The sequence below is a fragment of the Streptomyces sp. NBC_00829 genome (assembly GCF_045161795.1).
GTDB lineage: Bacteria > Actinomycetota > Actinomycetes > Streptomycetales > Streptomycetaceae > Streptomyces.
On the sequence record NZ_CP108867.1, the window covers coordinates 2,180,417 to 2,236,876 of the forward strand.

The window sequence follows — 56,460 nt, forward strand, 5'->3', positions numbered from 1 at the left end:
CCCGGGAACCAGCGATGCCTCCCCCGCGGTCTGCTCCGGGACCACCACCTGCCGATACCCCGCCTCGGCTGCGGCGAGGACGGCCGGCAGCACCCCGCGGACCGGCCGCACCCGTCCGTCCAGGCCCAGCTCCCCGATCAGCACCAGATCGGCGATGGCCCGGGGATCGATACGCTCGGCCGCGCCGAGCACCGCGCAGGCCACGGCAAGATCGAATCCGCTTCCGCTCTTGGGCACGGACGCCGGGCTGAGTCCCACGGTCAGTTTCTTCTGCGGCCAGTCGGCGCCGGAATTCACCACGGCCGCCCTGACTCTGTCCCGGCTCTCCACCAAGCTCTTGTCCGGAAGCCCCACCAGCGCGAACGCTGCCACACCCGGCTCCAGATCCGCCTGGACCTCGACGACCACGCCCTCGACGCCCACCAGCGCCACGGAGCACGCACGCGCGAACCCCATCAGGCCACCCCCCGCGCATGTTCGACCAGGGGTGCTCCGCGCCGGGGCAGTACGACTCCCACGAGATCGATGCGCACGCCACCGGGCGGTGGCTCGCCGTGCCGGTCCAGCCAGCATTCGGCGAGCCGTCTCAGCCGCTCCGCCTTCCTCGGCGTCACCGCGGCCATCGGATGCTCGAACAGGCCCGCTCTGCGGGTCTTCACCTCGCAGACGACCACCGTGTCGCCGTCGCGGGCCACGATGTCGATCTCACCGGCCCGCCCGCAGCGCCAGTTCCGGGCGAGAACCGTCATGCCGGCCCCGGTCAGCAGCCGCGCCGCCAGATCCTCGCCGTACCGCCCCAGTGCCCCCGTCGCGTTCATATCGGCACCACCTCCGGCACCGACTCTGACGCGTCAGATCCTCACATGTGGATCTTGGTGGACAACCCGTCCACTGTGGATAACTCAGCCACCCGGAAGTTCGAGATCGCTCTTGTTGAGCTCCTCGATGTTCACGTCCTTGAATGTGAGCACCCGCACCTGTTTGACGAACCTGGCCGGTCGGTACATGTCCCAGACCCAGGCGTCCGCCATCGAGACCTCGAAGAAGACCTCGCCCTGAACCGAATGCACCTGCATCTCGTAGTCATTGGTGAGGTAGAAGCGACGCTCGGTCTCGATCACGTATTTGAACAGCCCGACGACGTCTCGGTACTCCCGGTAGAGCTTCAGCTCCATCTCGGTCTCGTACTTTTCGAGGTCCTCGGCGCTCATGGCATGTTCCCCTTCAGCCGTGCGTCCCCCTATTGTGCGCCAGCCCCCTGCGTCCCTAGACGATTTCGGGGGCCAGGACCACCGGCGTACTCGGAGGACCCTCGTCGAGCAGCGTGCGAAGCAGCTCGGCGAGCCTGGTCGGATACACCGTCTCACGCGCCGCCGACAGTTCGGCGGACGTCCACCACCTCAGACCCGCGACACTGCGCCGCTCAAGTTCGGTCAGCCCGCTCGTAGCGGTCGCCGTCTGCGCGGTACGTGCCAGGAAGTACCACTCGTCCTGGTTCCAGCGCCGCCCGTCGAAGGGAAACGAGCAGATCCTCCTCCACAGCACCGGCCCGAGCTCGACCTCCGTGATCCCGGTCTCCTCGGCCAGCTCGCGCAGCGCGGCCTGCTCCCGGGTCTCGTCACCCTCCAGTCCGCCGCCCGGCGTGAACCACCAGCGGTCGGCCGGGTCCTCCGGCTCGAAGCCGTGCATCAGCAGCACGCGGTCCTGCGGATCGAGCAGGACGACCCGGGCGACCCTTCGCAGCCCGCCAGGAACATCCTCGGCGCCCGCGGCGCCGTCAGCCGACACCGGCTGCCGCCTTGCTCCGTCCGCCGCCCGGCGCCCCGCTCCGCTTCCCGGAGACCTTCCGCGCGATCGGCCCGTATGCCGCTCCCCCCACGATCAGCAGGGCTCCGGCGACAATCGACGCCAGCATCAGCTTCACCGGGCCGGGCTGCGAGACTCCGCCGGGCAGTGCGGCGAAGCCGTCGGGCCGGTCCACCAGGCCGCCGTCCAGGGGCCAGGCCACGGCGTCCAATCGGGCCTCCACGGCCGAGCGCGGCACGGCCCCGTGTCCGGGGTCCTCAAGGTGCACACGCGAGTCCAGCGAGCCCATGCGCTCGTCGCCCAGCATGAACAGCTGTCCCTCGGGCACCGACGCCGTGAAGCTGTTCGAGGCGGGTCCCTTGGTGCGCAGATACGGTTCCTCGATCGCCTTGCCGTTGACGGTCAGCTTGCCGCCCTCAACGCAGCAGGCGATCGTGTCGCCGCCCACACCGACCACACGCTTCACCATCGGCATGTCGCCCCACTGCTTGTCGCGGAAGACGACGATGTCCCCGCGCCGCACTTCGTCGCCGTCTATCCGCTGGGCCAGTACCCGGTCGCCCGGCCCGACGGTCGGCGTCATCGAGTCGGTGGGCACGGTGTACGGCTGGTACACCACGGCCCCCCAGATGAACCCTCCGAGGAAGAGCACACAGCCGACGGCCACGGCCAGACCCGACAAAGCATTGCCGAGCCGGCCGCGGCCGTCTTCCGTACGTCCTGTTCCGCTCATCCCAGCGCTCCCCACTTCGGAGATTCGGTCCCCGGGAATCCTGCCCCGGGGATCGGCGATCTGGGACGGCACCCTACCCGGCAGTACGCCCGGAGGTCTGCCTCTGCCGGCGCCAGAGCACGAGCGGCAGCGCTCCGGCGAGGCCCAGAGCCATCGGCGCGGCCGAGCCGGCGACGGCAGCGGCACTGTTGATGCCGGGCTGGTCGAAGGTGGAGGGCACCGGCAGCGTGGCCCAGCGGTTGATCGGCCAGGCCACCACCACGGCGCGTCCGACGACCTTGTCGACCGGCACGAAGCCGCTGTTCGCGTCCTCCATGTGGTACCGGGAGTCGCGGGAGTTCTGGCGGTGGTCGCCCATCACCCAGATCCGGTCCTTGGGCACCTTGAACGGTCCGAAGGGCTGGTCGTCACAGGGGGTGTCGCCCGGGTAGATGTACGGCTCGTCGAGCGCCTTGCCGTTGACCTTGACCGGTCCGCCCCTCTTGCACTCCACCGTGTCGCCGGCGACCGCGATCGTCCGCTTGATCAGGTCCTTCTCCTCGGACGAGGGCATCAGGCCGATGAAGCTGAGGAACTTCTGGACGGCGTTCGGGTCGGGGGTGGGCTCACCGTCAAGCCAGCCGCCCGGGTCGTGGAAGACGACGACCTCTCCGCGCTCGGGCTCGGAGCCGAACCACGGGGTGAGCTTGTCGACGAGTACCCGGTCACCGCGCTGAAGGGTGTTCTGCATCGAGTCCGAGGGGATCGAGAACGCCTGGACCAGGAAGGTCTTGATGAGAAGCGCGAGGATCAGCGCGATACCGATCAGGAGCGGCAGTTCCTTCCAGAAGGATCGCTGCTTCTTCTGTGCCGTACCACTGGCCTCGGAGGAGCCGCCCTCAGCTCCCCGGGTGCTTTCGCTGTCCACGGTGCCCGTCCCCGGCATTCGCGTCGCCGAATCGTCCGTCAAGGCTGCGGGGGCCTTGGCCGGATTCCCCGGCCTGTCCTCCGGCTCGTCGTGTCCGGATCGTGCGCCGAGCGCCACATCCCCCACATCCACTCCTCACTCCGTGCGAACCGCCTGCCCCGGACTCGGAGCAGGCCCACCACTCCCATAACGAGCGGGAGTTCCGCAGGGCTCGGGAGCAGGACCATTCCGTTGAGATCCTGAGGTGACACCCTATTCGACGGGTGGAGTGCCGCGTTCGAACCGGCACGCCCGTCCGGCACGGTCACGTAGGTCCCCGGCTCCTCCAGCTTGCGCCAGTGGCTGAACGGCCAGGCGATGACGACCGCGCGTCCGACGACCTGTTCCTCCGAGACGGTGCCGTCGCCCGCCTCGTCGAGATGGAAGCGCGAGTCGGCCGAGTTGGACCGGTGGTCGCCCATGACGAAGATCCGGCCCTTCGGCACCTGGACGTCGAACTTCAGGGTCGAGGGAGCGTTTCCGGGGTTCAGATACGGCTCGATGAGCGGTACGGCGTTGACGGTGACCCGGCCGTCCTTGTCGCAGCAGACCACATGGTCGCCGCCGACCGCGACCACCCGTTTGATCAGGTCCTGTTCGTCGTCGGAGGGCAGGAGTCCGATGAAGGTCAGCCCCAGCTTGGCCTGCTTGACGCCGATCACGTCGTCCTTCTGCTTCTCCGACGGCGGCAGCCAGCCCCCCGGGTCCCTGAAGACGACGACATCTCCCCGCGCGGGCTTGGAGCCGAACCACGGGGTGAACTTGTCCACGAGCACACGGTCCTGGATCCGGATCGTCTGCTCCATGGAGCCCGAGGGGATCACAAAGGCCTGCACCAGGAATGTCTTCAGCACCAGGGCAATCATCAGCGCCACCGTGATCAGGATGGGTATCTCCTTCACGGCGGAGCGACGGCGCTTGCGCTTGACCTTCAGGGCGAGCCGGCGCCTCTCGGCCCGGCCCGGCAGCGTCCGTGTGCCGTTGGTCGGACGGGTCCCGGTGGGCAGCCGGGTGTCCGCGCGGTGGCTCGCTCGACGCCCGCGGTTACCCATGGGCGCCGCCCGGCATTCGATCCGCCTCCGGAACGCGCGCGAAGACGTCGCGGCGCTCCAGCGATGTCCAGCGGCCGACGGGCCAGCCGACCCACTCCGCGCGGCCGATCACCCTGTCGACGGGCACCATGCCCCCGCCGGGCTCCCCGAGATGGTCCCGGGAGTCCCTGGACTTGCTCCGGTGGTCCCCCATGACCCACAGAGTGCCCTGAGGGACGACGACATCGAAGGGGACCTCGGACGGAACGTCGCCGGGATGCAGATACTCCTCGTCGACGGGTTCGCCGTTCACCTGGACTCTTCCCCCCTTGTCGCAGCAGACCACACGGTCGCCGCCGACACCGATCACGCGCTTCACGAAGTCGGTCTCGTCCGGCTCGGCCAGCCCCAGCTCCGCGAGCAGGCCGCGCGTCAGGGCGCTGACCGGGTTCTCCTCCAGCCCCTCCTGCACAAAGGATCCCGTGCCGTCGAAGACGACCGCATCCCCGCGCTCGGGCCCGGAACCGAAACGGTACGCCAACTTGTTGACGAGCACCCGGTCGCCGACCTCAAGACCCGGCTCCATGGAGCTGCTCGGGATCTGGAACGGCTGCATCACGAAGTGGCTGAAGAGCAGCACGACCACGGTGCAGACGAGACCGAGCAGCCCGGCCCCGCGCCAGGACATCCCGGAGAGTCGTTTACCCAGCCCTCCCGGGGGGCGCGACGAACGCACAGAGCGCGACCCCTCTCCCTCTTCCCCGGCTTCGGGGGCGGAAGAGCGGTCGCGCTCCATGTACTTCGCTTCGGTGTCCATCGGGGTCAGAGCCTATCCGGCCGCCCTGTGAGCACGGGGTTAGTGTGACCCGTTGTGAGCGGAAGCTCAGGCCCGAAGGATCAAGCGCGCGTACGAGCCGAGGCTCAGTTGTCGCGCTTCTCCTTGATCTTGGCGGCCTTGCCGCGCAGGTCACGGAGGTAGTAGAGCTTCGCGCGGCGGACGTCACCGCGGGTGACGAGCTCGATCTTCTCGAAGATCGGGCTGTGCACCGGGAAGGTGCGCTCGACGCCGACGGAGAAGGAGACCTTGCGGACCGTGAAGGTCTCGCTGACGCCCGAGCCCTGGCGGCGGATGACAACGCCCTTGAACTGCTGGATACGCGAGCGGTTGCCCTCGATGACGCGCACGTGCACGTTCACCGTGTCGCCGGGACGGAAGGCGGGGACGTCGCTGCGCAGCGAAGCCGCGTTGACGTTGTCGAGCAGGTGAGACATGTGGGTCTGCTTCCTCGCCGATGCCACAGGTCATCAGCGGAATGATCGGGATGAGAGTCAGGGTGCTGTTCACGTCGGGCGAGCGTCGTTCCCCCTGTGGCAGGGGCGCCGGCTGGACGTACAGCAGCGGCTTATTCTTCCACGGCCTCGGGCCTGCGCCAAAATCGGCCGCCGGGCTCCGGTGCCCAGCCCAGGATGGACAGCATCTCCCGGTCCTTCTTGTCGAAGGCGGAGGGGTCGCAACGCTCAATCAGGTCAGGTCTGTTGAGCGCGGTGCGCCGCAGCGCCTCGTCCCGCCGCCAGCGCGTGATCTTGCCGTGGTGGCCGCTGACCAGCACGTCCGGAATGGGCCGCCCTCGCCACTCGGGGGGCTTGGTGTACACCGGGCCTTCGAGCAGATTGGCCATCGCGCCGGGTGCGAAGGAGTCGTCGCGGTGGGATTGCGCATTGCCGAGGACGCCCGGCAGCAGTCGCGCCACGGCCTCGGTGATCACCAGTACGGCAGCCTCGCCGCCGGCCAGCACGTAGTCCCCGATGGACACCTCGTAGACCGGTATCCGGGTGGCGTACTCGTCCACGACCCGGCGGTCGATTCCTTCGTACCGGGCCGGGGTGAAGATCAGCCACGGACGCTCGGAGAGCTCCACGGCGAGCTCCTGGGTGAAGGGCCGTCCGCTGGGCGTGGGCACGACCATGACGGGGCCGTGCGCGTCGGCCTCGTACCCGCTCGCCAGGGCGTCGTCGAGCGCGTCACCCCATGGATCGGTCTTCATGACCATCCCGGGACCGCCGCCGTACGGGGTGTCGTCGACCGTGTTGTGCCGGTCGTAGGTCCACTCCCGCAGGTCGTGCACATGCACATCCAGCTGCCCCCGCGCGCGCGCCTTGCCGACGAGGGAGACATTCAGCGGTTCGAGGTACTCGGGAAAGATCGTGACGACGTCGAGGCGCATCAGTTCTCGTCCCGGCTCGACACAATCTCGGCCTCGCTCTCGTCGATCAGACCGGGCGGCGGCGTGATGACGGCCCGCTGCTCGTCCAGGTCGATCTCGCAGACGATCTCCTCGACGAAGGGGATCATCACCTCGCTGCCGTCGGGCCGCTCCACGATGAAGAGGTCCTGCGAGGGCAGATGGCTGATCTCGGTGATACGGCCGATCTCGGTGCCGTCGGCGAGCACGACGTCGAGGTCCATCAGCTGGTGGTCGTAGTACTCGTCGGGCTCCCCGGGGAGTTCCTCGGGGTCCACATCGGCGATCAGCAGGATGTTGCGCAGGCCTTCGGCGGCAGTGCGGTCGCGTACGCCTTCGAAGCGCAGCAGCAGCCTGCCGCTGTGCACCCGTCCGGTCTCGATCGTCAGAGGCCCAGCGGTGGCCGGGTCGGTGGCCAGTACGGCGCCGGGCGCGAGCCGGAGTTCCGGCTCGTCCGTGCGCACCTCGACGGTGACCTCGCCCTTGATCCCGTGGGCGCGGCCGATCCGCGCCACTACCAGCTGCACGCTTGCTTCTCCTTCGATACGACTGCGGGCCGGGGCGGACCCGTAGGCCCTCCCCGGCCCGAGCCGGTGTTCAACAACGTGTCAGTGAACCTGGTCCACGTCGACGAGGTCGACGCGAATGCCACGGCCACCGATGGCGCCCACGACGGTGCGCAGGGCGCGCGCGGTGCGGCCGTTACGGCCGATCACCTTACCGAGGTCGTCGGGGTGGACCCGAACCTCGAGCACACGCCCGCGGCGCAGGTCGCGCGAGGCGACCTGCACATCGTCCGGGTTGTCGACGATGCCCTTCACGAGGTGCTCGAGAGCCTCCTCGAGCATGCTCAGGCCTCGGTCGACTCGGTGGACGGAGCCTCAGCAGCCTCGTCCGCCTTCTTGTCGGCCTTCTTCGCCTTCGGGGTGATCGCCTCACCCTTCGGCTCGTCGCCCTCAAGGCCCTTGGTGAAGGCCTCGAACGCGGCGCGCTTGTCCTTCGGCTCCGCGACGAGCAGCGGCGCCGGGGCCGGCAGGCCCTTGTGCTTCTGCCAGTCACCGGTGAGCTTCAGGATCGCGAGAACCGGCTCGGTCGGCTGGGCGCCGACGGACAGCCAGTACTGGGCGCGCTCCGAGTCGACCTCGATGCGCGACGGGTTCTGCACCGGGTGGTACAGACCGATCTCCTCGATGGCCCGGCCGTCACGGCGGGTACGGGAGTCGGCGACGACAATGCGGTAGTGAGGCGAACGGATCTTGCCCAGACGCTTCAGCTTGATCTTGACTGCCACGGAAGTGGTGTCTCCTGGTCTTGACGTGGTTGGGCACAACAAGATGCCACGTGGGGTTGCGGTACTCGGGTGCCCGATGGACGCGTCAGCCGGAGGCGAGAGGGTTCCTGTGCGGCTGTCGAGTACAGCTAGCCATTGTGCCACACACCTGCGACGCCCTCGCACCCGGCCGGAGCCGCACCGCCCCCACCGGCGGCCCGACCCGGCGGGTGGAACGCTTCAGCTCGCAGCGGCGACCACATCCGGGATACGGAACGGCTTGCCGCAGCCGCCGCAGACGATGGGCGCCTGGGCAAGTACGGACGGTACGACGCGGACATTGCGCCCGCAGTCGCAGACCGCCTTGACCCGCACACCGCCACCGGACGAGCCGTGCCGGGCGGCCGGACCGCGGAAGGAACGCTTGGTGTCGGAGGCCGTCGCGACCGTGTGCGCCTTGAGGGCGCGCTGCAGTCTCTCGATCGTGGGTCGGTACCGCCGCTTCGCCTCGGGGTTGAGCGCGACCAGCGAGAAGCCGCTGCTTGGATGCGGCTCGTCGACGTGGTCCAGGCCCATCTCCTCGGCGATCGCCAGGAACCGGCGGTTGTGATAGCGGCCGGCGCGGGAGGTGTCGCGGACACCTCTGGCGGCGGCGATGCCGTGGACTGCCTCATGGAGCAGTCGCTCGAAGGAGAGTTCGGCGCCACAGGCGGACGACGACTCTCCGATCAGGGACTCTGGCGCGGCAAGATCCGGCAGCTCAGGGTGGTGCCGCTGAATATCGGCCCACGCCTGTGCCAGCTCTGCGGCGAGAACAGGTGGTGTCGTGCTCACGTCGTGATAACGAGCCGAGGCGCTCGCGGGTTCCATTCCGGGGCATCCCAAATATTTTGCACGTACCAGTCAGTTGCGGTTGATGCGTCCCGACGAGGGCGGGTGCGCTGATCTGCGGAGAAGCCTCACAGCTCACACCAAGGTGGTACGTAGCGGCGTGTACGCCCCAGCGCTTAGACAACTTCCTTGCGCCGGGGCCGCTGCCGAAGTCCGGGAGCATTCGCGCCCGAGCGCCCTCGCCCGTGCGGTCGTCCGTGCCTCAGTAGGCGCGGGCCACGATCGCGACAGTACCGGGGGCGTCGTCGGCGTCGGGCACCGAACCGTCCTCGGCGACCAGGCACCGCACCGAAACGGCTTGTTCCGCGAGCTTGGCCTCACCGTCCTGGCCCAGCGTCGACCAGGGGATACGCGCCCAGCCACCGGCGATCGCGGCCTCGGCCGCCTCCTCGATCGTCGTCACCTCGCTTGTCCGGAATTCGCGGCGCTTGCGCGACTCGCGCAGCAGCTGCGCCTGGTCCTCCTCGAGAACCTTGGGCAGCAGCCCGGTCAGCGTGTCCAGGCGCACGGGCTCCTTGCCTCCGGGGATGCGGCGGGCGAGCATCGCGGTGCCCGCCTCCAGGTCGCGGGGACCGACCTCGATCCGTACCGGAACTCCCTTGAGCTCCCAGTCGACCGCGCGGCGTCCGAAGGGGGTGTCGACGCGGTCGTCGATCTGCACCCGCAGGCCGGCGGCCTTCAGTTCGGCGCCGATCTCACGGACCTTGGCGACGGCCTCGTCCCCCTTGATGGCCATCACGACGACCTGGACGGCGGCGAGGCGGGGCGGGACGCGCAGCCCGTTGTCGTCGCCGTGCGACATGATCAGACCGCCGACCATCCGGGTGGACGTACCCCAGGAGGTCTGCCAGACCAGCTCCTGCTTGCCGTCCTTGGACAGGTACTGGGTGTTGAAGGCCTTGGCGAAGTTGGTGCCGAGCTCATGGCTCGTACCCATCTGAAGGGCCTTGCCGTCGCCCATCATCCCTTCGAGCGTCAGGGTGTTGATGGCTCCGGCGAAGCGCTCCCTGGGTGTCTTGCGGCCGAGCACCACGTCGATACCGAGGACGTTGGCCATGAAGTCCGCGTAGACCTCCTTGTGGATGTACGCGGCATAGTCGCGGGCGTCCTCGTAGGTCGCGTGGGCGGTGTGGCCCTCCTGCCAGAGGAACTCCGTCGTCCGCAGGAAGACACGCGGCCGCATCTCCCAACGGACCACGTTGGCCCACTGGTTGATCAGCAGCGGCAGATCGCGGTAGCTCTGGACCCACTTCGAGAAGTAGTCGTTGATGATCGTCTCGGAGGTGGGGCGCACGACGACGGGCTCCTCCAGCTCCTTGCCGCCACCGTGTGTGACGACCGCGAGCTCGGGCGCGAAGCCCTCGACGTGCTCAGCTTCCCGTGTCAGGTAAGACTGGGGGATGAAGAGCGGGAAGTAGGCGTTCTGGGCACCCGCGTCCTTGATGCGGGCGTCCATCTCCTGCTGCATCCGCTCCCACAGGCCGTATCCGTACGGTCGGATGACCATGGTGCCGCGCACCGGGCCGTTGTCCGCCAGTTCGGCCTTGTTGATCAGGTCCTGGTACCAGCGCGGGAAGTCTTCCGACTGGGGCGTGAGAACGGGTGCCTTTGCCATGGCGCGCATCGTACGGCGACACCGGTGCCGAGCGTGAATCGGCCTGCGCCCATGGGGCGTGCGCCGGGGGCACACAAGCAATGCCATACGCCCCCTGGACTTGGTGACGCATGGGGAGTTCTCTGACACACGGAGGGGGCGCAGGCATACGCGCACGGGGGGCTGTCCTTCTGGGCTCGGCTGACCTCTTGGCGGATTGGGGCGCTTTCCGATGACACCAACGCTCGTCCAGCACCGGCCTCACGCGGCGTCCGCGTCTCCCTCCGGGGCGCGATCACGCGCCCGCGACTGGGCCGAGATCCAGGAACGGATGCTGGTGCCGCTCTACGAGGCGGTGTACGAGCGCCTTGAGGTCGGTGCCGGGACGCGTTTGCTCGGCCTCGGCTGCGGGTCCGGTCTGGCGCTGCTGATCGCGGCGGCGCGCGGTGCGAGCGTGACGGGGTGCGACACGGACCGAGAACGGCTGGAGCTGGCACGGGAACGGATGGCTCCGGATTCGGGAGCGGCCGGGCAGGGCTGTGAGCTGACGGAGGGTGACGCCGCGGCGGTCGCGGACACGGGCCGGGCTCCGTACAACCTGATCACCGCGTTTCAGCCGATCGGCTGTGTGGCGGGCGACGCCGAGGACCTGGGGCCCGCGCTGGCGGCGTCCGTCGAGCGGGCGGAGCACGGCGCGGCGGTGGTCCTGACGGGCTGGGGCCCGCCGGAGCGCTGCGCGACCTCGGGCGTCCTGCGCGTGGCCGGCCGGCTGAGCGAACGCCTGCGCTCGGGCGGCTGGCGCCCTTCGCTCAGGGACGACCTGGAGGACGTCGCGGCCAGGGCCGGTCTGAGGCCGGACGGCTCAGGCCGGGTGGCATGTCCCTTCGGCTACGCGGACATGGAGAGTGCTGTGCGGGGGCTGATGTCGACGGGCCTGTACGCGGCGGCCGTGCGGGCGACCGATCAGCCGCAGGTGGAGAAGGAGATGGCGGAGGCGCTCCATCCGTACCGTCGGCGGGACGGGACGGTGTGGATGCCGAACGTCTTCCGGTACCTGATCGCGCGCACCCGCTGAGGGCCCGCACTCAGCACAGCGACGCGCGGGGGCCCGCGGCCGGAGTACGGCCGCGGGCCCCCGCGCGTCGGGCCGGTGTCAGCCCATGAACTTCTTGAACTCGTCCGGCAGCTCGAAGTCCTTGCCGGGCTCGCCCGCCGGGAGGCCGAACGCCCCGCCCTGCGCCGCCTGCTCACGCCGGGCGGCCTCCGCCTGCTCCTCGGCCTTGCGCTTCATCGGGTTGCCGCTCTTGCGCTTGCCCTTGGCCTGCTTGATCTGCTTCTTCTGCCGGCCCGGCCCGCCACCCATGCCCGGCATCCCGGGCATACCCGGCATACCGCCGCCCTGGGCCATCCTCGACATCATCTTGCGCGCCTCGAAGAACCGCTCGACGAGGCCCTTCACGGCGCTGACCTCGACACCCGAGCCCTTGGCGATACGGGCACGGCGCGAGCCGTTGATGATCGTCGGTTCCTGGCGCTCGCCGGGCGTCATCGACTTGATGATCGCGGCGGTACGGTCCACGTCCCGCTCGTCGATGTTGTTGATCTGGTCCTTGATCTGGCCCATGCCGGGCAGCATCCCGAGCAGCTTGGAGATGGAGCCCATCTTCCTGACCTGCTCCATCTGGGCCAGGAAGTCGTCGAGTGTGAAGTCCTTGCCCTTGCTGCTCGCCAGCTTGGAGGCCATTTTGGCGGCCTCTTCCTGGCTGAAGGTCTGCTCGGCCTTCTCGATCAGGCTGAGCATGTCGCCCATGCCGAGGATGCGGGACGCCATGCGGTCCGGGTGGAACGCGTCGAACTCGTCCAGCTTCTCGCCGTTGGAGGCGAACATGATCTGACGGCCGGTGACATGCGCGATGGAGAGCGCGGCGCCACCACGGGCGTCACCGTCGAGCTTGGAGAGCACCACGCCGTCGAAGCCGACGCCGTCGCGGAAGGCCTCCGCGGTGTTGACCGCGTCCTGACCGATCATCGCGTCGACGACGAAGAGGACCTCGTCGGGGCTGACGGCGTCGCGGATGTCCGCGGCCTGCTGCATCAGCTCCTGATCGATGCCGAGGCGGCCGGCGGTGTCGACGATCACGACGTCGTACTGCTTGGCCTTCGCGTGCTCGATCGAGTCCTTGGCGACCTTGACCGGGTCACCGACGCCATTGCCCGGCTCCGGCGCGTAGGCGGCGACGCCGGCGCGCTCGGCGACCACCGAGAGCTGGTTGACGGCGTTGGGGCGCTGGAGGTCACAGGCGACGAGCAGCGGGGCGTGTCCCTGGCCCTTGAGCCAGAGGCCGAGCTTTCCGGCCAGCGTGGTCTTACCGGCACCCTGGAGACCCGCGAGCATGATCACGGTCGGCGGCTGCTTGGCGAAGCGGAGCCGTCGCGTCTCGCCGCCGAGGATGCCGACGAGCTCCTCGTTGACGATCTTGATGACCTGCTGGGCAGGGTTCAGCGCCGCGGAGACCTCGGCACCACTCGCGCGCTCCTTGATCTGCTTGATGAACGCGCGGACGACGGGCAGCGCCACGTCCGCCTCGAGCAGCGCGATACGGATCTCGCGCGCCGTGGCGTCGATGTCCGCCTCGGACAGGCGGCCCTTGCCCCGGAGGTTCTTGAATGTCGCGGCAAGGCGGTCGGAGAGGGTGTCGAACACGGTGGTCGCGGATCCTCAGGTGTCGGGGGCGGGCGGACAGTGTCCCCCAGGGTATCCGGCCGCGCGCGGTGCGGTCTGCCCCCAGGGTCAGGCGCGGAGCACCGCCTCCAGCGCCCGGGCGGTCTGCTGGGCCTTGTCGGCGGGCAGCGGCGCCCCGTCGGGACCGGTCACATAGAAGGCGTCGACGGCGTTCGAGCCCAGTGTGGAGACATGCGCGCTGCGCACCTGTACCGCCTTCCCCTCCAGTGCCCGGCCGATCCGGTGCAGCAGGCCGGGTGCGTCCTGGGCGCGCACCTCGATGACGGTCGCCAGGCTCGAACCGGCCGCGGCGACCGTGACCCGCGGCGGTGGTGCCTGCACCCCGCGGCGCCGCGGATAGGCCGCCTCACGTTCGGCGAGCCTGGCCGGGATGTCGAGCGAGCCGTCCAGGGCCCGTACGAGATCGGCGCGCAGCCGGGCGGCCTGCGGGAGCGAGCCGTACTCCGCGGCGACCCGCCAGCTCAGCAGGAGTACGCCCGAGGGCCCGCCCAGCTCGCTCGGCAGGTCGATGGAGCGCAGGTCGGCGGCGCGGACGGTGAGCCGGTGCAGGGCGAGCACCCCGGCGGCGGCGGGCAGCACGCCCGGCTGGTCGGGCAGGGCGATGAGGAGCTCGACGCCGACGGGCTCGGGTTCGCCGCCCGCGTCCGGTTCGGTCTGGGCGTGCAGCGACAGCACCGGTTCGCCGGTGCGCAGGGCCTCGATGGCGAGGCGTTCCTGTTCGGCGCTGGGCGCGGCGGGCTCGGGCTCGGGCGGGGCGTTGCCCGCGAGGACGGCGGCGACCCGTTTGACCAGCTCGGTCACGAGGGAGCCGCGCCAGGCTGACCAGGCCGCGGGACCGGTGGCGAGCGCGTCGGCCTCGGTGAGGGCGTGCAGCAGTTCCAGGGTGCCCGCCGATCCGACGATCCCGGCGACGGAGGCGACCGTCGCGGGGTCGTCCAGGTCGCGCCGGGTGGCCGTCTCGATGAGCAGCAGATGGTGGCGTACGAGCGTGGCGATGACGCCCACGTCGGTGCGGTCGAACCCGATCCGGGTGGCGACGTCCTGGGCGATGGTCTCGCCCGCCACGGAGTGGTCACCCGGCCACCCCTTGCCGATGTCGTGCAGCAGGGCCGCGACCAGCAGCAGGTCGGGGCGGCCCACGCGACGGGCCAGCGCGGACGCCTTGACCGCGGCCTCGACGAGGTGCCGGTCGACGGTCCAGGTGTGCACGGCGTTGCGCTGCGGCCGGCACCGTACGCGCTCCCAGTCGGGCAGCAGCCGGGTGATCAGCCCCTCGGCCTCCAGGGCCTCCCACACGCCGACCATGGACTCGCCGGCGCCGAGCAGCGTGACGAGTTCCTCGCGGGCCTCGGCGGGCCAGGGCACGGGCAGCGGCCGGGTGGCGGTGGCGAGGCGCCGTACCGCGTGCAGCGAGATCGGCAGGCCCGACTGGGCAGCCGCCGCGGCCGCCCGCAACGGAAGTACGGGATCACGCTCGGGCTTCGCGGTGCGGGCGAGCACCACCTCGCCGTCCTGCTCGACGACACCCTCGGCGAGCGGGGTGCGCTCGGGCTGCGGCGTGCGTCCGCCGCCCAGCATGGCCCGCAGCCGGGGGCGCACGGACCGCGACCTGAGGACCCGGTTCACTTCGCGCCAGGTGACGTCGGTGGCGTACGAGACGGTACGCGCCGCTTCGTACACCTGCCGCAGGAGCGCGTCGGCGTCCAGCAGGCCGAGTTCCGCGGCGACCTGGTCCTGCTCCTGCAGGGCGAGCCGGTCGGTGGCACGCCCGGTGGTCAGATGCAGCGCGTCCCGGGCGTCCAGCAGCCGCCTGCGCGCGTCGGCGAGCCCGTCCCGGGGCGCGTCGGCGAGCCAGGACGCGGCGACGGCGCGCAGCGCGGCGGCGTCCCGGAGCCCCCCGCGGGCCTCCTTCAGATCGGGTTCGAGCAGGAACTGCAGCTCCCCCTGGCGCTCGGCCCGTTCACGGCACAGCTCGTCCAGCTCGGGCAACCGCTTGGGGGCCTGATTGCGCCAGTCGGCCAGAACGGTGGTGCGCAGGCCCGCCACGAGGCCCAGATCACCGGCGACGGGCCGTGCGTCGAGCAGCCCGAGCTGCACCTTCAGATCCTCGCCCGCCGTCTTGCGGGCCTCCGACGGGGTGCGTACGGAGTGGTCGAGGGCCAGCCCCAGATCCCACACCGGGTACCAGATCCGGTCCGCCAGGGAGGCCAGCGCACCGGCGCCCGCGCTTCCGTCGTGCAGCAGGAGCAGATCGAGGTCGCTGCGCGGGGAGAGCTCGCCGCGGCCGTATCCGCCGACGGCGACGAGGGCCGCGCCCCTGACTCCTGCCTCCTGGCAGGCGGTGGTGAACAGCGCGCTCAGCCATTGGTCGGTCAGCTCGGCCAGGGCGGCACGGCGCGGCGGCCCGGACTGCTCCTTCTCGTTCAGAAGGCGCAGCCGGGCCGCCGCATAGCCGCTGGGTCCCGAGTCTTCCGCTTCGGTCGTCACTTCGAGGCTCGTCACCCGGCAGCTCCTGTTCTCTTGTGCGTTTACAGCGCGTCCGGGCCGCGTTCGCCGGTCCGCACCCGTACCGCTGTCTCGACCGGAACGCTCCACACCTTGCCATCACCGATCTTGCCGGTGCGGGCGGCCTTCACAACCACTTCGATGAGCTGATCGGCGTCGTCGTCCTCGACCAGCACCTCGATACGGATCTTCGGCACCAGGTCGACGGTGTACTCCGCGCCCCGGTAGACCTCGGTGTGACCGCGCTGGCGGCCGTAGCCGCTGGCCTCCGTGACCGTGAGCCCCTGGACGCCGAAGGCCTGGAGGGCCTCCTTGATCTCGTCCAGCCGGTGTGGCTTCACGACTGCGGTGATGAGCTTCATGCGTCCACCTTCTTGTTCTCAGCAGCTGCCACGGAGTCGACCGGCGTGGGCACGGCCTTGCGGGACCCGGCACCGCCGCCCGCACCACTGAAGTCGTACGCCGTCTCGGCGTGCTCGTCCTGGTCGATGCCGGAGACCTCGACATCCTCGTCCACCCGCATGCCGATCGTCTTGTCGAGGACGAAGGCGAGGAGTGCCGAGGCCACCAGAGAGTAGGCCAGTACTGCGCCGACGCCGATGGCCTGCTTGCCGAGCTGTTCGAGACCGCCGCCGTAGAAGAGGCCCTTGGCGTCGGACTGGACACCACCGGTGGCGAAGAGGCCGATGAGCAGGGATCCTGCGACACCGCCGACGAGGTGGACACCGACGACGTCGAGGGAGTCGTCGTAGCCGAACTTGAACTTCAGGCCGACGGCCATGGCGCACAGCACACCGGCGATCGCGCCGACGGCGATCGCGCCGAGGGGGCTGACGGCACCGCCGGACGGGGTGATGGCGACCAGACCGGCGACCGCGCCGGAGGCGGCACCGAGCGTGGTGAACGCGCCGTGGCGGATCTTCTCGTACGCCAGCCAGGCGAGCATCGCGGCGGCGGTGGCGACCTGGGTGTTGACGAACATCACCGCGCCGACGCCGTCGTCGTTGCCCAGCCAGGATCCGGCGTTGAAGCCGAACCAGCCGAACCACAGCAGACCGGCACCGAGCATGACCAGCGGCAGGCTGTGCGGCCGCATCGGGTCCTTCTTGAAGCCGACGCGCTTGCCGATCACCAGGATCACGCCGAGTGCCGCGGCACCCGCGTTGATGTGGACGGCGGTACCGCCGGCGAAGTCGATGACGCCGAGCTCGAAGAGCCAGCCGCCCGCGCCCCAGACCCAGTGCGCGACCGGGAAGTAGACGACGGTGACCCAGAGCGTGATGAAGAGCGCCCAGGCGGTGAACTTGACGCGGTCGGCGAGCGCACCGCTTATCAGCGCGGGCGTGATGATCGCGAACATCAGCTGGAAGACGGCGAAGACGTACACCGGGATGGTGTAGCCGTCCCAGAGCTCGGTGAGGCCGATGCCGCTGAGTCCTACGTAGTCGGCGCTCCAGCCGATGATGGAGCCCGAGTCGGTCCCGAAGGCGAGGCTGAATCCGTACAGCACCCACAGGATGGTGACGATCCCGAGGCTGATGAAGCTCATCATCAGCATGTTCAGGGTGGACTTGACGCGGACCATGCCTCCGTAGAAGAAGGCGAGGCCGGGCGTCATCAGCATCACCAGGGCGGAGCAGATGAGCATGAAGCCGGTGTTGGCTGAAGACAGCGTCGGTGTGTCTGCAGCAAGCGTCGAGATGCCTGGAGGCATCGGCGTCTCCTCGTCGTCGTGCGGCCGCGTGCGGGCGGAACCTGTGCGGAAGGGCGGGCCGGTTATGGGCCCTGAGATTGGCGGGTTGCGGTTTCCGTCGATGCCGCCCGATGTTTCGCCGCAGTGACGAAGAGGTCCGGCGTGTTACGCCGTCATGAACCAGGGGGTCACGAGTAAGTAGCGGGAGTACCCTCTGCGAACGTCCTGGGCCCCCGGAGAACCGGCCACGACGCTCACCTGTTGACCTGGCACGGGGGAGCCGAGTCGGACTGTTCGGGGTGCGCGTCGTGGCCGGGGTCTGGTGGATGCCGCCCGCTCAGACCGCTTCCGCGGTCTCGGGCAGCTGGGATGTGAGCAGGTCGGTGAAGTGGGCGACCTCGGCGACGTCGCCGAAGTCGCGTGCGGCCGTGTCGACGGTCTTGCGCAGCCGGGTGTTGACCCGCTCCGAGCGGACCCGCTTGGCAACCGTGAGCGCATGGCCCGCCAGCGCGGTCGCCTGCTCGGGCTCCCTCTTGAGCAGATGGACGGTGGCCATGCCGACCAGATTGAGTGCGAACGACCGCTGGTGCTCGTCGTCCTTGCCGAAGAGATCGACGGCGCGCTCCATGACCGGCTCGGCGAGCGATGCGTAGGTGGGGCTGCGGCCGGCCACATAGGCCAGGTCACGGTAGGAATGGGCGTTCTCGCCGTTGAGTTCGGCCTCGGAGAAGAAGCGGATCCAGTCGGGCTCCGGCTCGCCGTCGAGACCCGCGTCGCCGAAGGTGTCCTCGGCCATCCGGACGGCTCGCTTGCACTTGCTGGGCTGGCCCATGTTGGCGTACGCGCGGGCCTCCATCGCATACAGCATCGCCTGGGTCCGCGGGGTGGCGCAGTCGCGGCTGCCGTACTGCGCCAGATGAACGAGTTCCAGGGCGTCGTCGGGACGCCCGAGGTGGATCATCTGACGGCTCATGGAGGACAGGATGTACGAGCCGAGGGGCTTGTCGCCCGCCTCCTTGGCCGCGTGCAGCGCCAGCACGAAGTACTTCTGCGCGGTGGGCTGCAGGCCGACGTCGTAACTCATCCAGCCGGCCAGCTCGGCGAGCTCGGCGGCGCAGGTGAACAGCCGCTGCGAGGTGGCCGCGGGCTGCGGCTCCTGCAGCAGGTCGGTGACCTCGTGCAGTTGGCCCACGACGGCCTTGCGCCGCAGTCCGCCGCCGCACTGCGCGTCCCACTGGCGGAACATCACGGTGGTGGACTCCAGCAGGTCCAGCTCGGGCTTGGAGAGCCGTGAGGCCCTGCGCAGGGCGGCGGGCGGCACCGGCGGTCCCTCGCCGCCGGGGGACGGCACCAGCCAGCGCTGCATCGGCTCGACGAGGGCGGGCCCCGCGGCCAGGGCGAGCGAGGTGCCGAGGAAGCCGCGCCGCGCCAGCATCAGATCGCTGCGCGAGAACTCGCTGAGCAGGGCGACGGTCTGCGGGCCCGCCCACGGCAGGTCCACTCCCGACACCGACGGTGACTGGTGCGCCGAGCGCAGACCGAGGTCCTCGATGGCGACGACACTGCCGAAGCGCTCGGAGAACAGCTCGGAGAGGATGCGCGGAATCGGCTCGCGCGGCTGTTCGCCGTCGAGCCAGCGGCGCACGCGCGAGGTGTCCGTGCAGATGTGGTGCGCGCCCATCTGCCGTGCCCGGCGGTTCACTTGGCGCGCGAGCTCGCCCTTCGACCAACCGCTGCGCACGAACCACGAGCTCAGCTGCCCGTTCGGGCGCTTGGCCGCATTCGTACCGTCTGCGCCGCTGCCGCCCATTGGAAACGCCCCCATCCGCCTCAAGCCCTTGCCGCTCGAACCCGTACCAGAATGCCGTGAGTTGAGGCTCTTCGTGGGGAGGTTGCACCCCATCGAACGGGAAACCGAATTGCCTCCGGCATACCCACGGCGCACTGAAACTCCAGGGCTCGTGTACTGAAAGTAATCCTACGATCACCCCTCCAGCGAGGGCGATTCCAGAAACGCCACCATTCGCCACCCCTTCGGATGAACTCCCCCGCGGCCGGGCGCGATTCACTTGACATACGACGATCGGGAGACAGCGGAGCGGTGCACGCAGAGGCGCGAGACCCAGTCCGCACCACCCCTCTCGCCACTGTGCGCCGCCTGACCTTCACCGGTTGCGACGCAGTGTCACGGGGAGACTTCGGGTCGTAACCACCGGCGATTTCGACCCGTTGGAGGGGGCATGGGCTTCACGATCGGCAGCAGCCGGGGGATCAGGGAGATCAGGCCCGGCTCACGGCGCCGCGGCCGCACCACGGAACGCACCGTGGTGGCGGAGTACACGGGGCTGTGGGGCTGGGACGTGGCGCCGGGCGCCCGAGCGGCCTCCGGCGCGTGTTCCTGCGGCGCCGCGGACTGTGTGTCGCCGGGCGCGCACCCCCTCCCCTTCACCCCCGAGATCCCGGCCGGCGCGACGCTGGACGAGGTCACCAGGGCCTGGGCAGAGGTGCCGGGCGCGGCGCTGCTGCTGCCCGTCGGCCGGACGTTCGACGTTCTGGACGTCGCCGCGGCGGCGGGCTGGCGCGCGCTGGTGCGACTGGAGCGGATGGGGTTACCCCTTGGCCCGGTGACGGCCACGCCGGACGGCCGCTGCCAGTTCTTCGTCGCGCCGGGCGCCGCGGACGAACTCCCGCAGCTGCTCTACCGGATGGGCTGGGACGACGCGGATCTGGATCTGCACTGCCTGGGGCCGGGCGCGCACATCACCGCCCCGCCGTCGGACCATGCGGGCCTCGGTCCGGTGAGCTGGCTGCGCCCGCCGTCACTGGACGCGGCGACGGCTCCACCGGAGGCACGACTGCTGCTGGGCACCCTGGCGTACATCTGCCATCGGGTACGCCCGATGCGGGGACTGTCCTCGATCGCCGAAGGGGCTTGACGCGCCGCCCCGGACCAGGCCCCGCTCGTCGGACGGGCTGAATTCCGGCCCGTCCGACGATCAAGGAATATGCCCGAAACGTTTCGTGGCCCGGCTACTCGCCGATCAGCGCGTCGACGAACGCCTCCGGCTCGAACGGCGCCAGGTCGTCCGGCCCCTCGCCCAGACCCACCAGCTTCACGGGTACGCCCAGCTCGCGCTGGACCGCCACCACGATGCCGCCCTTGGCCGTGCCGTCCAGCTTCGTCAGCACGATGCCGGTGATGTCCACGACCTCCGCGAACACCCGCGCCTGCACCAGGCCGTTCTGTCCCGTCGTGGCATCGAGGACCAGCAGGATCTCGTCCAGCGGGCCGTGCTTCTCGACGACACGCTTGACCTTGCCGAGCTCGTCCATCAGGCCCGTCTTGGTGTGCAGCCGGCCCGCCGTGTCGATGAGCACGACATCCGCGCCCTCGGCGATGCCCTCCTTGACCGCGTCGAAGGCGATCGACGCCGGGTCCCCGCCCTCGGGGCCGCGCACCGTACGCGCGCCGACCCGCTCGCCCCAGGTCTGGAGCTGGTCCGCCGCGGCGGCCCGGAAGGTGTCCGCCGCGCCGAGCACCACACTGCGGCCGTCGGCGACGAGCACCCGCGCCAGCTTGCCGGTGGTGGTGGTCTTTCCGGTGCCGTTGACACCGACGACCATGACGACGCCCGGGGTGTCCGGGCCGCTCTCGGTCTTCACGGCGCGGTCGAAGTCGGTGCCGAGGAGATGCAGCAGCTCCTCGCGCAGCAGCGCGCGCAGCTCCTCGGGCGTCCGTGTGCCGAGCACCCGCACACGCTCACGCAGGCGCTCGACGAGCTCCTGGGTCGGCGCCACGCCGACGTCCGCGGTGAGCAGGGTGTCCTCGATCTCCTCCCAGGTCTCCTCGTCGAGGTTGTCGCGCGACAGAAGCGTGAGCAGCCCCTTGCCGAGGGAGTTCTGCGAGCGGGCGAGGCGGGCGCGCAGCCGGACCAGCCGGCCGGCGGTCGGCTCCGGGATCTCGATCTCGGGGGCCGGCGGTGCCGCGACGACGGGGTCCTCGACGGCGGGCGGAGCCTGAACCGCTTCCGCGGCTTCGGGTAGGTCGACCTCCTCGATCGTGCGGCGCGACTCTTCGACCGTCTCGGCCGCGTCCTCACCGACCTGAGGCTCGGCGGGCGGGGCAGTGATGGTCGGCGTGCTCGACGGCGCCGAGGGCGGCAGCTGCTTCTTCTTGCGGCTGCTGACCACGAGCCCGCTGATCGCGCCGACCGCGACCAGGGCGATGACTACAGCAAGGATGACGATTTCCATAACCCACCCAGTATCGGCCACGACCGCCCGGCCGCAGCGGCCCCCGGCGCTCCGGCAAGGAGCCGTGGCCCCATTTGGGCCTTTTGATGCTTTCGTACGATGCTGGAGCTTCTGGCCTGCCGCCCGGCCACCCTCCCGCCGGGGTCCCCCACCCGTCGTACGGAGCCGTTCCCTACCAGCCGCCTCCGAGCCCGAAGGCGCGACAGACAGCGCCGTCGGGACCCGCGGCCTCGACCCCGCCCCGGCGGGGAGCGCCCGGGCCGTGTCCGCGGACCGTTCCCCGCCTGGGTGGCCGCGGATGTCCGTGTGCTGTTGCTCACGGTGGGCGCGGGGCGATCGCCTCCAACGGCCTGAACCGCCGGCAGGCGCTGGTCTCGCCACCGCCGCGCCGGGCGCGCGTTACAGCCTGGCGCCGCCCTGGACCGGGCGGAACACTCCGGGCCGGACGGTCACGGCCCTCGTGGCCGGCGTGCCGTACGCGGCGCCGCCGCGCGACCGGTCCACACAGGCGGCGAGGCCGCCGGGGAACCCGAGTCCGCATCCGTTCTCATCTGACACCGCGTCAGCTACCGTCCCTCCTCGCCTTGTCCACACCGGCGGAGGGGTACGTTCCCATGGTTTTCACAGTGGCCCGCTTCAATCTCGTCGAACCCGAAGCGACACCCGAGACCCTCGCGGCCCGCTATCGCGCCGCCGTGGAGATGGCCGCGTACGCCGACGACCGCGGCGTGGACACCGTCCAGACGGAGGAGCACCACGGCGCCGCCGACAACTGGATCCCCTCCCCCTTCGTCTTCGCCGGCGCGGTCCTCGGCTCCACGCGCCGTATCTCGGTCACCGTCTCCGCCATCATCGGCCCGCTCTACGATCCGCTGCGGCTGGCCGAGGACATCGCCGTACTCGACCTGATCGGCAAGGGCCGGCTCGTCACGGTCGCCGGCATCGGATACCGGCCCGAGGAGTACGAGCAGATGGGCGTGGAGTGGAGCAGACGCGGCAGGATCCAGGACGAGGTGCTCGACACCCTGCTGAAGGCGTGGACGGGTGAGCCCTTCGTCCATCGGGGGCGCACGGTACGGGTCACTCCCCGCCCCTATACCCAGCCGCACCCACTGCTCCTGGTGGGCGGCTCCTCGCGCGCGGCGGCCGGCCGCGCTGCCCGGCTGGGGCTGCCGTTCTTCCCGAGCGCGCATCTGCCGGAGCTGGAGGCGTACCACCAGGAGCAGTGCGCGGTGCACGGAACCGAGGGCTGGACGATGATGCCGGCCGAGAAGACCCGGTTGCTGCACCTTGCGGAGGACCCGGACCGGGCGTGGGCGCACTACGGCACGCACTTCCTGCACGAGGCGCGGATGTATGCCTCCTGGCAGTCCAAGGACATCCGCTCGGCGGTGCGCTCGAAGGCGACGACGGTCGAGGAGCTGCGCGAGGAGGGCGTGTACCGCATCCTCACGCCGGACCAGTGCCTGACGCTCGGCGGGGACAGCCTGGTGCTGCATCCGCTGTGCGGCGGTATGCCGGTGGACGAGGGCTGGCGCAGCCTGCAGTTGCTCTGTGAAGAGGTACTGCCCCGGCTCAACGGGTGAGCCGGGGCAGTTCCGTGGTGAGGAGAGGGCAGCGGGGATTAGCCCATCTCCTCCAACGCCTTGCCCTTGGTCTCCTTCACGAACAGAAGAACGAAGGGGATCGAGAGCACGGCGAAGAATGTGTAGATGATGTAGGTGCCCGAGAGATTCCAGTCCGCAAGGCTCGGGAAGCTCGCGGTGATCGCCCAGTTGGCGATCCACTGCGCCGAGGCGGCGACGCCCAGCGCCGCCGCGCGGATCTTGTTCGGGAACATCTCGCCGAGGAAGACCCAGACCACCACGCCCCAGGAGAGCGCGAAGAAGAGCACGAAGACATGGGCCGCGACGAGGGCGACGACGCCTTGGGTGTTGGGCAGCTTGCCGTCGACGAGGTCGTAGGAGAAGGCCCATGCCTCAAGGGCGAGGGAGATGGCCATACCGGCCGAGCCGACGAGGGCGAGCGGACGGCGGCCGACGCGGTCGACCAGGACCATCGCGATCACGGTGCCGATGATGTTCACGATCGACGTGGTGAACGAGTAGAAGAACGAGTCGGTCGGGTCGATGCCGACGGACTGCCACAGCGTCGAGGAGTAGTAGAACGCGACGTTGATGCCGACGAGCTGCTGGAAGACCGAGAGACCGATACCGACCCAGACGATGGGCAGGAAGCCGAAGCGGCTGCCCAGCAGGTCCTTGAACCGGGACTTGTGCTCACGGCGCATCGCGTGGTCGATCTCGGCGACGCGGGCGTCGAGATCGACGTGCTCGCCCTCGACCTCCCGGAGGACTTCCTTCGCCCGCTCGTTCTTGCCCACGGAGATGAGGAAGCGCGGCGACTCGGGGATCGCGAAGGACAGCAGTCCGTAGAGCATCGCGGGGACGACCATGACGCCGAGCATCCACTGCCAGGCCTCGAGCCCGCCGATCTCTCCGCGCTGCTCACCGTCGGCGAGCTGCAGGATGCCGTAGTTCACCAGCTGGGAGACTGCGATGCCGATGACGATGGCGGCCTGCTGGAAGGAGGCGAGCCGACCGCGGTAGGCGGGCGGCGAGACCTCGGCGATGTAGGCCGGGCCGATGACCGAGGCCATGCCGATGGCGAAGCCGCCGACGATGCGCCAGAAGGCGAGGTCCCAGAGGTCGAACGGGAGGGCGGAGCCGACCGCGCTGATGGTGAAGAGCACGGCGGCGATCTGCATGCAGCGGATGCGGCCGATGCGGTCGGCGATCCGCCCGGCGGTGGCGGCGCCGATGGCACAGCCGATCAGGGCGATGGCGATGACCTGGGCGAGCGTCCCGGAACCGATGTCGTAGCGGTCCCTGATGGCCTCGACGGCGCCGTTGATGACGGAGCTGTCGTAACCGAAGAGGAAGCCGCCCATCGCGGCGGCGGCCGAGATGAAGATGACATGGCCGAGGTGTTCGGGATGGGCCGCACCGCCCCCCGATCCCGGAGGCGGCTGCTCAGTGCTGGTCACGTGTACTCCTGGGGCCGTCCGGCAGCGTCGCCGAGCGTGGGGGCGAGCCCTTCAAGTGGCGCACAACTCCAACTCGCTCACCACTTGAAGGTAAAAAGCAACGTTGCAGAGAATATGCCTTCAAGTTTCGAAGTCAAAACGGGCCCTGAAAGGATCTCGGTCAAGGTCCTCCCTCTTTTGGTTCAAGTGTTGAAGAATAGGTGAAGGTGATGTCAGCGCAGGCGCTGGCTGATGACCTTGGAGACGCCATCACCCTGCATGGATACGCCGTACAGCGCGTCGGCGACCTCCATGGTCCGCTTCTGATGCGTGATCACGATCAGCTGCGAGGACTCCTGGAGCTCCTGCATGATCCGGATCAGCCGCTGGAGGTTGGTGTCGTCGAGTGCCGCCTCGACCTCGTCCATGACATAGAACGGGCTCGGCCGGGCCTTGAAGATCGACACCAGCAGCGCCACCGCGGTCAGCGACCGCTCACCGCCCGAGAGCAGCGAGAGCCGCTTGACCTTCTTGCCCGGCGGTCTGGCCTCGACATCCACACCCGTGGTGAGCATGTTGTCGGGGTCGGTGAGAAACAGCCGCCCTTCACCGCCCGGGAAGAGCCGTGAGAAAACACCCTCGAACTCACGGGCGGTGTCCCGGTACGCGTCCGTGAAGACCTGCTCGACGCGCTCGTCGACCTCCTTGATCACCTGCAGGAGGTCGGCCCGCGTCTTCTTCAGGTCTTCAAGCTGCTCGGAGAGGAACTTGTGGCGCTCCTCCAGCGCGGAGAACTCCTCCAGCGCGAGCGGATTCACCTTCCCGAGCTGCTGGTACGCCCGTTCGGCGGACTTGAGCCGCTTCTCCTGCTCACCACGGACAAAGGATCTGGGCCGGTTGCGCGGGTGCTCGGGGTCATCGGGCAGTTCCTCTCCCTCGGCGGGCGGTGACGGCGGCACCAGCTGGTCGGGCCCGTACTCGGCGACGAGCCCGGCGGGTTCCACACCGAGCTCCTCCAGGGCCTTCGTCTCCAGCTGCTCGATCCGCAGCCGCTTCTCCGCACCGAGTACCTCACCGCGGTGAACCGAATCGGTGAGTTTGTCGAGCTCTCCCTTGAGATCGCGCCCCTGGTTGCGGGCGGCGCTCAGCCCCTGCTCCCGCTCGGCCTTGGCCGACTCGGCGGCAACCCGCTCCGCCTCGGCCCGCACCAGGGAGACCTCTACATGGGCCAGCAGCTGGCGGGCGCCGCTCGCCACGGCGGACGCGACCTCGGCCTCGTGGCGCAGCCGGGCACGGCGCTGCTCGGCGCGCGCCCGTGCCTCGCGCTCGGCGCGCGCTCCCCGGTCGAGCGAGTCGGCCCGGCCGGCGAGTCCCTTGACGCGCTCCTCGTGCGTACGGACCTGGAGGCGGGCCTCCATCTCGGTCTGGCGGGCGTTGGCGCCGTCGGCGGCGAGGCGGTCCCGTACATGTGTGTCGGGCTCCTCCTCCACGGGAGCCTCCTCGGCAACGAGCAGCCGCTCGGCCAGTTCCTCGGCCTCCTCGCGGGCGCGCTCCAGCGCCTCCTGCGCCCGTGCCGCAGCCGCCGCCGTACGCTCCGCCTCACCTGCCGCCCCCCTCGCCTGCCCGGCGAGCCGTCCCAGCCGACCCGACACGGCGGACTTCTCGCGGTCGGCAGCCCTACGGCGCTCTCCCAACTCCTCCACCTGCGCGGCACATGCGCGGCGACGGGCGGTGGCGAGCTGCTGCGCGGCGGCCAGCTCCTCGCACTGGACGGCCAGCTCCTCCAGCTCGGCGGCGGCCTCGTCGACGGATGCCTGCACCTCCAGCAGGCTGGGGGCGCCCGCGGAGCCGCCCTGCGCGAAGTGCGCCCCGAGGACATCGCCCTCGGCGGTCACCGCGGTGAGTTCGGGCCGCGCATAGAGAAGGTCCTCGGCGTCCTCCAGCGTCCCGACGGCGACCATGTCCCGAAGCAGCCTGCGCACGGCGGGCATCAGCTCCTCGGGCCCGCGCACCAGGTCGGCCATGTATGAAAGGCCGTCCGGATGCCGCTCCAGCGGTGCGGATTCGGGGGCGCCGCTCAGCAGTACGGCCGCGCGGCCGGCGTCGGTCTTGCGCAGCAGCCGCAGCGCCTCGGCAGCCGTCGAAGGGCTCGACACGGCCACGGCGTCCGCCGCCGCGCCGAGCGCGGCGGCGACGGGGACCTCGGAGCCCGCGGTCACCGTCAGGAGCTCGGACGCCGGCCCGAGCAGGCCGCTGAGACGGTCCCTGGCCGCGAGCAGCGCCCCGGTTCCGTCCTTGCGGCGCAGTCCGAGCGCGAGCGCCTCACGGCGGGCGGCCACCGCGGCCCGCTTTCGTTCGGCGGCGGTGAGCGCTTCGCGGGCCGCGCTCAGGGCCGCCTCCGCCTCGGCGAGTTCACGCTTCGCCGCGTCGTGCTGCTCACCGAGAACGGAGTCGTCGGCGTCCAGGCCGTCGACCTCGGCCTTGAGCTGCTCGTACTCCTCCTGTGCCACGACGGCGCGCTCGTGCGCCTCGTCGCGCGCGGCGGCGAGCCGGTCGATCTCGGCCTGGGCGGACGCGGCCCTGCTGCGCGCCGCGTTGACCTGTCCGTTGAGCCGGGCCAGTCCCTCGCGGCGGTCCGCGATCGCCCGCGCGACATCCTTGAGCCGCCGCTCCTCGACCGTGAGCTCCCGCTCCAGCTCGGCGCGGTGGGCGACGGTGTCCTCCAGCGCCCGCTCGGCCGCCTCCAGGGCGGCTTCGAGCTCGGCCTCCTGCTCACGGATCCGGGCGGCCTCGCGCTCCATGTCCTCGGGGTCCCGGCCGCGCCGCTCGTCCGTCGGCGCCGCGGAGGCGCTCTTGACCCGGGCGTCGGCCAGCGAGATCGTGCCGCGCACCCGCTCGGCCAGCTGGGACAGTTCGTACCAGCTCTGCTGGGCCCGCTGGAGCCGCGGTGCGAGGCGCCGTACTTCGTCCTCGAGATCAGCCTCGCGCGTCAGGGCGGCCTTGAGTTCGGCCTCGGCCGCGTCCTTGCGCTCCTTGAGCGCGGCCTCGTCGGCGATCTCGCCGCACAGTGCCTCGCGGAGCCGTACGAGATCGTCGGCGAGCAGCCGCAGCCGGGCGTCACGCAGGTCGGCCTGGATGACGGCTGCCCGCCGGGCGACCGCGGCCTGCCGTCCCAGCGGCTTGAGCTGGCGGCGCAGTTCGTCGGTCAGGTCCTGGACGCGGGCAAGGTTGGCCTGCATCGCGTCCAGCTTCCGCAGCGCCTTCTCCTTGCGCTTGCGGTGTTTGAGGACGCCTGCGGCCTCCTCGATGAAGGCCCTGCGGCCCATCGGGTCGGCGTGCAGGACCGAGTCGAGCTGGCCCTGACCGACGATGACATGCATCTCGCGGCCGATGCCCGAGTCGGAGAGCAGCTCCTGGATGTCGAGGAGCCGGCAGGTGTCGCCGTTGAGCTGGTACTCGCTGCCGCCGTTGCGGAACATGATCCGCGTGATGGTGACCTCGGCGTAGTCGATGGGGAGCGCGCCGTCGGAGTTGTCGATGGTGAGCGAGACCTCGGCGCGGCCGAGCGGGGGCCGCCCGGTCGTCCCGGCGAAGATGACGTCCTCCATCTTGCCGCCGCGCAGCGACTTGGCTCCCTGTTCACCCATGACCCAGGAGAGCGCGTCCACCACATTGGACTTGCCCGAACCGTTGGGACCCACGACGCAGGTGATGCCCGGTTCGAAGCGCAGCGTCGTCGCGGAGGCGAAGGATTTGAACCCGCGCAGGGTCATGGCCTTGAGGTGCACGCCGCCGGACTCTACCTTTCACTCTCGGTTTCACCTATGAAGGTGCAGGGCACATCAGACGGTAAGAGAAGGACTGTAAGGGGCGGGGCGCAAAAGAAAGAAGGGACGCCGAAGCGTCCCTTGCATATCTTGCGCGATGTTTCTCCAGAGATCGCCGTGCTCAGGTGAGCGCAGGCTCCGCCTGGGGTACGTCGATGTCGATGCCGTCAAGCAGCGACTCTCCAGGGTGCTGAGCGACGGCAGCGTTGAGCGCGTCATTCTCGGACTGAATCCGTACAAGCTCGGATTCGAGATCCTGGACGCGCTGCTGAAGCCGTCGCATCTCGGCGAGGAGTCGCGGGTCAGAACCGCCGACGTAACCGAGAAGCGCCTTTGCCATGATGGATGGTCCTCCACACTGAGTGACCGACCGAAGCGGTGTGGGTCGTGAGGGATTCGCACCCGCGGTGTTCGACAGTGATGTTGTAAGTGCTTGATATTGCTGCGGTTCTTACTGCCAAACAGCTAAGGTGCGCGGGGCTTCCAGAGTCTCACCAAAAAGTTTGACGGTCAACACGATCACACCCCGTATCAGCGGGCAGACCCGGGGGCGAGCCGCCGCGGAACACACGGCGCAGCCTCTCTGCGGGGCCCAGGGGGCGTGGAGATCATTCTTAATGGCGCAGCCTGGCACGACAAGGCCTTCTTGGCAACCACCAGGCGATTTCCGCCAGAGGCAGGTACCTGCGGCATGCGCGCGGGCACCTTGAGCCGACCGGATGCGTAAACGATCTCAGCGAATCGCGAACCCCTCGTAACCGCCGCGCGGGGTGTCCCAGATCTCAGTGACTCCGTCGACCTTCCCGGGTGTGTCGTCGGAGCGCAGCCACTCCAGGAGACGGTGGCAATTCTCACGTGGACCTTCTGCCACCACCTGTACGCGGCCGTCGTCGAGATTGAGGGCAAATCCGGTAAGGCCGCCGATCTCCAGAGCATTCGCCCTGGTGAACCAGCGGAAGCCCACTCCCTGTACTCGGCCGCGTACCCAGGCGGTGATCCGTGCAACGTCGTTCATGCGTGCACGGTAACCGGGCGATTGCTCTCGGAACACTTCTCACTCAGGCGTCATGGCGTACAGTCCGGTCGCAATGAGCCTCACCCATATGGGTGAGTCGGTTTGATGTTTAAACATCAAACTTCCTCGAGTACCAGGAAGGCACAGCAGATGGGACGCCATCGACGCTCAGCCGCCGCACCCACCGCAGATCAGTACGCGGACGGAGCGGCAGGCCGGCACCGGGGTGGTGCACGCCGGAAGAAGCTTGCGGGCATGCCCGTACGCACCGGGCTGCTCGGCGCCTCCGCGGCCATGGCGGTAGGCGCTGTCGCCGTCGCGTCCGGTCTGCTGCCGGGCGGTGACAAGTTCAACGTCAGCGGCGGCCCCGAGCTGCCGAGCGGGCAGATACGCACCGAGGGCTCCGCCAAGCTGCAGACCCAGGGTGACGCCAGCGCCGAGCCGACCAGTGACGCATCGACGCCGGCCGCCGCCCCGACCCGGACCGCCCCGCGCCCCCAGGCACCGTCGAAGACCCCCTCCCCCAAGCCGGCCAAGCCGTCGGCGACTCCGTCGAAGCAGACGAGGGCCCCGGAGGCGGCGAAGGGCCCGAAGGCCCCGGAGGCTCCGAAGGCCCCGGAGGCCCCGGAGGCGGCGAAGAAGAAGACGAAGACGAAGAGCCCGACCCCGACGCGTACCGAGAGGCGCGCCTCCGACCGACCCACGCAGCACAAGCCGGTCACCTCCTCGGCCTCGGCCGCCGAGGCCGAGGTACTGCGCCTGGTCAACAAGGAACGGGCGAAGGTGGGCTGCAGCCCGGTGACGGCCGATCCCGCTCTGGCGAAGCTGGCCGGGAACTTCAGCGCCGACATGGCCGCGCGCGGCTTCTTCGACCACACCGACCCCGACGGCGTCACCCCGTGGGACCGCGCCGACCGGGCTGGTGTGAAGGGTGTCGGCGCCGAGAACATCGCCCGCGGGGGGGCTGACCCGGGAGCGGTGATGAACTCCTGGATGAACAGCGACAGCCACCGCGCCAATATCCTCAACTGTGACTACAAGAGGCTGGGCGTCGGCGTGGTCATGGCCGACGGCGGCCCGTGGTGGACCCAGGACTTCGGCTACTGAGACAGCCGCGGGTCAGAGCCGTAAGAAATCTTCTGGGCCGTCTCCGGGCCGTCGTCCGCGGGGTCGTGGGTTCCTGACCACCCGATCCACGGCGGCCCGGGTGAGCGAGGGTGCCGCCGTGGACCCGCGCTGATCGGGCGGGCCCTCAGTGCTTGAGAGCGACCTTGAGAGCCACGATGATCAGCCCGAGGAGAAGGTTGATCGCACCGGCGAGCATCATCAGACGGCGCGAGGCGCCAGCGCGGCTGGCCGCCACGGTTCCCCAACCGACCTGTCCGGCCAGAGCGACCCAGAGTGCCAGCCATGCCGACCCCTCGATGCCCAGTCCGAAGAGTGGGCTGATGGCCACGGCACAGGCCGGTGGGACGGCCGCCTCGATGATCGGGCGCTCTTCCGCGCACGCGCGGCGGACCTCCCCCCAGCTCAAGTGGTGCACCATGCGGGCCCCGAAAAGGCCGGAGAAGACGTGCGCGGCCCAGAACACGACACTGGTGCACAGCAGCAGCAGAACGAGTTGTACCCGGGTGAACGAGCCGAGCGCTCCAGTGCCGGCCACCACGGAGGCGGCAAGCAGCGAGCCATAGACGGCGCCGGCGTAGTCGATCTCGGCCGCGTTGCCCGCCGGGCTCTCCGCGGGACGCTCAGGGGTCCGGCTGTTCATTCCTCCAGGGTCGTTGAACAGACCACGCTCCGCACGGGCGGGAATCCTCGGCCGGACGGCCTCTGAGGTAGTCGCAGGTCACGGACCCCATGTGGGCTCTGATGCCGTCTCTGGGCGACCTGTACTGCCCCCAGAGCCGAACACACGGTCCACGGCTGCTCGCGTCTAGGCTCCGGGGGCCCCGTCGGTGACGTGGCCCCTCCCCTTTTGCGTCGGCCTTGCGTCGGCGCGTGTCGCGTCCGTGTCGCGTCAGGCGGCGACGGCCGCCCGGCCCGCGATGAAAGTGCGCGCGGTCTCGGCGACCCGGCGGCCGAGGTGCTCCGCGGTCGCGATGTCGGCCTTGTGCACACCCTCTTGCCCCTCGTCGGAGTTGGTCTGCGCGGCGGCGCCGAAGAAGAAGCCCAGGCGGTTGAGGTCATGCTCGGACCCCGCGGTGGAGTTCCAGCCGGGCTTGAGACCGAGGTTCACCCAGTGCATGCCGTGCTGCGCGGCGAGCGTCGCGAAGTACTGCAGGGTGTGCAGCTTGTCGCCGCTCTTGGAGGCGGAGTTGGTGAAGCCGGCCGCCAGCTTCTCCTTCCAGGCGTCGGTGAACCAGCGCTTGGAGGAGTCCTCGGCGAACCGGTGGAAGGCGCCGGAGGCCGTTCCCATGTAGGTGGGCGAGCCGAAGACGATGGCGTCGGAGCCGTCGAGGAGTTCCCACTGGGCGTCGTCGATCTCATCGACCCGGATCAGGTGGACGGTGGCGCCGGCGGCGGCGGCTCCCTCGCGGACGGCCTCGGCGATGACGGCGGTGTGGCCGTAGCCGGAGTGGTAGGCGATCGAGACAACAGGCGTGGTCACGGCAGGGCTCCTCGGGGACGGCGTGCTCGTCGGTGGTGACACCAGCGAAGCACTAACTTCTAGAAAGCGCAACCCACCAGTTAGCGCTGCGGCCGAGTATGGTTGCTGTATGGAGACCAGCACGCAGGAAGAGAGCGCGGACCTCTGTCCAGACGGTGACCTCGCCTTCGATGTGTTCTCCCGCCAGTGCCCGTCGCGCGGCACACTGGAGGACGTCACCGGCCGGTGGGGCAGCCTCACGCTCGGCGCGCTGCACGACGGCACGCTCCGCTTCAACGAGCTGCGGCGCCGCGTCGACGGCGTGAGCGAGAAGATGCTGTCCCAGACGCTGCATGCCCTGGAGCGCGACGGTCTCGTACGGCGGGACGCGCAGCCGACCAACCCCCCGCGGGTCGACTACGAGCTCACCCCGCTGGGGCGCCAGGTGACCGAGCGGCTCATGGGCCTCATCCACTTCGTGGAGGGGCGGATGCCCGAGGTGCTCGCGGCGCGCGGGCGTTACGACGCGGCGCGCGGAGGCCGCTGACAGCGCGGGCAGAAGTAGCTGGACCGGTTCATCCAGGGCCGGCGGCGCATGGGTGTGCCGCAGCGGCGGCAGGGCTCGTCCTCACGGCCGTAGGCGTCCAACGACCGGTCGAAATAGCCCGATTCGCCGTTCACATTGACATACAGACTGTCGAAGCTGGTGCCTCCGACGGCCAGCGCCGCGTTCATCACGTCCCGCACATGACCGAGCAGTTCGGCCGAGCGGGGACGGCTGAGGGTCGCGGTCGGGCGCTCGTAGTGGAGCCTGGCGCGCCACAGCGCCTCGTCCGCGTAGATGTTTCCGACACCGCTGATCAGCGACTGGTCGAGCAGCGCACGCTTGATCGTCGTACGCCGCAGACGCAGCGCGGCCGGGAACGCCGCGTCGTCGAAGGCGGGGTCGAGCGGATCGCGGGCGATGTGCGCGATGGCGTCCGGGAGCCCCTCGGGGGTGTTGTCGTGCAGCGAGAGCCCGCCGAAGGTGCGCTGGTCGACAAAGCGCAGTTCGGTGCCGAGCGCGTCGTCGAAACGGACCCGGATCCGCAGATGCTTCTCGTCGTCGGCGTCCTCGGGCTGCACAAGCAACTGTCCGCTCATGCCGAGATGGCCGAGGATCGACGTGTCCGTGTCCGCCAGCGGCAGCCACAGATACTTGCCGCGGCGGCGGGCGATGCCGACGCTGTGGCCCCTCAGGCGCGCCGCGAAGTCGTCGCCTCCGGCGGGATGCCGCCGGACCGCGCGCGGGTGCAGCACCTGTACCTCGGCGATCGTCCGCCCGCTGACCCAGCGCTGGAGTCCGCGACGGACGACTTCGACCTCGGGCAGCTCGGGCACCTGGCTCCTTCAGACGTTCACGGTGACGTCCGCAGCGTACCTCCGCACCACGGGCGAAAACCCGTGAGGCCCCTTGCTCCCAGGGAGCAAGGGGCCTCACGGCGAAAGCGGACGCGGACTCAGGCCGAGGCCCGGTCCGCGGGTTCGGAGACCGAAGGGGTGTCGTCGGCCCCTTCGTCACCGGCGGTGCCCGCGTCGGGCGCCGCCTGGTCCTCGGCCCTGTCCCCAGCCAGGGCCTGCGCGTCGGCCTCGGCCTTGGCGTGGGCCTTGTTCCTGGCCTCCGCCTCGGCTTCCGCCTTGGCCGCGGCCAAGCGCTCGTCAGCAGCGGCGGTGATCTCCCGCCACGCGGACTCCGCCGCCTGCTGCTCCGCTTCCTTCTTGCTGCGGCCGGTGCCGGTGCCGTACGAGACACCACCGACGCGGGCGGCAGCAGTGAAGGTCTTCTCGTGGTCCGGACCGGTCTCGCTGACCAGATACTCCGGAACACCGAGACCCTCGGCGGCCGTGAGCTCCTGGAGGCTGGTCTTCCAGTCCAGGCCGGCACCGAGATTCGAGGACTTCTCGATCAGCGGGTCGAAGAGCCGGTGCACCAGCTCGGACGCCGCTTCGAGGCCCTGGTCGAGATAGACCGCACCGATCACCGCTTCAAGGGTGTCGGCGAGGATGGACGCCTTGTCCCGGCCACCCGTGCCCTCTTCGCCCCGGCCGAGCCGGATGAAGAGGCCGAGTTCCAGGCCGCGGCCCACCTGCGCCAGCGCACGAGAATTGACCACCGCGGCCCGCAGCTTGGCCAGCTGGCCTTCGGGCAGGTCGGGGTGGGTGCGGTACAGCGTGTCGGTGACCACCAGGCCGAGCACGGAGTCCCCGAGGAATTCGAGGCGCTCGTTGGTGGGCAGACCGCCGTTCTCGTACGCGTACGAACGATGGGTCAGCGCACGCACCAGAAGGGCGGACTCGAGGTGATACCCGAGCCGCCCTTCCAGAAGCGTGTGGGACGAGGCTGCGTTGGCTGTGTTTACTGCGTCTGCCTGCTTCTTGGCATTGGACAGCTCAGACATCGGGCCTCTCACCAGCCGCTCAGACCTCGAGGACCTGGCGCTTGTTGTAGGTGCCGCAGCTCGGGCACGCGATGTGCTGCTGCTTCGGCTCCTGGCAACGCTCACACGAAACCAGGGTGGGGACCGCAGCCTTCCACTGCGACCGGCGGTGGCGCGTGTTGCTGCGCGACATCTTCCGCTTCGGAACAGCCACGGCTACTTCTCCTGCTTCTCGTCGACGCCCGCTTCGGCGCCGCCCATGTTGTCCTTCTCGCCGTCCTGAATGGTCTCGGCGAGTCCCTGCAGTGCCGCCCAACGAACGTCGACGGCATCATGGTGGTGGTCCGGATTCTCGTCCAGCCTGATCCCGCACTCGGGGCACAGGCCGGCACAGGTCTCCCGGCACACCGGCTGCATCGGCAGTGCGAGCACCACCGCATCACGCAGCACGGACTCGAGGTCGAACAGACCGTCCTCGAGAAAGAGCCTGTCCTCGTCCTCGGCGTCGTCGACCGGCTCCGCAGTGCGACTGCGGCCCCGGTCATCGGCGTCGGGGTACGAGAACATCTCCTGGAAGTCCGCCGCGACCGACTGGCGCAGCGGCTCCAGACACCTTACGCACTCCCCCTCGGCCGATGCACGGGCGGTGCCGGTGACAAGCACACCTTCCATGACCGACTCAAGCCGGAGTTCGAGTCCCACGGGAGCGCCTTCCGGCACTCCGATCACCCCTTCGATACCGAAGTCCTTGGGAGCGTCGACCGAGCGGAGCAGCCGCTGGAGCGCACCGGGACGCCGACCCAGCTCGTGTGTGTCGAACACGAGGGGGTTGCGGTGGTCAAGGCGCGTGCTCAGGGCTTTTCCTGCTTTCGATTCACGTGGGGAGGGCCGCCGGCCTCTTCAGAAGCGGGCAGCCGAGATCGCGGACGTACGCGCGACCGAAGAACCAGGATACTGGACGGGCCGCCGTAGACCCAATCCGGTGGTTTCGGGGTCGGCTCAGCGCCCCTGCTCGTACCGGCGCAGCTGCTCCAAGTCGATCATGCTCGTGTCGAACAGGCTGGTCTCGTCCAGGGCCGCGCCCTGCTGCTGGACCTGCTGCGGCTGCTGCTGCGGCTGCTGCTGCTGGACCTGCTGCTGGTAGGCGTACGGGTCCTGCTGGGCGTACTGCTGGTCGTAGCCCTGCTGCTGGTACGCGGCGTACGGATCGGCCTGATATCCGGCGTACGCCTCCTGCGGCTGGTACGTGTACGGATCCGGCTGCGCCGGAATCTGCGCCGGAATCTGCGGCTGCTGCTGCGGCTCGGCCTGCGGCTGGTACTGGTGCCGCGGCCGGCTCTGCTGCTCGGGCTCGGACAGTTCCGCGAGACCGGCCAGATAGTCGGCGTCGCTGGAGTGCTGCTGGGCTCCCGCCGCGTCCTGGGCGGCCATGTGCTCGCCGAGGGCGTCACTGGTGGTCCTGCCGTGGAGCTTCTGACGGCCCCGGCCCACCGCGTCGAGAGTCTTGGCGAGCACGGCCTCGAAGGCACCCAGCTTGGCGTCCACATACTCGTCGGCTCGCTGGATGAGGGTCCCCGGGTCCGAGCTGTGCTCGGGGGCGTCCTCGTCGGCGTACCCCTGTGCGTCCAGACCCGGCCCGCGGCCGAGGAGCTTCTCGCGTCCGCGGTCGACCGAGCCGATCGTCTTGGTGAGGACGACCTCGAAGTTGGCGAGCTTGGAGTCGACGTAGTCGTCGGCCTCGGCGCGGATCTCCTCCGCCTCCCGGCGGGCCTCCGTGAGGATACGGTCGGCCTCTTCCTGGGACTGGCGGGCGACCTGGGTGTCCGAGATCAGCGAGCCGCGCTCGGCGTGCGCGGACTCGATGATCCGCTCGGCCTCCTGGCGGGCCTGCTCAACCAGCTGCTCACGGCCGCCGATCAGCTCCTGGGCGTGGGCCAGGGAGCCGGGAAGTGCCTCGCGGACCTCTTCGAGCATGTCGAGCAGCTCGGCGCGGTTGACCACGCAGGAGGCCGACATGGGCATGGACCGGGCGTTGCCGACTGCCGCGACGATCTCGTCGAGCTTCTTCTGGACGTCCACCGTGGTTCGCCACTCTCTGCCAGATAGGGGACGGACGGGACGACTGTACGGCCAGTCGGCGCCGGCCCGACACCGGGTGACGAGCTGTCAGCCCGTCACTTCTCGGCGAGACGCCGGACCAGCGCCTCGTGGACGACGGGAGGCAGCAGGTGGGAGACGTCACCGCCCCAGGCGGCGACCTCCTTGACCAGGCTGGAGGAGAGGAAGCTGTAGGTGGGGTTGGTGGGGACGAACAGGGTCTCGACGCCCGAGAGGCCGTTGTTCATCTGGGCCATCTGCAGCTCGTAGTCGAAGTCGCTGACCGCCCGCAGACCCTTGACGATGGCCGGGATGTCGCGCTGCTTGCAGAAGTCGACGAGAAGGCCGTGATGGGACTCCACCACGACGTTGCCGTACTCGCCGGTGACTTCGCGGATCAGCTCGATCCGCTCGTCGACCGTGAACAGTCCCTGCTTGGACTGATTGATCATCACCGCGACATGTACGACGTCGTACAGCTTGGAGGCGCGGGCGATGATGTCGAGGTGTCCGTTGGTGATGGGGTCGAATGACCCCGGACAGACTGCGCGGCGCAACTGAAGTCCCTCGCTCTCCGAACCGGTCATCGTGCGTCTTCGCACGTAGAGGCGGCGCGACCGTACCAAAGCGTGCCCTCGCCGTAGCGACGGGCCCGCAGTGGCTCGAAGCCGTGCGGCCAGACGAATTCGCCGCCTCTGGTGCTGCGCTCCACGGTGGCGAGGGCTTCCTCCGCGAGCCAGCCCTGAAGGCGGAGTGTGAGCAGAATCTCGCGAAGATCGTCATCGGTGACGGCGTAGGGCGGGTCGAGGAAGACCAGGTCGTAGGGCTCCTCGGGAGCCGGACCCGTCACGATCTGTTCCGCTTTGCCGGTACGGACCTCGGCGCCCGGCAGTCCGAGCGTCCGGACGTTCTCGCGGACGATGCGGGCGGCGCGGTTGTCGGCCTCGACGAGCAGCGCGTGCGAGGCGCCGCGGGACAGCGCCTCCAGGCCCACCGCGCCGGAGCCGGCGTAGAGATCGGCGACGCGGACACCGCTGAGCGTGCCCAGCTGCGACTCCCAGCTGGAGAAGAGCCCCTCGCGGGCGCGGTCGGACGTCGGGCGGGTGCCGGTGCCGGGCGGGACGGCGATACGGCGTCCGCCGGCCGCGCCGGCGATCACGCGGGTCATCTGGGTCCGATTCCTTCGAGACGGGAACTGATGTGCCTAAACGATAGGCCGTGGTGGCTTCGGTCCGCTCAGCATCGGTCTGCGTCACACCACCGGCCAGGGGGCGTCAGCCCTTTTCCAGGTACTGCTCGCGCTCCTGGTCGAGCAGCGCGTCCAGGGCCGTACGCAGCTCGGGCAGCCGTTCCAGCTCCGGATCGTCGGCGACGATCGCCACGGCCTCCTCACGGGCGGCCGCGATGACCTCCTCGTCGTCGATGACCGTGAGCACCCGCAGCGAGGAGCGCACACCGGACTGGGCCTGCCCGAGCACATCGCCCTCACGGCGCTGTTCGAGGTCGATACGGGAGAGCTCGAAGCCGTCGAGCGTGGCGGCGACCGCGCCCAGCCGGGCCCGGGCGGGCGCGGCCTCCGGCATCTCGGTGACCAGCAGGCACAGCCCAGGGGCCGAGCCACGGCCGACCCGGCCGCGCAGCTGATGCAGCTGGGACACTCCGAAGCGGTCCGCGTCCATGATCACCATGGCGGTGGCGTTGGGCACGTTCACCCCGACCTCGATGACGGTCGTGGCGACCAGGACATCGACCTCGCCCGCGGCGAAGCGGCGCATGACGTCGTCCTTGTCGTCGGGCTGCATCCGCCCGTGCAGGACCTCGACGCGCAGGGCGCTCAGCGGGCCCGCGGCCAGCTGCTCGGCGATCTCGATCACCGCCAGCGGGGGTCGCTTCTCCGCCTCGTCCTCGGCCGGCTTCCTCTTCGGTTCGTCGTCGCCGTCGCCGATACGGGGGCACACGACATACGCCTGATGGCCGTTCTCGACCTCCTCGCGCACGCGCTCCCAGGCGCGCGCCAGGAAGTGCGGCTTGTCCTGGGCGGGGACCACATGGCTGGCGATCGGCGAACGCCCGGCGGGCAACTGGTCCAGGACCGAGGTCTCCAGATCGCCGAAGACCGTCATCGCGACCGTGCGCGGGATGGGGGTGGCCGTCATGACCAGCAGATGCGGCGGCTGCCTGCCCTTGGAGCGCAGCGCGTCCCGCTGCTCCACACCGAAACGGTGCTGCTCGTCCACCACGACCAGCCCCAGATCGTGGAACTGCACCTTGTCCTCGATCAGGGCGTGGGTGCCGATCACGATCCCGGCCTCGCCGGTCACCAGATCGAGCAGCGCCTGCCGGCGCGCGGCGGCGCCCATCGATCCGGTCAGCAGCACGACCTTGGTGGCGTGCTCGGCCCCGCCGAGCATCCCGCCCTCCGCGAGCTCGCCCATCATCTCCGTGATGGAGCGGTGGTGCTGCTGGGCGAGGACCTCGGTGGGCGCGAGCATGGCCGCCTGACCACCCGCGTCGACGACGGTGAGCATCGCCCGCAGGGCCACCATCGTCTTTCCTGATCCGACCTCTCCCTGCAGGAGGCGGTGCATCGGGTGCTCGGTCGCCAGGTCGCCGAAGATCTCCGCGGTGACCTTCTGCTGGCCCTCGGTGAGGGTGAAGGGCAACTTGGCGTCGAAGGCGTCGAGCAGGCCCTCCGGCACGGGCCTGCGCGCCACGGCGGGCAGTTGGGTGTCGGCGAAGCGACGGCGGGCGAGTGCGACCTGCAGCACAAATGCCTCGTCCCACTTCAGCCTGTCGCGCGCGGCGGCGATGTCCGCCTTGGTGTGCGGCCGGTGGATCTTCAGCAGGGCCTCGGGGAGCGGGAGAAGGTCACGTCCCGCGCGCAGCGTCTCCGGGAGCGGATCGACGGCCTCCGGTGCCCTGGGGAGGGCGGCGTCCAGCGCCTTGGCGATCTTCCAGGACTCCAGCTTCGTGGTGGCCGGGTAGATCGGGATGAGGGCTCCGGCCCAGGAGTCGACCGCGTCGTCGCTGTCGCCGCGGAGCAGTTCGTACGCGGGATGGGAGAGCTGGAGCCTGCGGTTGAAGACGGAGACCTTGCCGGCGAACATCGCGCGGGTCCCCGGCAGAAGGTCCTTGTGCGGCTTGTGGACGCCCTTGCCGAAGAAGACCAGTTGCAGTTGGCCGCTGCCGTCGGTGATGACGACCTCCAGCCGCTGGCCCCTGCCCTTGGACCCGCTGAACGTCAGCACACGCGCGCTCGCGACCTGGGCGACCACGGTGACGTGCTCGTCGAGCGGCAGGTCGGACAGGAGCGTGAGCTCACCCCGCTCGGCGTACCTGCGGGGATAGTGGTGCAGCAGATCACCGAGGGTGTGCAGGTCGAGATGCTCGGCCATCACCTTCGCGGTGGCGGCTCCGAGCGTGTTCTTGAGAGGTTCGTCGAGCGCGGGCACGCGATCCATTGCACACCACCGCACCGACAGACGTCGCACACCTGTGGATATCCGCTGGTCACCACGGTGCCGCGCCCCCTAGGATGGCGCGACTCCCCCCAGCTCCGCGATCACCTCACCATGGGATCGCCCGACCCGCGCCGTCGCCTGTCCCCCCACCGGCGCTGCGACGATGACTGCTGATCAGACACCGCACACCTTCCAGGTCGACCTGCGCGGCCTGGTGGACCTGCTCTCCCATCACCTCTATTCGAGCCCCAAGGTCTATCTGCGCGAGCTTCTGCAGAACGCCGTGGACGCGATCACCGCCCGGCGCGCCGAGCAGCCGGACGCCCCTGCCCGGGTACGGCTGTACGCCGAGGACGGCCGGCTGCGGGTCGAGGACTCCGGCATCGGCCTGACCGAGTCGGATGTGCACAGCCTGCTCGCGACGATCGGCCGCAGCTCCAAGCGGGACGGCCTGGAGTCCGCGCGTGCGGAGTTCCTGGGGCAGTTCGGCATCGGGCTGCTCGCCTGTTTCGTCGTGGCCGCCGAGATCCGGGTGGTCAGCCGGTCCGCCCGGACGCCGGACGCCCCGCCCGTCGAGTGGGCGGCGCGCGACGACGGGTCGTACACCGTGCGCACCCTGCCGGACAGCGCGCGCCCCGAGCCGGGGACGACGGTCCATCTGACCGCCCGGCCCGGCAGCGGCGACTGGCTCGCCGAGGAGCGGGTGCTGGCGCTGGCCCGGGACTTCGGCTCGCTGCTGCCGTACGACGTGTGCGTCGGCGGGAAGGCCGTCACCGAGCTGCCCGCGCCCTGGGACCGTACGTATACGAGTCCCGCCGCGCGCCGGGTCGCACTCGCCGGTCACTGCCACGAGCTGTTCGGCTTCAGCCCGCTCGACTCGGTCGACCTGGATCTGCCGGTCGCCGGGGTGCGGGGCGTGGCGTACATCCTGCCCTCGGCGGTCAGCCCGGCCCAGCGCTCCGGTCACCGGGTGCATCTCAAGGGCATGCTGCTGACCGACCGGGCCGACGAACTGCTGCCCGACTGGGCCTTCTTCGTACGCTGCGTCGTCGACACGGACGCGCTGCGGCCCACCGCGTCGCGCGAGGCGCTGTACGCGGACGAGACGCTCGCGGCCGTACGGGACGCGCTCGGCGGACGTATCAGGGAGTGGCTGACCGGGCTCGCGGCCGGCGACCCGGAGCGCCTCGCCCAGTTCCTGTCGGTCCATCACCTGGGCGTGAAGTCACTGGCCCGGCATGACACCGAGATGCTGCGCACGATGCTGCCGTGGCTGCCGTTCGAGACGACGGACGGGCGGCTCTCGCTGGAGGAGTTCGCGCTGCGCCACCCCGTCGTGCACTTCACCCGCACCGTCGAGGAGTACCGCCAGGTCGCCCCGATCGCCTCCGCGCAGGGCATCGGGGTGATCAACGGCGGCTACACCTACGACACCGAGCTGGTGGAGCTGCTTGCGGCGGTCCGCCCGGGGACGGTGGTGGCCGAGCTGGACGCCGACACCGTCACCGCGCATCTGGACTCCGTCGACCCCGCCGAGGAACTGGCGCTCGCGGGCTTCCTGGCCGCCGCGAGGGCCAGGCTCGACGTGCTCGGCTGCGATGTGGCGCTGCGCGCCTTCCATCCGCTGACCGTGCCCGCGCTGCATCTGGACGACCGCGAGGCCCGCCACGAACAGGCGCGCGCGGAGGCCGAGGAGCAGGCGGACGATCTGTGGGCGGGCATCCTCGGGTCGCTGCGTGGCAGCGCGCCGCGTGCCCGGCTGGTGCTGAACCACCTCAACCCGCTGATCCGCCGGATCAGTTCCCTCGACGACAAGGAGCTCGCCCAGACGGCGACGGAGGCGCTCTACGGGCAGGCCCTGCTGATGGCCCAGCGTCCGCTGCGCCCCGCCGACTCGGCACTGCTCAACCGGGCCTTCATGGGCCTCCTCGAATGGGCCACCCACGATCAGGAGAACGGCCGATGAGCCCTGACACCACGACGCTGCGCCAGGCCCTGAGGGACAACTTCGAGGAGCCGGAGGGGCCCGGGCGCAACGCCCGCGCCGAGCGGCTGTTCGCCGAGATCGAGCAGGCCGCCGACACGGACCTGCTCATCGACGGGCTGAACCATCTGATGCAGGTCTACAACTACAGCTCCGAGCCGGACAAGATGTTCGTGCCGTTCGCGCGGCTGCTGCGCATGTGGGACCAGCGGCCCGAGGACTTCGGCGGGCGGCAGATCCACAGCCTGTTCTGGATGTTCAAGTGGGTCTCCAGCGGGATGGTCGACCAGCCGCACATCCCGCTCGCCTCCATCGAGAAGTGGCAGGCCGAGATGGAGCACCGCTACCGACTGGCGGGCCACTCCGAACGGGCCGTACGCCAGGGCGAGCTGCGCATCGCCCGTCATCTGGGTGACAGGGAACGGGCCGCACGCGCCTACAAGGCCTGGCAGGCCGCCGACCGCGACGACAAAAGCGACTGCCGGGCCTGCGAGCTGCGCGCCCAGGGCTCGTGGCTCGCACACCAGGGCGCCGAGGAGGACGCCCTGGAGGCCTGGCGGCCGGTGCTCGACGGCGAGTTCAGCTGCGCCCACGAGCCGCACGCGGTGCTCTCCGCCTCCCTGCTGCCGCTGCTGCGCCTGGGCCGCGCGGAGGAGGCCCGCGCACACCATCTGCGCGGCTACCGTCTCGTACGGCCGAAGGAGAGCATGCGCGCCGCGGTCGCGCAGCACGTGGAGTTCTGCGCGCTGACCGGCAACGAGGCGCGCGGCCTCGAAATACTCGCCGAACGTCCCGCGTACTTCACCGACAGCGGGGAGCCGAGCAGCCTGCTGGGCTTCCTCGCCGTCACCGCACTGCTCACCGACCGGCTCACGCTGCTCGGCCACGGCGAGCAGCGCCTGCCGGGACCGGGCGGGCGGACCTGGAGCGCGCGCGAGCTGGCCGGGCACGCGCGCGAGGAGGCCCTGGCCCTCGCCGGGCGCTTCGACGAACGCAACGGCAACTCCCATACGACCGAGACGATCCGCGAGCGCATGGACCGCGCACCGCTGCTGGAACGGCTGCCTCTGGGCGTCCGGTCCGCGCGGCCCGCGACGGTCCCGCGCCCGGCGCCCGTGGGCCAGGCCCCCGCCGCCGGTCCGGACGCACTGCTGGCGAAGGCACGGCAGCTCTCCGAGAGCCAGCACCCGGACGCGGTGGCCGCCTGGGCCGCCGTCGCACGGGCCGTCGGTGACGCGGACGTGGACCTGGACGGGCAGGCGCGGGCGGAGGTCGAGGAGCACCGGGCGATGGACCCGGGGGTGCCGCACGCAGAGGCCGTGGAACTCTTCCTCTCCGCGGCAGGCCACTACGAGACGGCGGGCATCCCCGGGAAGGCCGCGGCAGCCCGCGCCAGGGCCGCGTACGCGATCTGCCTCGACGAGCGCTTCGACGAGGCACTGGCGGCCGTGGCGGAGCCGTACGAGCGGGCACTCGCCCTGCACACCGAGGGCACGGCCACCGCCCGTCAGACGTGCCACGCCCTGCTGTGCCGCATCCGCATCCTCAAGGACCTGATCCACCAGGCCGAGGACGCCGGGGCCGCGGTCGGCGCGCTGGAGGAAGCCGTACGCGAACTCCTCGCCTTCGCCGAGCCGCACGGCACCGAAGGGGGCGTCGGTGTCGCGGTCGCCGAGGCACGGTCCGTGCTGGGCGACATCGCGGCCTTCCGGGGCAGCCCCGAGCGGGCCGCCGAGCTGTACTCCCGCGCCGCCGACGAGTACATCGCGGCGGGCCGCCCCTGGTACGCGATCGAACCCGAGTCCCAGCTGGCCAGGGTCAGCCGTCATCTGGGCGATCTGGAAACGGCTGAACGCGCCTCCCGCGCGGCCCTGGAGCACGCCGGCCACTTCGCCGAGCCGGGCGGGCTCGCCGTGCTCCATCTCGAACTCGTCCAGACCCTCGCCGAGGCGGGCAGGCCCGCCGACGCGGCCGAGCACGCCCTGGAGGCCGCTCACTGGGCGGACGAAGCCGGAGACGGCACGGGCAACGGCGCTTTCGCCCGGCACCGTCTCGGCGGGTTCCTGCTGGAGCTGGGGCGGGTGGACGAGAGCGCGGCGGTGCTGGAGTCCGTACTGCCCGACCTGAGCGTGGACGTCCACGGCGACGGCATGATCGTGCAGACCCTGTGGTGGCTGGGCGACTGCCTGATATCGCTCGGCGAGCCGCGCGCGGCCGCGGAGCACTGGCTGAAGGCGGCGGACATCGCCCGCGGATGGCCGGAGCAGCGCGATCACGCGATGCTGGCCAATCTGGCGGGGCAGGCCCTCTACCGCGCGGAGCTCAACTCCGAGGCGGAGCTGGCCTATCAGCGCGCGGGTGAGCTGTGGCGGGGCCTGGGTGACGTCCACGCCCTGGTCCGTACCCTGCGTGTACGGGCCTGGATCGCGGTCCGCGAGGGCCAGTCGGGGCCGGACGCGGCGCGTTCCCTGATGGCGGCGGCGGCCCGCGAGTGCGAGCAGGCGCTCCCCTCGGCTCCCGACGCCGAGGCCCGTGACCGGCTGCGCGGGGAGCTGGCCGACACCCACCGCCAGACGGCCGAGCTCATCGCCGACACCACGGGCTCGCCCGGCTCACCCGGCGACGAGGACACCGACGGTGCGGCGCGCGCGGCCTACGAGGAGGCGGTCTCGTACGCCGAGAAGGCCGTCGTGGCCTTCACCGAGGCGGGCGACGCCTTCACCGACCTGCGCGCCAAGTCCGAACTCCTGGCGGCGTGGCTGGAGGCGGACCTGGGCCGCGCGGACGCCTCGGAGGGCCGGGCGCGGGCGGTGCTGACGCGGTACGGGTCGGCGACGCAGGGGGCCGCGGGGGAGCTGAAGGAGGAGGCGGAGAGAGTGCTGAAGTATCTGGAACGGGGGTAGGTCCGGGGGGCGGGGTCGCCGCGCGGGGTGTGATGCCCCTCCCCGCCCCTCCCCGGGGCCGGGGCCGGGGCCGGGGCCGACGTCGTCGCACCCCCGAAGCGCCGGCCTCGAAGCGCGGACCACGCCCGGCCCGGGACCGAAACCCCGACGCCCAGCACCTGGAACGCATCCGCCCAACGGCACACGGCACGTACCCGGACCGGGGTCGAGGTCACGGCTACTCCACCCCGATCAGCAGCGGCGACGCCCCCCGGCCTCCCTGGTACACCACCGTGTCCACCGCCAGGTACCCCTCCCGGACATACCTCTCCAGGCGGTCCGCCACCGCGTCCCCCTCAGGGACGTCGTCGCCCACGATCAGCGTCACCAGTTCGCCGCCGGCCGACAGCATCCTGGCCAGGACCACCTCCGCCGTCCCGGGGAGGTCCGCGCCGATCACCGCCACGTCGCCGTCGATCAGGCCGAGGACATCGCCGGCCTGGCACACGCCCGCCGTCGTCCACGACTGCCGTTCCGCGACGGCCAGTTCGGCGTAGCGGGTCGCCCCCGCCGCCGCCGTCATCGCGACGACGTCCTCGTCGAAGCGGCGGTCCGGTTCGTGGACCGCCAGTGCCGCGATGCCCTGGACCGCCGCGCGGGTCGGGACGAGTGCGACCCGCACGCCCTCCGTACGGGCCTGCTCCGCCGCCGCGGCGGCGGTGTGCCGCAGCTCCGCCGAGTTCGGCAGCAGGACCACCTCGCGCGCGTGCGCGCGGCGGATCGCGTCGACCAGTTCGCCGCTCGCCGGCGGCTCCCCCGGACGTGCGAGCACCGTCGTCGCGCCCGCCTGGGCGCACAGGCTCGCCAGCCCCTCCCCGGGCACGACCACGACGACCGCCCGCTGGACCTGCTCCCGCAGCACCGCCGCCGCGGAGGCGAAGTGAGTGATCCGGATCCGGTACGGCCGCCCCGCCTCGACCCCCGCCTCCACCGCCGCGCCCGCGTCGTCGACGTGCACATGGACGTTCCACAGGCCGTCGCCGCCGACGACGACGAGGGAGTCGCCGAGCCCGTCGAGCCGGGCCCGCAGCCGCGCCACGGCCGCGTCGTCCGCCTCCAGAAGGTAGATCACCTCGAAGGCCGGGCCGCCGTCGGCGCAGGGCTCGAAGCCGGCCACGGCGGCGATCCCCGCAGGCCGGGCAGGCATCGGGGCGCGCCCCGCGGGCGCCTCTCCCGTGACCGCCTCGACGAGCGCCCCGAGGACCGCGAGGAGCCCTTGCCCGCCCGCGTCGACGACCCCGGCGCGGTCCAGCACGGCAAGCTGCCCCGGTGTCGCGTCCAGCGCGGCCCGCGCACCCTCGTACGCCGCGCGGACCCCGTCGTCGGGTGCGGCCTCGGCCGCGTCCGCCGCGGCCGAGGCGACGGTCAGGATCGTGCCCTCGACGGGGTGCGCGACGGCCTCGCGCGCCAGCACCGCGGCACGGCGCAGCGCACCGGCGAGATGGTCGCCGTCACCGAGCCGCTCCGCCATGCCCCGCAGCAGCTGCGCCAGGATCGTTCCGGAGTTCCCGCGCGCGCCGATCAGCGCGCCGTGGGCCATCGCCCGCACCACATCGTCCGGCGCGGGCGCCGTGGACCCGGTCTCGTGTGCCGCGAAGACGGCCTCGACGGCCTGCGCGGCCGACTCCACGGTCAGATACAGATTCGTTCCGGTGTCACCGTCCGCGACCGGATACACATTGATCGCGTCGATCTCCTCGCGCTCCCGGCCCAGCGCTTCCAGTGCCAGTGAGCACCAGGTGCGTACCGCTGCGGCGTCGAGGGTCTGCGGCACCTGGTGATCCTCCTTGAGCGCCCGGAAAGGGCCGTGGGCAGGGTTGCACCGCAGGGTAGACCCCGGTCGGGAGCCGGGGCCGGGGCGGGGGCCGGGAGAAGCCATGGTAGTTTCGTATCTCGGACGCAGTCGTTGTATGCTGCTCCGGTTGCCCGATGAAAGTCGGGCCATTCCCCCGGCAAAGCCACCAATCAGATCACTGATCCGGCGCGCCGGATTTCACTGTAAGTGCATCTGAAGTCTTTGGAGTGACCCGTGGCTGCCAACTGCGACGTCTGCGGCAAGGGGCCGGGCTTCGGCAACAACATTTCGCACTCGCACCGCCGTACGTCCCGTCGCTGGAACCCGAACATCCAGCGCGTGCGTGCCGTGGTCGGTCGGACGCCGAAGCGGCTCAACGTCTGCACCTCGTGCATCAAGGCCGGCAAGGTCTCGCGCTAACCGCGACGTTTCGTCGTAGCGCAGCCCAACCGGTTGCCTTGAAAGCCGGTCCACCTCGGTGGACCGGCTTTTTGCCGTGCCCGCGCACGGCTTTCTCGGTGTGCCCGCGATCCGGCAGCCCAGGCCCCCGGCGGCCAGGCCGGGCTGGACTGGACGGGGCAGGCGGCTCGTCAGCGCGACCGCCACGCGTGATCCACCGGCCCGATCCCGCCGCCCAGCGCGAATCCCGCCGCGATCGCCCCGGTCACGTACTCCTTCGCCGCCCGCACGGCCTCAGGGACCTCCATTCCCTTCGCCAGCCCCGACGCCACCGCGGACGCCAGCGTGCAGCCCGTCCCGTGCGTGTGCCGGTTGTCGAGCCGGGGCGCCCTCAGCCAGTGCTCCTGCGCGCCGTCGGTCAGCAGGTCCACCGCGTCGCCCGCGAGATGCCCGCCCTTGATCAGCACCCATCGCGGCCCGAAGCCGAGGATCGCGTCCGCGGCCCTGCGCAGGCCGCTCTCGTCCTCGACGACGACACCCGTGAGCTGCGCGACCTCGTCGAGATTGGGGGTGGCCACGGTGGCCGTGGGCAGCAGCTTGGTGCGTACGGAGTCAAGTGCGGAGGCGGCCAGCAGCGGATCCCCGTGCTTGGAGACCCCGACGGGGTCGACGACCACCGGCGCCTGAGTGCCGGCCAGCAGCTCGGCCACCGTCTCGACGAGCGGCGCGGACGCCAGCATGCCGGTCTTCACGGCCTGTACGCCGATGTCGTCGACAACGCTGCGGTACTGGGCCCGTACCGCCTCGACGGGCAGTTCCCACGCCCCCTGCACACCCAGCGAGTTCTGCGCGGTGACCGCGGTGAGCACGCTCATGCCGTGCACTCCGAGCGCCAGCATGGTCTTCAGATCGGCCTGAATGCCGGCCCCGCCGCCGGAGTCGGACCCGGCGACGGTGAGCACGCGAGGAGGACGGGAAGGCAGCGGGCGTATGTCCATGCCCCGAATCTACTTGCCGCCCTCGACGCCCCGGACTACCTGCCGTCCTCGATGTCCCCGAAGTGGTCCCAGCCGCCCTTGCTGTGCCAGGGAGCGCCGTCCACCGTCACCTGAGGCAGCGCCGACGGGTTGAGCACCTCGCCGATCACCTTCCAGCGTGCGGGCAGCTTCGCGTCGGGCGGGAAGGTCGCGACGATCGCGTGGTCCTCTCCCCCGGTCAGCACCCACTGGAGCGGGTCGACGCCGACGGCCTGACCGATGTCGTTCATCTGCGAGGGGATGTCGATGGAGCCGGAGCGCAGGTCGATACGGACCTTGCTCGCCTCCGCGATGTGCCCGAGGTCGGCTACGAGTCCGTCGCTGATGTCGCACATCGCGGTGGCGCCGAGACCGGCCGCCGCGGGGCCCGCGTGGTACGGCGGCTCGGGGCGGCGGTGCGCCTCGACGAAGGCGCGCGGCGAGCGGAAACCGCGCGAGAGGACCGCGTGCCCGGCGGCCGACCAGCCCAACCAGCCGGTGTACGCGACGACATCGCCGGGCCGGGCGCCCGCCCGCGTGACCGGTTCGTGGTTGCGCATGTCGCCGAGCGCGGTGATCGCGAGCGTGATGAGGTCGCCGCGCACGACGTCTCCGCCGACCACGGCCGCACCGGCGACCTGGCACTCGTCGCGGATGCCGTCCATCAGCTCGGTGGCCCAGGTGACCGGGAGTTCGGCCGGGACGACGAGGCCGAGCAGCAGCGCGGTGGGGACCGCGCCCATCGCCGCGATATCGGCCAGGTTCTGTGCGGCGGCCTTGCGGCCCACGTCGTACGCCGTCGACCAGTCGCGGCGGAAGTGCCGGCCTTCCAGGAGCACGTCCGTGCTCACCACGACCCTGCGGTCGGGCGCGGCCACGACCGCGGCGTCGTCACCGGGTCCGAGCCGGACCGCGGGGGTGGAGGTGAGCCGGGAAGTGAGCTCCCTGATGAGCCCGAACTCCCCCAACTCGCCCACAGTGCCCTTCACCGAGTTCCACCTCTCCGTCGTGCCGCCGGGATGCCCGGCGGTGCTGCTTGGCTGCGGTCGCGAGCCGTCTGCGCCGTAGGTACCGTCAAGACATACGTCAACTTCTGCTCTCCGTACGCCACGCTGCGGGCGTCACCCTGCGCGCGGGTCTCCCCGCGGCCCGCGGCGACGCGATACCGTGGCGGCCCCTTCCCCCGGGGGTCTCCCCGCCGAAGGTAGGGGACATGATCCTCGGCCGCCCTGGAGGTTCCGTGGTACAGGCGTACATCCTCATTCAGACCGAGGTGGGCAAAGCGTCCATCGTGGCCGAGACCATCGGCAAGATTGCGGGAGTGATTCAGGCCGAGGACGTGACCGGTCCCTATGACGTGATTGTGCGCGCCCAGGCCGACACGGTCGACGACCTCGGTCGCATGGTGGTCGCCAAGGTCCAGCAAGTGGACGGCATCACCCGCACCCTGACCTGCCCGGTCGTGCACCTGTAGCCCCCGTCTACGCTTGGCCGGTGACCACTTTCCGTCTCCGGCCCCTGTGTCTGTCCGCTGCCGCTCTTGCGCTGCTGACCACCGCGGGCTGCTCCTCCACGGACGCGACGGCGTCGATCACGGTTCCCAGCCCCCCGTCGCAGGAAGCCTCCTTGTGCAGCGCGCTGCACAAGGAGCTGCCCCAGTCCGTGGCCGGACAGGACCGCAAGGACCCCGAACCGGCTTCCGAACTGACCGCCGGCTGGGGCGACGCCGCGATCGTACTGCGCTGTGGTGTCCCCCGGCCGCCGAGGATGAGCGACCCCCGGGCGAAGGCCGTGGAAGCGGACGGGGTCAACTGGATGCTGGAGGAACTGGCCGACGGGCCGCGCCTGACCACCACGTACCGCAAGACCTATGTGGAGGTGACGATGGCCAAGCGGTTCGCCCATGACGTCACGCCGCTCGCCCAACTGGCCGACGCCGTCAAGAAGACGGTGCCGGCCACACTCAAGGTTCCTTAGGCCGGGGCCCGGGTCCCGGCGCAGCCCGGGCCCGCGAAGGCTCTGGCGCAGGCCCGGCGCGGGCTCTAGCGCAGGCCGGTCGGTCGGCGCAGCGCGGCCTGGATCAGCCGGTCGACGAGCTCGGAGTAACCGACGCCGCTCTCCTGCCACATCCGCGGGTACATCGAGATCGGCGTGAAGCCGGGCATGGTGTTGATCTCGTTGATGACGAACGTGCCGTCCTCGGTGAGGAAGAAGTCCGCGCGGACCAGGCCCTCGCAGGAAGCGGCGTCGAAGGCGGCGACCGCGAGGCGGCGCACCTCGGCGGTCTGCTCCTCGGTGAGCGGCGCGGGCACCAGACCGGCGGCCGAATCGATGTACTTGGCCTCGAAGTCGTAGAAGTCATGGGCGCTGACGGGCGGGATCTCGGCCGGGACGCTGGCGCGCGGACCGTCCTCGAACTCCAGCACTCCGCACTCGATCTCCCGGCCGCGCAGCAGCGACTCCACCAGGATCTTGGGGTCGTGGCGCTGCGCCTCCTCGATCGCCTCGTCCAGGCCGGAGATGTCGTCGACCTTGGTGATGCCCATGGAGGACCCGCCACGCGCGGGCTTCACGAAGAGCGGCCAGCCGTGCTCGCCCGCGAAGTCGATGATCTTCTTGCGGGCGGCGGAGGCGTCGGCCTCCCACTCGCGCGGCCGGATCACCTCGTACGGTCCCACCGGCAGGCCGAAGGAGATGAAGACGCGCTTCATGTACTCCTTGTCCTGGCCGACAGCCGAGGACAGGACGCCCGAGCCGACGTAGGGGACGCCGGAGAGCTCCAGGAGGCCCTGGAGGGTGCCGTCCTCGCCGTACGGGCCGTGCAGCACGGGAAAGACGACGTCGACCTCGCCGAGGGCCTTGGGAACGGCGCCGGGCTCGCTGTAGACGACCTCGCGGCTGGCGGGGTCGACCGACAGGATCACGCCACCCTCGCTCGACTCGGCGAGCTCCTCGACGCTGGGCGTACGGCGGTCGGCGATGGTCATCCGGTCGGGCTCGTCGGCGGTCAGCGCCCACCGGCCGTCCGTCGTGATGCCGATCGGCAGGACGTCGTACTTGGTCCGGTCGATGGCGCGGAGAACGGCGCCGGCGGTCACCACGGAGATCCCGTGTTCGGAGCTGCGACCGCCGAAGACGACGGCCACACGCGGCTTGCGGAGCTGCTGCTCAGGGGTCTGGGGGAGGTTCTCGCTGCTCATATCGCGTTGAGACTACCGTGCGCTTCAGGCCGGGTGGAGTGCAGGCGCGGGGTGCGCCCGGACGGGCTCAGCGACGCTCCGCCTTGGCGCTGCGCGACATCAGCTCCTTCAGCGCGACCACCGGCGGCTTGCCTTCGTGGACGATCCCGACGACGGTCTCGGTGATCGGCATATCGACACCGTGCCTTCGGGCCAGATCGAGCACCGACTCACAGGACTTGACGCCTTCCGCGGTCTGCTTGGTGACCGCGATGGTCTCCTGGAGCGTCATGCCCTTGCCCAGGTTGGTGCCGAAGGTGTGGTTGCGGGAGAGCGGCGAGGAGCAGGTGGCCACCAGGTCGCCGAGTCCGGCGAGTCCGGAGAAGGTCAGCGGGTCCGCGCCCATCGCGAGACCGAGGCGGGTGGTCTCGGCGAGGCCGCGGGTGATCAGCGAGCCCTTCGCGTTGTCGCCGAGGCCCATGCCGTCGGCGATGCCGACGGCGAGTCCGATGACGTTCTTGACCGCGCCGCCCAGTTCGCAGCCCACCACGTCGGTGTTGGTGTAAGGGCGGAAGTACGGGGTGTGGCAGGCGGACTGCAGCCGCTGGGCGACGGTCTCGTCGCGGCAGGCGACGACCGCGGCGGCGGGCCGGCGCTGGGCGATCTCCCTGGCGAGGTTGGGGCCCGTGACGACCGCGACCCGCTCCGCCGGCACCTTGGCGACCTCTTCGACGACTTCGCTCATCCGCTTGGCGGTGCCGAGTTCGATGCCCTTCATCAGGGAGACGAGCACGGTGTCGGGCGCGAGCAGCGGCGTCCAGGCGGCGAGGTTGCCGCGCAGGGTCTGGGAGGGGATGGTCAGGACCGTGAAGTCCGCGTCGGCAGCGGCCTCGGCGGGGTCCGTGGTGGCCCGTACGGAGGCCGGAAGCTCAATTCCCGGAAGGTATTCCGGGTTGGTGCGGGTGAGGTTGACGGCTTCGGCGACCTCGGGACGTCGGGCCCACAGGGTCACCTCGCATCCGGCGTCGGCGAGGACCATGGCGAAGGCCGTGCCCCAGGAGCCGGTCCCGAATACTGCTGCCTTGGCGGCGCGGGTCACTTGGTGCCCTCCTCGGCGGCCTTGCGGCGCTCCTGCGCACGGACATCGCGCAGATCGTACGCGTTCTCGGGGGCCTGCTCGCCGCGGATCTCCTCCAGCAGCGCGGTGATCGCGGCCATGATGGCCTCGGTCGCCTCCTTCAGTACCTCGGGGGTCGCCTCCTGCTGGTAGAAGCGGTCGAGGTCGACCGGAGGACCGGCCTTCACCTGGAGCGTCTTGCGCGGGAAGAACCGGACCTTGTTCTCCTTGGCGTACGGCGGCATCGCCAAGTTGGCGCCCCACTGGGCGACCGGAATGACCGGCGCCTTGGTCATCATCGCCGCCCGCGCGACTCCGGTCTTGGCGGTCATCGGCCACATGCCCGGATCGCGGGTGAGCGTGCCCTCGGGATAGAAGGCGACGCATTCGCCGTGCTCGACGGCGTCGACGGCCGCGCGGAAGGCGCCGAAGGCGTTGGAGGACTCCCGGTAGACGGGAATCTGGCCGGTGCCACGCAACAGGATGCCCACGCCGGGCGCTTTGAAGAGCACCGCCTTGGCGAGGAATCGGGGCACCCGTCCGCTGTTGTACTGGAAGTGCCCGTAGGAGAACATGTCGAGATACGAGTTGTGATTGATAGCGGTGATGAATCCGCCGTCCGCCGGAATGTGTTCCATTCCCTGCCAGTCCCGCTTGAACAGAAGCAAGAGCGGCGGTTTAGCGATGACCGCCGCCAGGCGGTACCAGAAGCCGATTCTACGGCGGGACACTCGGACACCTTCCTCTATTGCCGGGCTCCTGCCCGGCTGCTGGGGGTCAAGTGTCGCCCCAGGCCCCTGGTCTGTCGAGAACACCGTACGCCTCGGCCCCCCGGGACCGGGCCCCCGGCCGGCACGGGCTCGGGCGAGAATAGGGCCCGATGCGCATGGACGGAGAGCTCGCCACGAACACCGACCCGATGGACGGCTGGTCCCTGGTGGTCCCGCTGAAGCCCCTTGTCGTGGCGAAGAGCAGGCTCGCCACCGCCGCGGACGACATGCTGCGTCCGCATCTCGCGCTCGCCTTCGCCCAGGACACCGTGGCGGCGGCGCTGGCGTGCGCGGCAGTGCGGGATGTGGCGGTCGTCACGGACGACCCGGCAGCCGGTGCCGAGCTGGCCGGGCTGGGCGCGCGCATCGTTGCGGACACCCCCGCGGCCGGACTCAACGCGGCTCTCGCGCACGGGGCGGACGCGGTGCGGGCACGGCGTCCGCACGCGGCGGTGGCGGCACTCAACGCCGACCTGCCCGCATTGCGCCCGCCCGAATTGGCGCGGGTCCTCGCACACGCTTCGGCATTTCCCCGGGCATTTCTTACGGATGCGGCCGGAATCGGTACCACTTTACTGACGGCGACCCCGGGCACGGAATTGCGCCCGGCTTTCGGGGGCCGCTCCCGGCGTCGGCATTTGGCGTCGGGGGCCGCGGAAATCCTGCTCGAAGGCGTCGATTCGGTACGGCAGGACGTGGACACCGGGGACGATCTGGCGCTGGCGCTGGCACTGGGAGTGGGGCCGCGGACGGCGGAGCGCTGGGCCGCCGGTACCCCTGCGCTGGAGGGCTAGGGTCTTTCGTTTGGCTCAGGCCTGATCCAAACGAACGGCCCTAGGTCTTTTGTGCCGGCAGGGGCCGCCCGCCGTACGGACGGTTCGGCAGGAGTCGGCGGAAAGGCCCTAGGCTGGCGCCATGCAGGCGACCTCGTACACCTACGACTTTGAGACCCGCAGCGGGAGCGTGCTCCTCGACGACGGCACCCCGGTGGACTTCGACGCCGCGGCCTTCGACGCGGGCGGTCTGCGGCTGCTGCGGCCGGGCCAGCGGGTCCGGATCGAGACCGAGGGCGAAGGCGACACCCTCCGGATCACGCTGGTGACGCTCCAGACCCTCTGAACGCCGGGAAACACGCCGCGGGCCGGGCTCCCCGAGGGGAGCCCGGCCCGGCGCGTGAGTGGCCCTGTGGCCTTGTGCCGCTTACGTGGCTTACTTCCTGGCGGCGGTCTTCTTGGCGGCGGAGCGTGCCGTCGCCTTCCTGGCCGGCGCCTTCTTCGCCGTCGCCTTCTTGGCCGGCGCGGTCTTCTTGGCGGCGGCCTTCTTGGTGGTCGCCTTCTTGGCGGCGGCCTTCTTGGCCGGAGTCGCCTTCTTGGCGACGGTCTTCTTCGCCGTCGCCTTCTTGGCCACGGTCTTCTTCACCGCGGTCTTCTTCACCGGCATTGCCTTCTTGGCCACGGTCTTCTTCGCCACGGCCCTCTTGGCGACGGTCTTCTTGGCGGCGGCCTTCTTGACCGTCGTACGGGTGGAAGCACCGCCCGAGAGGCTGCCCTTGGGCGCCTTCTTGACGGAGACCTCGCCACCCCTCGGGAGCTTCTTCGAGCCGCTCACCAGGTCCTTGAAGCCCTGGCCCGCGCGGAAGCGCGGAACGGAGGTCTTCTTGACCCGCACGCGCTCACCCGTCTGCGGGTTGCGGGCGTAGCGGGCCGGGCGGTCGACCTTCTCGAACGAGCCGAAGCCGGTGACCGAAACACGGTCTCCGCCGACGACTGCGCGGACGATCGCGTCAAGTACCGCGTCGACAGCGTCTGCGGCCTGCTGACGGCCGCCGACCTTGTCGGCAATCGCTTCTACGAGCTGCGCCTTGTTCACGTCTTCCCCTTCGGAGACATTGGCCGGAACGAATGCGTCCAGGCTTTTTCGCACGTTAGGCAGATATATACCGCAAATCAAACACGAAACGGGCTAATCACCCTAGTGCCGCAACGAAGTCGGTCGTCGCGGGACTTCGGGTGTCAGTCGTCTTCAGGGAATCGGCCCTCGTCGAGGTCCTTGAGTAAGCGGTCCAGACGCCTGGCCGCATCCGGGAGATCGTGCTTCGCCGCTGCCGTGACGACCAGCAGCTTCCGGGACAGCGCCATCCTTACGCCCTCCGGGACTTGCAGTTCGCGCACCCTTGTGTGCGCTTCTTTCAGTCGGGCCGCGACTGCCTCGTAGAGCTCGAGTTGGCTGTCACGTTCCATGCACCGATTGTGCCATCTGGGGCGAGTTGTCGCCCGACAGGGTCTCAACAAGCGACTGTGCCCCCCACCGGACGGTGGGGGGCACAGTAGGGGAAAACCGCTGCTCAGACCTGAATTGTGCGGGGCTTGAAGGCCGGTCGGGAGGCTTCGTAAGCCGCGATGTCCGCTTCGTTCTGAAGGGTGAGACTGATGTCGTCCAGGCCGTTCAGCAGCCTCCAGCGGGCGTTCTCGTCAAGGTCGAAGTCGGCCGTAATTCCTTCGGCCAGAACCTGTCGCTTCTCCAAGTCCACGGTCACTTCGGCCGTCGGGTCGGCCTCGATCAGCTCCCAGATCGCGTCCACGACCTTCTGGTCGAGAACCACGGTCAGCAGGCCGTTCTTGAGCGAGTTGCCGCGGAAGATGTCGGCGAAGCGGGAGGAGATGACGGCCTTGAAGCCGTAGTTCTGCAGGGCCCACACGGCGTGCTCACGGGAGGAGCCGGTACCGAAGTCGGGGCCCGCCACCAGGACCGTGGCGCCCTTGCGCTCCGGCTGATTGAGGACGAAGGAGGAGTCCTTTCGCCAGGCCTCGAAGAGCCCGTCCTCGAAGCCGTCGCGGGTGACCTTCTTCAGCCAGTGGGCCGGGATGATCTGGTCGGTGTCGACGTTGCTGCGACGCAGCGGAACGGCCCGGCCGGTGTGTGCGGTGAAAGCTTCCATGATGCTCAGACTCCGGCGGTCGCGGGGGAATCAGACAGGTCGGCGGGCGAGGCCAGATGGCCCAGTACCGCGGTGGCGGCGGCGACCTGCGGCGAGACCAGATGGGTGCGTCCGCCCTTGCCCTGCCTGCCCTCGAAGTTGCGGTTGGAGGTGGATGCGGAGCGCTCGCCGGGGGCCAGTTG

At 70.3% G+C, this 56,460-nt stretch carries 56 protein-coding genes and 1 pseudogene (2 of these 57 only partly in view); 12 read left to right on the forward strand and 45 right to left on the reverse strand.

Annotated elements, in window-relative coordinates; translation table 11 throughout:
- The 15 genes and pseudogenes from OG293_RS08870 to proS form a co-directional block, all read right to left on the reverse strand.
- On the reverse strand, positions 1-456 hold the 5' end (the start) of the coding sequence (locus OG293_RS08870) for a YifB family Mg chelatase-like AAA ATPase (RefSeq protein WP_405998224.1). 1,161 nt of this gene lie to the left of the window's left edge; only the first 456 of its 1,617 coding nucleotides appear in the window; it begins with the start codon at positions 454-456; its stop codon lies beyond the left edge, outside the window.
- Entirely contained in the window at positions 456-818 is a 363-nt protein-coding gene (locus OG293_RS08875) for a YraN family protein (RefSeq protein WP_405998225.1), read from the reverse strand. Before OG293_RS08875 ends, OG293_RS08870 begins: the two co-directional genes overlap by 1 nt.
- Positions 819-902: 84 nt before the next feature.
- Positions 903-1,211, reverse strand: a complete 309-nt coding sequence (locus OG293_RS08880) for a DUF2469 domain-containing protein (RefSeq protein ID WP_003965949.1) — start codon at positions 1,209-1,211, stop codon at positions 903-905.
- A 55-nt stretch (positions 1,212-1,266) separates the two neighbouring features.
- The gene (locus tag OG293_RS08885; protein ID WP_405998226.1) at positions 1,267-1,788 is read right to left on the reverse strand and encodes an NUDIX hydrolase; all 522 of its coding nucleotides are present in this window, start codon (positions 1,786-1,788) and stop codon (positions 1,267-1,269) included.
- Positions 1,778-2,539: a signal peptidase I gene (gene lepB / locus OG293_RS08890; RefSeq protein WP_405998227.1), complete on the reverse strand. Its 762-nt coding sequence runs from the start codon at positions 2,537-2,539 to the stop codon at positions 1,778-1,780. The genes OG293_RS08885 and lepB (OG293_RS08890) overlap by 11 nt, the downstream gene beginning before the upstream one ends.
- Positions 2,540-2,612: 73 nt before the next feature.
- Positions 2,613-3,563, reverse strand: coding sequence for a signal peptidase I (lepB, locus tag OG293_RS08895; protein ID WP_405998228.1), 951 nt, complete (start codon positions 3,561-3,563; stop codon positions 2,613-2,615).
- A pseudogene (lepB, locus tag OG293_RS08900) lies at positions 3,514-4,537 on the reverse strand (signal peptidase I); the annotation flags it as partial. The gene lepB (OG293_RS08895) and the pseudogene lepB (OG293_RS08900), both read right to left, overlap by 50 nt.
- Positions 4,530-5,333 carry a signal peptidase I gene (gene lepB, locus OG293_RS08905; protein ID WP_405998229.1) on the reverse strand — a complete coding sequence of 268 codons (804 nt, stop codon included), beginning with the start codon at positions 5,331-5,333 and terminating at the stop codon, positions 4,530-4,532. The gene lepB (OG293_RS08905) and the pseudogene lepB (OG293_RS08900), both read right to left, overlap by 8 nt.
- Positions 5,334-5,437: 104 nt before the next feature.
- Positions 5,438-5,788, reverse strand: a complete 351-nt coding sequence (rplS, locus tag OG293_RS08910) for a 50S ribosomal protein L19 (protein ID WP_405998230.1) — start codon at positions 5,786-5,788, stop codon at positions 5,438-5,440.
- 131 nt (positions 5,789-5,919) lie between these two features.
- On the reverse strand, positions 5,920-6,741 hold the full coding sequence (trmD, locus tag OG293_RS08915; protein ID WP_405998231.1) for a tRNA (guanosine(37)-N1)-methyltransferase TrmD: 822 nt from the start codon (positions 6,739-6,741) through the stop codon (positions 5,920-5,922).
- Positions 6,741-7,286, reverse strand: coding sequence for a ribosome maturation factor RimM (gene rimM / locus OG293_RS08920; RefSeq protein ID WP_405998232.1), 546 nt, complete (start codon positions 7,284-7,286; stop codon positions 6,741-6,743). Before rimM ends, trmD begins: the two co-directional genes overlap by 1 nt.
- 81 nt (positions 7,287-7,367) lie before the next feature.
- Positions 7,368-7,607, reverse strand: a complete 240-nt coding sequence (locus OG293_RS08925) for an RNA-binding protein (RefSeq protein ID WP_215097147.1) — start codon at positions 7,605-7,607, stop codon at positions 7,368-7,370.
- A 2-nt stretch (positions 7,608-7,609) separates the two neighbouring features.
- Positions 7,610-8,050: a 30S ribosomal protein S16 gene (rpsP, locus tag OG293_RS08930; RefSeq protein WP_405998233.1), complete on the reverse strand. Its 441-nt coding sequence runs from the start codon at positions 8,048-8,050 to the stop codon at positions 7,610-7,612.
- 219 nt (positions 8,051-8,269) lie between these two features.
- Complete coding sequence (locus OG293_RS08935) at positions 8,270-8,863, reverse strand: hypothetical protein (protein ID WP_405998234.1); 594 nt, start codon at positions 8,861-8,863, stop codon at positions 8,270-8,272.
- 259 nt (positions 8,864-9,122) lie between these two features.
- A complete protein-coding gene (gene proS / locus OG293_RS08940) occupies positions 9,123-10,535 on the reverse strand; it encodes a proline--tRNA ligase (protein ID WP_405998235.1) in 1,413 nt (470 codons plus the stop codon).
- Between the two features lie 211 nt (positions 10,536-10,746).
- Between proS and OG293_RS08945 the strand changes: the two genes are divergently transcribed.
- The gene (locus OG293_RS08945; protein WP_405998236.1) at positions 10,747-11,589 is read left to right on the forward strand and encodes a methyltransferase domain-containing protein; all 843 of its coding nucleotides are present in this window, start codon (positions 10,747-10,749) and stop codon (positions 11,587-11,589) included.
- A 78-nt stretch (positions 11,590-11,667) separates the two neighbouring features.
- On the opposite strand, the gene ffh is transcribed toward OG293_RS08945, so the two are convergent.
- From ffh to OG293_RS08970, 5 genes are all read right to left on the reverse strand, one after another.
- The gene (ffh, locus tag OG293_RS08950; RefSeq protein ID WP_405998237.1) at positions 11,668-13,218 is read right to left on the reverse strand and encodes a signal recognition particle protein; all 1,551 of its coding nucleotides are present in this window, start codon (positions 13,216-13,218) and stop codon (positions 11,668-11,670) included.
- Positions 13,219-13,305: 87 nt separating this feature from the next.
- Positions 13,306-15,759 carry a [protein-PII] uridylyltransferase gene (locus OG293_RS08955; protein ID WP_405998238.1) on the reverse strand — a complete coding sequence of 818 codons (2,454 nt, stop codon included), beginning with the start codon at positions 15,757-15,759 and terminating at the stop codon, positions 13,306-13,308.
- A gap of 26 nt (positions 15,760-15,785) precedes the next feature.
- Positions 15,786-16,124, reverse strand: a complete 339-nt coding sequence (locus OG293_RS08960; RefSeq protein ID WP_405998239.1) for a P-II family nitrogen regulator — start codon at positions 16,122-16,124, stop codon at positions 15,786-15,788.
- Complete coding sequence (locus tag OG293_RS08965) at positions 16,121-17,476, reverse strand: ammonium transporter (RefSeq protein WP_405998240.1); 1,356 nt, start codon at positions 17,474-17,476, stop codon at positions 16,121-16,123. Before OG293_RS08965 ends, OG293_RS08960 begins: the two co-directional genes overlap by 4 nt.
- A gap of 316 nt (positions 17,477-17,792) precedes the next feature.
- Complete coding sequence (locus tag OG293_RS08970) at positions 17,793-19,265, reverse strand: hypothetical protein (protein ID WP_406003543.1); 1,473 nt, start codon at positions 19,263-19,265, stop codon at positions 17,793-17,795.
- A 430-nt stretch (positions 19,266-19,695) separates the two neighbouring features.
- Here OG293_RS08970 and OG293_RS08975 point away from each other — a divergent pair, with 430 nt between their 5' ends.
- The gene (locus tag OG293_RS08975) at positions 19,696-20,391 is read left to right on the forward strand and encodes a bifunctional DNA primase/polymerase (protein WP_405998241.1); all 696 of its coding nucleotides are present in this window, start codon (positions 19,696-19,698) and stop codon (positions 20,389-20,391) included.
- A 94-nt stretch (positions 20,392-20,485) separates the two neighbouring features.
- On the opposite strand, the gene ftsY is transcribed toward OG293_RS08975, so the two are convergent.
- Positions 20,486-21,709, reverse strand: a complete 1,224-nt coding sequence (gene ftsY / locus OG293_RS08980) for a signal recognition particle-docking protein FtsY (protein WP_405998242.1) — start codon at positions 21,707-21,709, stop codon at positions 20,486-20,488.
- A gap of 614 nt (positions 21,710-22,323) precedes the next feature.
- Between ftsY and OG293_RS08985 the strand changes: the two genes are divergently transcribed.
- Positions 22,324-23,295: an LLM class flavin-dependent oxidoreductase gene (locus OG293_RS08985; protein ID WP_405998243.1), complete on the forward strand. Its 972-nt coding sequence runs from the start codon at positions 22,324-22,326 to the stop codon at positions 23,293-23,295.
- 38 nt (positions 23,296-23,333) lie between these two features.
- Here the strand turns inward: OG293_RS08985 and OG293_RS08990 are convergent, their stop codons facing one another.
- The 4 genes from OG293_RS08990 to OG293_RS09005 all read right to left on the reverse strand — a co-directional run bounded on the left by OG293_RS08990 (position 23,334) and on the right by OG293_RS09005 (position 29,576).
- Positions 23,334-24,755, reverse strand: coding sequence for a sugar porter family MFS transporter (locus tag OG293_RS08990; protein ID WP_405998244.1), 1,422 nt, complete (start codon positions 24,753-24,755; stop codon positions 23,334-23,336).
- Between the two features lie 212 nt (positions 24,756-24,967).
- Complete coding sequence (gene smc / locus OG293_RS08995) at positions 24,968-28,522, reverse strand: chromosome segregation protein SMC (RefSeq protein WP_405998245.1); 3,555 nt, start codon at positions 28,520-28,522, stop codon at positions 24,968-24,970.
- 160 nt (positions 28,523-28,682) lie between these two features.
- A complete protein-coding gene (locus tag OG293_RS09000) occupies positions 28,683-28,901 on the reverse strand; it encodes a hypothetical protein (RefSeq protein ID WP_215097132.1) in 219 nt (72 codons plus the stop codon).
- 393 nt (positions 28,902-29,294) lie between these two features.
- On the reverse strand, positions 29,295-29,576 hold the full coding sequence (locus OG293_RS09005) for an acylphosphatase (RefSeq protein WP_405998246.1): 282 nt from the start codon (positions 29,574-29,576) through the stop codon (positions 29,295-29,297).
- A 150-nt stretch (positions 29,577-29,726) separates the two neighbouring features.
- On the opposite strand from OG293_RS09005, the gene OG293_RS09010 reads away from it, so the two are divergent.
- Entirely contained in the window at positions 29,727-30,683 is a 957-nt protein-coding gene (locus OG293_RS09010; RefSeq protein WP_405998247.1) for a CAP domain-containing protein, read from the forward strand.
- A gap of 145 nt (positions 30,684-30,828) precedes the next feature.
- Here the strand turns inward: OG293_RS09010 and OG293_RS09015 are convergent, their stop codons facing one another.
- Both OG293_RS09015 and OG293_RS09020 read right to left on the reverse strand, forming a co-directional pair.
- Complete coding sequence (locus OG293_RS09015; protein ID WP_405998248.1) at positions 30,829-31,344, reverse strand: hypothetical protein; 516 nt, start codon at positions 31,342-31,344, stop codon at positions 30,829-30,831.
- A 249-nt stretch (positions 31,345-31,593) separates the two neighbouring features.
- Positions 31,594-32,184 (reverse strand): flavodoxin family protein, encoded by a 591-nt coding sequence (locus OG293_RS09020; RefSeq protein WP_405998249.1) that lies wholly within the window; start codon positions 32,182-32,184, stop codon positions 31,594-31,596.
- A gap of 109 nt (positions 32,185-32,293) precedes the next feature.
- Here OG293_RS09020 and OG293_RS09025 point away from each other — a divergent pair, with 109 nt between their 5' ends.
- The gene (locus OG293_RS09025) at positions 32,294-32,710 is read left to right on the forward strand and encodes a winged helix-turn-helix transcriptional regulator (protein WP_405998250.1); all 417 of its coding nucleotides are present in this window, start codon (positions 32,294-32,296) and stop codon (positions 32,708-32,710) included.
- Here OG293_RS09025 and mutM read toward each other — a convergent pair.
- The 8 genes from mutM to recG form a co-directional block, all read right to left on the reverse strand.
- Positions 32,683-33,543, reverse strand: coding sequence for a bifunctional DNA-formamidopyrimidine glycosylase/DNA-(apurinic or apyrimidinic site) lyase (gene mutM, locus OG293_RS09030; protein WP_405998251.1), 861 nt, complete (start codon positions 33,541-33,543; stop codon positions 32,683-32,685). The two genes, OG293_RS09025 and mutM, sit on opposite strands and share 28 nt — an antisense overlap.
- 119 nt (positions 33,544-33,662) lie before the next feature.
- Complete coding sequence (gene rnc / locus OG293_RS09035) at positions 33,663-34,601, reverse strand: ribonuclease III (RefSeq protein WP_405998252.1); 939 nt, start codon at positions 34,599-34,601, stop codon at positions 33,663-33,665.
- Between the two features lie 19 nt (positions 34,602-34,620).
- Complete coding sequence (gene rpmF / locus OG293_RS09040) at positions 34,621-34,794, reverse strand: 50S ribosomal protein L32 (RefSeq protein WP_026165248.1); 174 nt, start codon at positions 34,792-34,794, stop codon at positions 34,621-34,623.
- A gap of 2 nt (positions 34,795-34,796) precedes the next feature.
- Entirely contained in the window at positions 34,797-35,402 is a 606-nt protein-coding gene (locus OG293_RS09045; protein ID WP_405998253.1) for a YceD family protein, read from the reverse strand.
- Between the two features lie 177 nt (positions 35,403-35,579).
- Entirely contained in the window at positions 35,580-36,659 is a 1,080-nt protein-coding gene (locus OG293_RS09050) for an ATP synthase F0 subunit B (RefSeq protein ID WP_405998254.1), read from the reverse strand.
- Positions 36,660-36,754: 95 nt separating this feature from the next.
- Entirely contained in the window at positions 36,755-37,234 is a 480-nt protein-coding gene (gene coaD, locus OG293_RS09055) for a pantetheine-phosphate adenylyltransferase (RefSeq protein WP_406003544.1), read from the reverse strand.
- Positions 37,235-37,260: 26 nt separating this feature from the next.
- Entirely contained in the window at positions 37,261-37,845 is a 585-nt protein-coding gene (rsmD, locus tag OG293_RS09060; protein WP_405998255.1) for a 16S rRNA (guanine(966)-N(2))-methyltransferase RsmD, read from the reverse strand.
- Positions 37,846-37,951: 106 nt separating this feature from the next.
- On the reverse strand, positions 37,952-40,138 hold the full coding sequence (gene recG, locus OG293_RS09065; RefSeq protein ID WP_405998256.1) for an ATP-dependent DNA helicase RecG: 2,187 nt from the start codon (positions 40,136-40,138) through the stop codon (positions 37,952-37,954).
- 163 nt (positions 40,139-40,301) lie between these two features.
- Here recG and OG293_RS09070 point away from each other — a divergent pair, with 163 nt between their 5' ends.
- Positions 40,302-42,104: an HSP90 family protein gene (locus OG293_RS09070; RefSeq protein WP_405998257.1), complete on the forward strand. Its 1,803-nt coding sequence runs from the start codon at positions 40,302-40,304 to the stop codon at positions 42,102-42,104.
- A complete protein-coding gene (locus OG293_RS09075; protein WP_405998258.1) occupies positions 42,101-45,025 on the forward strand; it encodes a tetratricopeptide repeat protein in 2,925 nt (974 codons plus the stop codon). Before OG293_RS09070 ends, OG293_RS09075 begins: the two co-directional genes overlap by 4 nt.
- A gap of 217 nt (positions 45,026-45,242) precedes the next feature.
- Here OG293_RS09075 and OG293_RS09080 read toward each other — a convergent pair whose 3' ends face one another.
- On the reverse strand, positions 45,243-46,838 hold the full coding sequence (locus OG293_RS09080) for a DAK2 domain-containing protein (RefSeq protein ID WP_405998259.1): 1,596 nt from the start codon (positions 46,836-46,838) through the stop codon (positions 45,243-45,245).
- A gap of 255 nt (positions 46,839-47,093) precedes the next feature.
- On the opposite strand from OG293_RS09080, the gene rpmB reads away from it, so the two are divergent.
- Positions 47,094-47,279 carry a 50S ribosomal protein L28 gene (rpmB, locus tag OG293_RS09085; protein ID WP_003957616.1) on the forward strand — a complete coding sequence of 62 codons (186 nt, stop codon included), beginning with the start codon at positions 47,094-47,096 and terminating at the stop codon, positions 47,277-47,279.
- Positions 47,280-47,449: 170 nt separating this feature from the next.
- Here rpmB and thiD read toward each other — a convergent pair whose 3' ends face one another.
- Both thiD and OG293_RS09095 read right to left on the reverse strand, forming a co-directional pair.
- Positions 47,450-48,256, reverse strand: coding sequence for a bifunctional hydroxymethylpyrimidine kinase/phosphomethylpyrimidine kinase (gene thiD / locus OG293_RS09090; protein WP_405998260.1), 807 nt, complete (start codon positions 48,254-48,256; stop codon positions 47,450-47,452).
- A 35-nt stretch (positions 48,257-48,291) separates the two neighbouring features.
- Positions 48,292-49,263, reverse strand: coding sequence for a thiamine-phosphate kinase (locus tag OG293_RS09095; protein ID WP_405998261.1), 972 nt, complete (start codon positions 49,261-49,263; stop codon positions 48,292-48,294).
- A gap of 251 nt (positions 49,264-49,514) precedes the next feature.
- On the opposite strand from OG293_RS09095, the gene OG293_RS09100 reads away from it, so the two are divergent.
- Both OG293_RS09100 and OG293_RS09105 read left to right on the forward strand, forming a co-directional pair.
- On the forward strand, positions 49,515-49,748 hold the full coding sequence (locus tag OG293_RS09100) for an Lrp/AsnC ligand binding domain-containing protein (RefSeq protein ID WP_406003545.1): 234 nt from the start codon (positions 49,515-49,517) through the stop codon (positions 49,746-49,748).
- A 20-nt stretch (positions 49,749-49,768) separates the two neighbouring features.
- Positions 49,769-50,251, forward strand: coding sequence for a DUF3515 domain-containing protein (locus tag OG293_RS09105; protein ID WP_405998262.1), 483 nt, complete (start codon positions 49,769-49,771; stop codon positions 50,249-50,251).
- A gap of 65 nt (positions 50,252-50,316) precedes the next feature.
- Here OG293_RS09105 and OG293_RS09110 read toward each other — a convergent pair whose 3' ends face one another.
- The 3 genes from OG293_RS09110 to OG293_RS09120 all read right to left on the reverse strand — a co-directional run bounded on the left by OG293_RS09110 (position 50,317) and on the right by OG293_RS09120 (position 53,301).
- A complete protein-coding gene (locus OG293_RS09110) occupies positions 50,317-51,474 on the reverse strand; it encodes a D-alanine--D-alanine ligase family protein (RefSeq protein WP_405998263.1) in 1,158 nt (385 codons plus the stop codon).
- 67 nt (positions 51,475-51,541) lie between these two features.
- Entirely contained in the window at positions 51,542-52,552 is a 1,011-nt protein-coding gene (locus OG293_RS09115; protein WP_405998264.1) for an NAD(P)H-dependent glycerol-3-phosphate dehydrogenase, read from the reverse strand.
- Entirely contained in the window at positions 52,549-53,301 is a 753-nt protein-coding gene (locus OG293_RS09120) for a lysophospholipid acyltransferase family protein (protein WP_405998265.1), read from the reverse strand. The genes OG293_RS09115 and OG293_RS09120 overlap by 4 nt, the downstream gene beginning before the upstream one ends.
- A 149-nt stretch (positions 53,302-53,450) precedes the next feature.
- On the opposite strand from OG293_RS09120, the gene cofC reads away from it, so the two are divergent.
- On the forward strand, positions 53,451-54,134 hold the full coding sequence (gene cofC / locus OG293_RS09125; RefSeq protein WP_405998266.1) for a 2-phospho-L-lactate guanylyltransferase: 684 nt from the start codon (positions 53,451-53,453) through the stop codon (positions 54,132-54,134).
- 121 nt (positions 54,135-54,255) lie between these two features.
- Positions 54,256-54,459 carry a hypothetical protein gene (locus tag OG293_RS09130; RefSeq protein WP_405998267.1) on the forward strand — a complete coding sequence of 68 codons (204 nt, stop codon included), beginning with the start codon at positions 54,256-54,258 and terminating at the stop codon, positions 54,457-54,459.
- A gap of 90 nt (positions 54,460-54,549) precedes the next feature.
- Here the strand turns inward: OG293_RS09130 and OG293_RS09135 are convergent, their stop codons facing one another.
- From OG293_RS09135 to leuC, 4 genes are all read right to left on the reverse strand, one after another.
- Positions 54,550-55,209 (reverse strand): HU family DNA-binding protein, encoded by a 660-nt coding sequence (locus OG293_RS09135; protein WP_405998268.1) that lies wholly within the window; start codon positions 55,207-55,209, stop codon positions 54,550-54,552.
- A 143-nt stretch (positions 55,210-55,352) separates the two neighbouring features.
- Positions 55,353-55,580, reverse strand: coding sequence for a hypothetical protein (locus OG293_RS09140; RefSeq protein WP_405998269.1), 228 nt, complete (start codon positions 55,578-55,580; stop codon positions 55,353-55,355).
- Positions 55,581-55,684: 104 nt separating this feature from the next.
- Positions 55,685-56,278, reverse strand: coding sequence for a 3-isopropylmalate dehydratase small subunit (gene leuD / locus OG293_RS09145; protein ID WP_405998270.1), 594 nt, complete (start codon positions 56,276-56,278; stop codon positions 55,685-55,687).
- 5 nt (positions 56,279-56,283) lie between these two features.
- Positions 56,284-56,460, reverse strand: partial view of a 3-isopropylmalate dehydratase large subunit gene (gene leuC, locus OG293_RS09150; protein WP_405998271.1) — the 3' end only. It continues 1,248 nt past the right edge of the window; 177 of the gene's 1,425 nt are visible here — the last part of the coding sequence; the start codon falls outside the window, past its right edge — the gene reads right to left on this strand; its stop codon occupies positions 56,284-56,286.

What these genes read in the sequence shown, in the direction of transcription:
- OG293_RS09130 (WP_405998267.1), top strand. Translation starts at nt 54,256, where the DNA reads ATGCAGGCGACCTCGTACACCTACGACTTTGAGACCCGCAGCGGGAGC.
- OG293_RS08880 (WP_003965949.1), bottom strand. Translation starts at nt 1,211, where the DNA reads ATGAGCGCCGAGGACCTCGAAAAGTACGAGACCGAGATGGAGCTGAAG.
- recG (WP_405998256.1), bottom strand. Translation starts at nt 40,138, where the DNA reads ATGGATCGCGTGCCCGCGCTCGACGAACCTCTCAAGAACACGCTCGGA.
- OG293_RS08875 (WP_405998225.1), bottom strand. Translation starts at nt 818, where the DNA reads ATGAACGCGACGGGGGCACTGGGGCGGTACGGCGAGGATCTGGCGGCG.
- OG293_RS09010 (WP_405998247.1), top strand. Translation starts at nt 29,727, where the DNA reads ATGGGACGCCATCGACGCTCAGCCGCCGCACCCACCGCAGATCAGTAC.
- leuD (WP_405998270.1), bottom strand. Translation starts at nt 56,278, where the DNA reads ATGGAAGCTTTCACCGCACACACCGGCCGGGCCGTTCCGCTGCGTCGC.
- trmD (WP_405998231.1), bottom strand. Translation starts at nt 6,741, where the DNA reads ATGCGCCTCGACGTCGTCACGATCTTTCCCGAGTACCTCGAACCGCTG.
- rplS (WP_405998230.1), bottom strand. Translation starts at nt 5,788, where the DNA reads ATGTCTCACCTGCTCGACAACGTCAACGCGGCTTCGCTGCGCAGCGAC.
- OG293_RS08960 (WP_405998239.1), bottom strand. Translation starts at nt 16,124, where the DNA reads ATGAAGCTCATCACCGCAGTCGTGAAGCCACACCGGCTGGACGAGATC.
- lepB (WP_405998227.1), bottom strand. Translation starts at nt 2,539, where the DNA reads ATGAGCGGAACAGGACGTACGGAAGACGGCCGCGGCCGGCTCGGCAAT.
- lepB (WP_405998229.1), bottom strand. Translation starts at nt 5,333, where the DNA reads ATGGACACCGAAGCGAAGTACATGGAGCGCGACCGCTCTTCCGCCCCC.
- OG293_RS08985 (WP_405998243.1), top strand. Translation starts at nt 22,324, where the DNA reads ATGGTTTTCACAGTGGCCCGCTTCAATCTCGTCGAACCCGAAGCGACA.
- cofC (WP_405998266.1), top strand. Translation starts at nt 53,451, where the DNA reads ATGCGCATGGACGGAGAGCTCGCCACGAACACCGACCCGATGGACGGC.
- OG293_RS08925 (WP_215097147.1), bottom strand. Translation starts at nt 7,607, where the DNA reads ATGCTCGAGGAGGCTCTCGAGCACCTCGTGAAGGGCATCGTCGACAAC.
- rnc (WP_405998252.1), bottom strand. Translation starts at nt 34,601, where the DNA reads ATGTCTGAGCTGTCCAATGCCAAGAAGCAGGCAGACGCAGTAAACACA.
- OG293_RS08965 (WP_405998240.1), bottom strand. Translation starts at nt 17,476, where the DNA reads ATGCCTCCAGGCATCTCGACGCTTGCTGCAGACACACCGACGCTGTCT.
- OG293_RS08945 (WP_405998236.1), top strand. Translation starts at nt 10,747, where the DNA reads ATGACACCAACGCTCGTCCAGCACCGGCCTCACGCGGCGTCCGCGTCT.
- OG293_RS09005 (WP_405998246.1), bottom strand. Translation starts at nt 29,576, where the DNA reads ATGAACGACGTTGCACGGATCACCGCCTGGGTACGCGGCCGAGTACAG.
- OG293_RS09070 (WP_405998257.1), top strand. Translation starts at nt 40,302, where the DNA reads ATGACTGCTGATCAGACACCGCACACCTTCCAGGTCGACCTGCGCGGC.
- rsmD (WP_405998255.1), bottom strand. Translation starts at nt 37,845, where the DNA reads ATGACCCGCGTGATCGCCGGCGCGGCCGGCGGACGCCGTATCGCCGTC.
- OG293_RS09015 (WP_405998248.1), bottom strand. Translation starts at nt 31,344, where the DNA reads ATGAACAGCCGGACCCCTGAGCGTCCCGCGGAGAGCCCGGCGGGCAAC.
- OG293_RS08970 (WP_406003543.1), bottom strand. Translation starts at nt 19,265, where the DNA reads ATGGGCGGCAGCGGCGCAGACGGTACGAATGCGGCCAAGCGCCCGAAC.
- OG293_RS09075 (WP_405998258.1), top strand. Translation starts at nt 42,101, where the DNA reads ATGAGCCCTGACACCACGACGCTGCGCCAGGCCCTGAGGGACAACTTC.
- OG293_RS09000 (WP_215097132.1), bottom strand. Translation starts at nt 28,901, where the DNA reads ATGGCAAAGGCGCTTCTCGGTTACGTCGGCGGTTCTGACCCGCGACTC.
- OG293_RS08975 (WP_405998241.1), top strand. Translation starts at nt 19,696, where the DNA reads ATGGGCTTCACGATCGGCAGCAGCCGGGGGATCAGGGAGATCAGGCCC.
- ftsY (WP_405998242.1), bottom strand. Translation starts at nt 21,709, where the DNA reads ATGGAAATCGTCATCCTTGCTGTAGTCATCGCCCTGGTCGCGGTCGGC.
- thiD (WP_405998260.1), bottom strand. Translation starts at nt 48,256, where the DNA reads ATGGACATACGCCCGCTGCCTTCCCGTCCTCCTCGCGTGCTCACCGTC.
- OG293_RS09110 (WP_405998263.1), bottom strand. Translation starts at nt 51,474, where the DNA reads ATGAGCAGCGAGAACCTCCCCCAGACCCCTGAGCAGCAGCTCCGCAAG.
- OG293_RS09025 (WP_405998250.1), top strand. Translation starts at nt 32,294, where the DNA reads ATGGAGACCAGCACGCAGGAAGAGAGCGCGGACCTCTGTCCAGACGGT.
- OG293_RS09140 (WP_405998269.1), bottom strand. Translation starts at nt 55,580, where the DNA reads ATGGAACGTGACAGCCAACTCGAGCTCTACGAGGCAGTCGCGGCCCGA.
- proS (WP_405998235.1), bottom strand. Translation starts at nt 10,535, where the DNA reads ATGGCAAAGGCACCCGTTCTCACGCCCCAGTCGGAAGACTTCCCGCGC.